A 55,291-nucleotide genomic window follows, 5' to 3' on the forward strand; every position below is an offset into this window, starting at 1 on the left:
CTTCAACTTTAGTGATTTTAATATTATTATCTTTAATTTTTAGTAACTTTAATATATCATTACACATAGGCGCAATATGTCTCCTTTATTTTTGGTTTAGTCACTTAAAATTATAGAGGCATTTGCGCTATTTTTGTACAAAAAAGCAGGATGACTTATGTCATCCCACCATAAAAAATGAAGAACCAATAAAATCCGAGATTTTTCGTAAATATAAACGAAATAATCTCGGATTTTGTTTTTTATGACAATGTGTCGCTATATTTATGCCTTAATATCGAATGTGATATTTTTCAAATCTTCTGTGTTGATGCTGACATTTTCACGATCAGATTGTAAGGCTTTATCAACTTCTAATGTATAACGGTTACCGTCTTTTGTATGAATGACAATCGTACCTGTTGGTAATTGATTGCCTTGATACAAGCCGTAAGAAACATTCGCAAATCGAACGATATGATCTAATTCTTTAAGTGTAATAGGCCCTTTATCTAAAGTAATTGTACGTTTTGGAGTAAAAATCTTATTATTTACTGTAAATTTGCCTTCTAATTCTAAGCGGATTTCATTTTCTTGTAATGTATGGTTTGAAAGAACCCAATTGTTATTAATGTTTGTTTTACCATTAATTGTATCTTTACTATATCTTTCAAATAACTGTTGAACTTGTGATTTTTGTGCAGCGTGTTCTGTTGCAGGCGTAGATGAGTTTTCAGCAGCAAAAGTCGTACTTGTATAACTTAGAACGCTCGCTGCGACAGCGCTTGAAAGAATAAGTTGCTTCAATTTCATAGATGTTTCCTCTTTTCATAGATAGATATATTCAAATTTTACCGGGCACCTTGCAAAAATACTATTAATTATTCGTTAAAAATCTCTTATTCCCTATTTAATAAACCTTAAAAGAAAATGTGACTTTTCTAAAAATCTATGAAAATTTACTTAAAATGTTGTTGTCAAGAGGAATCACTTCGTATATAATGAAAGCGGTTAAATGAATAGCGTGTTACTGTGAAAACAGGCATGAGCAAATTGACGGCCATAATGATATGGCTTTGTTTGCCCATGCCTTTTTGTTTGCCAATTTTTACATATAGGGGTGTTTTAAATGATATTCGAGCGTTTTTTTTGGTCAACTTCAACGTATTGGTAAAGCGTTGATGTTGCCTGTAGCGATTTTACCAGCTGCGGGGATTCTTCTTGCACTTGGGAATGCTATGCATAATGAACAGTTGGTCGCACTTGCACCATGGTTAAAGTATGATGTCTTTGTCATGATATCGTCAATCATGGAGTCAGCGGGGCAAGTCATTTTTGATAACTTACCACTGTTATTTGCGGTGGGGACTGCTTTAGGATTAGCTGGCGGTGACGGTGTAGCAGCGCTAGCGGCATTAGTCGGTTATCTCATTATGAATGCAACAATGGGAAAAGTGATGCATATTACGATCGATCAAATCTACTCATTTGCAGATGGTGCGTCGACTTTAAGCCAAGCGAATAAGTTACCACAACATGCACTGATTTTAGGGATTCCTACACTTCAAACGGGCGTTTTTGGTGGGATTATTATCGGGGCATTAGCAGCATGGTGTTATAACAAGTTTTATAATATTACCTTGCCTCAATTTTTAGGATTCTTTGCCGGCAAACGTTTTGTACCGATTGTGACATCTGTGGTAGCGATTATTACGGGTATACTGTTAAGCTTTATTTGGCCACCAATCCAAGAAGGTTTAAATGGTTTATCGAACTTCTTATTGAATAAAAACCTTGTATTAACGACATTTATTTTTGGAATTATTGAGCGTTCCTTAATTCCATTTGGTTTACATCATATTTTCTATGCACCATTCTGGTTTGAATTTGGTCATTATGTGAACCACGCAGGTGAAACAATTCGTGGGGACCAACGAATTTGGATGGAGCAATTGAAAGACGGTGTTGCATTTACAGCGGGTGCATTTACAACAGGGAAATATCCGTTCATGATGTTTGGTTTACCAGCGGCTGCCTATGCAATCTATCGTCAAGCCCGTCCAGAACGTAAAAAAATCGTTGCGGGTTTAATGTTATCAGCTGGTTTGACTGCTTTCTTAACAGGGATTACAGAACCACTTGAGTTTTCATTTTTATTCGTTGCACCTATTTTATACGTAGTGCATGTATTTTTAGCCGGTTCTTCATTCCTCATTATGCATTTATTAGATGTTAAAATCGGTATGACATTTTCGGGTGGTTTTATCGATTATGTTTTATACGGTTTACTGAATTGGGATCGAACACATGCCTTACGTGTGATTCCAGTGGGCATTGCTTATGCATTTATTTATTACTTTGTGTTCTCATTCCTTATTAAGCGAATGAATTTAAAAACACCAGGGCGCGAAGACAAAGTGGAAGAGCAAAGAAGTACAACGGTAGAGCGTTTACCTTTCGATGTGTTAGATGCAATGGGAGGTAAAGAAAATATTAAACATTTAGATGCATGTATTACGCGTTTACGTGTAGAAGTAAATGACAAAGCAAAAGTCGATGTCAACGCACTTAAAGGATTAGGTGCAGCAGGGGTGTTGGAAGTCGGCAATAACATGCAAGCGATCTTTGGACCAAAATCTGATCAAATTAAACATGATATGGCACTGATTATGAAAGGTGAAATTACAAGTCCGACTCAAACAACCGTGACAGATGATATCGATACGGATGTCGTTCAAATTGAAGGCACAAGAAATGTCTCAGTTGTTGCCCCTGGAGATGGTAAAATCGTCCCATTATCCGATGTACCGGACCAAGTATTTTCACAAAAATTAATGGGCGATGGTGTCGCATTGATTCCGCAGAATTCAGAAATTTGCGCGCCTTTCAATGGAACAGTGAAAACGATTTTTCCAACTCGACATGCGATTGGTTTACAGTCAACAGATGGTGTGGAACTGTTGATTCATATCGGTATCGACACTGTAAAATTAAATGGTGAAGGTTTTGAAGCATTAGTCCAAGTGGATGAAGAGGTTGTAGAAGGTCAGCCGCTTATGAAAGTCGACTTGTCGTATATTGAACAACATGCACCAAGCATTGTCACACCATTAATTGTAACGAACTTAGACGGTGGGACACTTGAATTTGAAGCGGATCAAGAAGTGAAAAAGGGACAAAAATTATTTACAGTTACGCATGACGATGTAGAATAATGACAAGTGGCTTCATTTGTGAGGCTATAAAATAACAGACACCAGACGAGGTTGGGCTATAGAATTTTTAATCGTCTTGCCTCGATGAACGCGCATGCTTAGGGGGTGAAGTCTCTACTAAATTTGGCTTAATTGTAACAGAAACTTGATGAAGCCAAATTGGATTACTGACTTTAGCGCTTCCCACAAGCGTCTTGTTCATTGTGGCAAGCATAGCATAATAATGACCTGCACTTTCAATGAATATCATTGAAACAATTGAAACAGTTGTAGAGAAGACGTCGTCTAATTAAAGAAGTAAGCACCTCAAAAATCGTTTAAATGATTTTTGAGGTGCTTTCTTTGGAATTTGAAGTCTAAATCTCGTTTCGTTTTTATCATTTAGGCTGTTTTTTATTGGGTGTGAGGTTGTGATGAAGGAGTTGTGACATATTTGTGATTAATTTCACAAAACTATTGTAAAAGACAAAATTTAGGATTATGATAAATTCGAATATAACGAAACGCGTTTCATTTTGAAAGGATGAAGGAAATGAATAAAGTCAGTATTGTTGGTGCAGGTGCAGTTGGGGCGACAACGGCCTATTTATTGTCTCATACAGAATGGATCGACGAAGTGGTTTTAGTCGACTTGGATAAAAATCGTGCTACGGGGCAAGCCCTCGATATGATGCATGGTGTTGGGGTGTCGACTTCAAGAAAAGTGACGGCAGGGGATTATGCAGATACAAAAGATTCAGACATTGTGGTTATTACGATTGGGGTACCAGAAAAAGTCGGTGAATCCAGACTTGTCCCCATGCAAAAGAACGCAGATATTTTGAAAGACATCGTACCGCAAATTGTGAACTATAGCCCTAAAACCAAAATTATAACTGTCAGCAATCCAGTCGATATATTAGCGTACATGACTTATCAAGTGGCGACTATTCCAGCTGCTAATGTGATAGGTTTAGGGACTTTATTAGATACTTCAAGATTAAAATATATTTTGAGTGACTACTTCAATATCAGTCCACAAAGTATTACAGTTTCTATTGTAGGGGAGCATGGGGATGCACAAGTCGTATTGTGGAGTCAAACACGCATTGGTGGCTTGTCCGTGCAAGATTTTGCTCAAACACAAGGTATGACCTTGCCACATGATTTTACCGAAGTCATTGAACAACGTGTTAAAGAGACGGCTTTTGATGTTTGGCAAATGAAAGGGCCAAATTGTTTTTGTGTTGCAGATGCGATTAAATGCCTAATTGATGCGTTATGTCATTCAGAACGACGTATTTTACCTGTATCTCACTTATATCAAACCAAAACAGGGAAAGAAGTTTATATCAGCCTACCCAGTATTGTCAGTCACCAAGGTGTAGAACAACGGTTACCGCAGTTGTTAAATGAAAAAGAGCATACCCAGTTATATGCTTCATGCGACGTAATGAGAAGCTACATTGATCAGTTAAAATGATCAGGTTTACGATACTAATAATAAGGAAGTTTTAAATATGAACAAAAAAGCTAATGCAACATTATCAGGGACTCGTGATATTAAAAATTTCATTAAATTTATTGTTGCAACGTTAATCGGGATTATAATTGTTTTAATTCCATTCTCATTTGCCAATGGTGTAGATACGATTTTGTTCCATTATATCAAGGCCTTTGTAGCCGCATTTCAATTTCCAATCACGTTACTCATCGCCCTTATCTTTTGCATCAGTACGTTAATGGCTGTCATTGATCAAATTTGGAAACCCGATTTTATTCGACAAAATCGCACATTAAAACCTTTGTTTTCAACAACACCTTTTTATACAGTCAACCGTATATTAGGAACATTGATTACACTCATGTGTTTATTCCATATTGGACCAGCATTCCTTATCTCTGAAGACACAGGGACAACGATGGTGAATTTAGCTGTTCAACTATCAGTAATTGTGCCCATTATGCTTCTATTTCAAACGTTTATTCTAGAATTTGGCGCTATGGAGTTTATTGGAGAGCTGATTGGTTTTCTTATCAAGCCTATTTTTAAAATCTCTGAAATCTGTGCAGTAAGTGCAATCAGTGCTTGGGTTGGACCGGGTAATGCGGCCATCTTAGCTTCGAAAGAGCTTTTTGAAAAAGGTTACTATACGGTTAAAGAAACAGCGATTTTAGGTAGCCAGTTTTCTACGTCGAGTATTGGTTGGGTTGTCCTCGTCTGCAGTGTGTTAGACGTCGTTGATTACTTTGGATATATCTTTCTTGGAATTACCATTATTGGAATGATTGTTGCATTCATATGTGTTCGTATTCCACCGATTTCACAGTATCCGGACACGTATGTAGACGGTACGGTTAAAACAGAAGAATCAACAGCGACACATCATCAAAAGTTTAAAACAGCCACTGAAATGGCTACAAAACGTGCCTCTGAAGTGACAGCGAGTAACTTTATCAATAAAAAAGACAATATGATGTTTTATGTTGTTTGGTTAATGCCGATTATCGTATGTTGGGGCACACTGGCATTAGCAATTTCGGTTTATACACCAGTCTTAGCATGGATTTCTTATCCGATTCAGTGGATTTTACAGGTTGCGGGTATTCCTGAAGCTGCAACAACAGCGAGTGCAATTATGTCAGGCTTTGCAGATAATTATTTGCCAGTTATTTTAGGTTCACATATTACAGAAACATCAAGTAAAGTTGTTATCGCAATGATGAGTATTTTACAATTAATCTTTTTATCTGAAATTGCGACGTTACTGACTTCAGCGAATGCGATCAAAAAGTTTTCACATATTGTTATTATTTTCTTGGAAAGAACGTTCATTGCACTGCCTTTTGTGATATTATTTGTTAAACTTTTATTTTAGTCATTGCGTGAAAAAAAGGAAGTGACTTAAGTTGGCAGATTATACTCCGATTAAAACGGTGGTCCAAGCATTCGAAATTTTAGATTTATTGTCAGATAAACAAAAGATGGGCATCAGTGAAATGGCAAGGGTGCTCAGCTTACCTAAAAGTACCATCTATAGAAACTTGCGAACGCTTTCCGATTTGGCCATTGTAGAACAAGATGCGAATGAAAATTACCATCTCGGTTACAAAATTTTAACTTATCAAAATCAAATTAAAAGTACAGATGCACTCGTGAATCAATTGAAGCCTTTTATGCAAAATTTAGTTCGAACAACTGGCGAATCTGTAAATCTTGGGATATTACTTGAGGATGAGGTACTAATTTTACACACCGAATATGGGGATCAATACACATTACAAACCCATCTATCACCGACAACGCCACTGCATTGTTCAGGGATTGGTAAATTGTTTTTGCATACATGGTCTGATGAAAAACTTAAAGCTTATTTTTCTAGGGCTGAACGACGAACGATTCATACGATAACAGAATTGGAATCATTTAAAGCTCATATGGCAGCACGTACAGATGTCCATTTAGCAGTAGATAATGAAGAATACGAATATGGTTTAATGTGTATCGCAACGCCAATTTTAGATGCACATCATCAAATCCGTGCAGCACTAAGTATCTCAGGTCCGGTCAGTCGTTTAGAACATAAAGGTTTATCCACGATTAAAACAGCACTATTAAATGAAGCTCAAGAAGCGATTGATTATCTTCAAAATATTGGTTATTGGAAGTAAAAGTTACCGATACAACCATTTGAAAAGTGTGACAAAAGTAACACACCCATCTAAGCAAGGGGGTAAGTTTTTTCTGCTTAGTATGGGTGTGCTTTTATTTTTTAATATTTTAGACGGTGCTATGTTTAATTTAATGAGTTAAGAGGTTCATTTAAGAATGTTGTGTCTTTTTCTGATAGTAATAAATCGGAATGCCTAACATTGTGACCCCGATACCTACGATTGCAAGAAGGGGCTGTGTAAATAGGGTATTAAGCAAGACAAAAGTACCTGCTAAAAGCGCAATCGCTGGTATAACGGGGTACAATGGCACTTTATACGGACGATGTAATTGAGGCTCTCGTTTTCTCAGAATAAATACTGCTAAGAAAGCCATACAATAAAATGTCCATATGACAAATATGAGCATATTTGTGATTGTGTCAAAAGCACCCAAGAGCATCATAATCGATGCAATGATGATTTGTATGATACCACCTAGCCATGGTGTGCGTGATGGTAATAAGTCTAAAAATAAACGCTTAAACGGAAGTTGATCGTGCTCTGCCATGGCATATGGAATACGCATCCCTGTCATCGTATAGCCATTCATCGTGCCATAGACAGAAATCAAAATACCGATTGTGACTAATTTTCCGCCACCTGCACCAAATAATATAGAAGACGCTTCGCTTGCGGCATTCAAATTGCCTTCAATTTGGTGAAGCGGGAGAGTCATTAAAAAAGTTGCGTTAATGAGTAAATAAACAATCATAACAAGACCGATACCGAGTGCAATGGCACCTGGTAAATCTTTTTTAGGGTTTTTCATTTCCCCGGCAATATTACCGACGTGGATCCAACCATCATAGGCAAACATGGTTGCAAGTAGGCCGGCACCAATCGCTTCAAACCAGTTAGAGTCTGTACCATTTACAACAGGAAAGAGTGAAAATGAGACATCACTACTATGAAAGAAACCAATGATGACAATAAGTGCAATTGGGATTAACTTGATGACGAGTGTGATAGATTGTAAAGTCCCGCCTGCCTTAGAGCCAAGAAAATTAATGAGTAGTATGGATACTGCACTGATGATAGCAATTGGTAATAACAATGATGTCGTTAAGTGCATTAAATTAATAATTTGAGTTGCAAATATAATCGCAAGTGCGGCGATATTCGCTGGAAAGTATATAAATGCTTGCGCCCATCCAGACAAAAATCCCCAAAAGTCTCCATATGTGTATTCAATATATTTCGTGAGGCCACCTGTCTCAGGAATTGCTGCTGCGAGTTCAGCGCCGGTCAAGCCTGCGCATATCGTCATAATACCGCCTAGCAACCATACAAACAGGGCCATACTTGTAGAGCCAGTGACTTCACTCACACTTGATACTTTGAAAAATACACCCGCGCCAATGACTGAGCCCATCACAAGTGAAAGAGATGCGAAAAAGCCGATGTTTTTCTTTAAAGCTGTATCTGTACTCATGCTGTTGCCTCCAATTCTCTTGTTAGGATGGACTAACCTACGACACCTTTACTTGTGTCAGCAGGTTTTAATAAGTCATCGATAATATGTGAAACGCGAGTGAGGTCAACGTTACCACCAGAGACTAAAGCAACAATGTTTTTACCTTTAATCCAACGTGGATCGATTTTACCACTTAATAAAGCGGCCGTTGGTAATGCACCTGCGCCTTCAGTAATGATTTTTGTTCGTTGCATTAAATGGCGCATTGCGTTTGCGATTTCATCTTCTGAAACTAACACAAACTCATCGACTAGTTTTTCAACCACAGCATAAGTTTTGTTACCAGGGATTGCAACTTCTGTCCCATCTGCAATCGTGTGTGCAGTGAATTGTGAAGTAATCTCTCCTGCTTTAATCGATTCCGCCATACCGTGTACATTTTCAGATTGTACACCAATGATATGAATGGACGGATTGAATGATTTTAAAGCAGTGGCGAGTCCAGAAATCAAACCACCGCCGCCAACAGGGACAATGACAGTATCGACGTCCCAAATTTGATCTAATATTTCTAGGCCAATTGTGCCTTGACCTGCCATGACTTCACAATCGTCATATGGATGCACAATTGTTTTACCTGTTTCTTGTGCCAACTGCTCCATATAAAGTCGTGAATCATTAAAAGTTTCGCCTTTGAGAATGACTTCAGCGCCGTAGCCTCGGGTGGCCTCTTGTTTTGAAATCGGTGCTTCTTCTGGCATCACAACAGTCGCTTCAATACCGAGGAGTTGCCCAGTGAGCGCAAGGCCTTGTGCGTGATTGCCGGCAGAAGCCGTAATAATACCTTTCGCTTTTTGTTCATCTGTTAAATGCAAGATTTTATTAAGGGCACCTCTAAATTTGAACGAGCCGGTGTATTGCATATTCTCAAGTTTTAAAAAAACGTTGCCACCTGTAATATTGTTACTTAGAAACATTGATTTGATGAGGGGTGTTTCACGAACGTAATCTTGGATTTTCATTTTTGCTTCTTTAACGTCTTGAATATTACAGTATTTCTCAGTTTGTATCATGACAGCATTTGTTGCCATAATCATCAACCTCTTTTCAAATTTATAATGGACGCGCTAGATGAGATCTTCTAATTTTTCATACGGCATATCATGTGATTCGGCCAAGCCTTGATTTGTAATGTGGCCTTGATAAATGTTGACGCCGGATGCTAAAACAGGATTTTCTTTAATTGCTTGTTCAATGCCTTTATTGCTAATTTCAGATAAGAAATCAATGTTACCAGCTGCTAACACCATTGTTGAGGTACGAGGGACAGCGCCAGGTTGGTTAGGTACAGCATAGTGAATGACACCATCTTCAACATATATTGGATCACCAATTGTTGTTGGACGAATGCCTTCCACGGTACCCCCTTGATCAATGGCAATATCAACAAGAACAGAGCCTTTTTTCATACGACGTACCATGTCTCTAGTGACAAGTTTAGGTGGTTTTGAGCCTGGGATTAAAATTGTTGAAATAAAGACATCAGCTGTTTGGATTTCACGAGCTAAGTTGGCTTCATTAGATTTCACGACAGTGACGTTATCGTTTTTGAAGTGTGATTCAAGCCAAGCGATACGTTCATCTTTTAATTCAATAATGACAACTTCAGCTTGTAGACCTAAAGCAATTGTCGCTGCATTTAATCCCGCAGAGCCTCCACCAAAGATAACGACTTTACCCGCAGGAATACCTGAAATGGCATCAATTCCAGAAATTAAAATACCTTCACCTTGGTGTTGTGCTTCTAAATAATAAGCCCCCATTAACATCGAACGACGACCTGCAATTGCGCTCATAGGTTCTAATAAAATGGCTTTTCCATCTTGTTCAATGGTTTCTCCACCAATCGCAGTAACACCTGCGTCTTGCATCATTTCAACTGTTTTTTTAGATGATGCAAGGTGTTGAAAACCCCAAATGACTTGTCCTTTTTTGAAATATTGGAATTCTTTTTCATGAGGCTCTTTAACTTTAATAATTAAATCAGCTTCCCAACATTTTTCATGTGAAGCAAGTATTGCACCTGCAGCTTCATAAGCTTCATTTGTAAAACCAGAACCTGCGCCTGCATCATACTCAACATAGACTTCATGTCCTTGTTCTTTAAGAATTTGAGCATTTTCAGGTGTACAGCCGACACGACCTTCGCCAGCTTTTAATTCTTTGACAATACCAATTTTCATGCAAACCACTCCTAGTGATGAAATTGAAACTGAATTTTGATTTAAATGATAAATAAATATCATGTTTATATTAAAAATTACGTTATAAAGTGTCTATAGCTATAGAACATGTGAATTAATTCACGTAAATAGTAATCGCAAAGTTGTGCAATGTCAATTAAAAATACAATAAATTTAAAATGAAAATATAATCAAAATCATCTGAATGTTCGAATATTTTATTGAAGCCTTGATAAGATTGCTTACAAAATGTTTCATAACAAAATATTTAAAAGAATAATATTGCTATATAACTGTATTTCTAAAAGATACTGCAAGATATTAAAAAAGTTTTGTGACTATTATATTTGTCATTTTGACAATGATAATGTATATTTAAAAGAGGAGCGAGGGACGATGAGAAATAGATTAAAAGAATTAAGAGCAAGAGATGGCTATAACCAAACACAATTAGCAAAACAGGCAGGTATCTCAAGACAAACCGTTTCTTTAATAGAGCGGAATGAATTTACACCCTCGATTTTGACAGCAGTTAAAATCTCCCGTGTATTTAAAGAACGTGTCGAAGATGTATTTATTATCGAGGAGGAAAAATGATGAAAGTGAAGCGATATATATTATTAATCCTTTTAGGAGCGGTTATAGGAGGGATAATGGGAATATCAAGTGACTGGATTGATTTTAAAAGATGGATGAATACCAATCAATTCGCAACGCCCTCATTTATCATGTGGATGACCCTCATTTTTTCAGCACTTATTTTGCTATTGACGCTTATTCTGGCCAAAGTACAACATGAAGCGATCCGCTATAAAAAACAATTTTCTAGTCATATGGGTGGGGAACAGACCGACCAGATAGAAAGAAAAGCAAATATTAAGTTTCTCACTGCATCAGTCATTGTGTATGGACAATATGTATTAAGTTTTATCAGTTTATTACTTTTAGTAATTGGAGGTGCTGATAGTGAGGGTTTACTTATAGGGATGATTCCCTTTTTGCTTGTATCAGTGCCAGCGGTGATGCTCGGGGTGTTTCAAAACCGTTTTGACGCTAGAATGCCGAAGTTAGGTGAAGCGAATTATGTTGAAAAAAGTATGCAGATAATGGATGAAGGTGAACGTCACATTACCATTGTATCGATGTTTAAAGTGTATCACTTTAATATTTCTTTACTATTCCTAGGCATATTAATTTTAGTGTGGATTTCAATTGTTGGAAATTATAATCAAGCACCGGGTATCATTGTTTTGATTATCCTTTTTGGATACAATGTATTTGGTTATTTATGGAAAGTGAGTCGCTTTTATCGTGAATAGGGGGAAGTGTGCCGGGGGACTGACCGGACACTGAAGTCACTCTAAAATAGCATAATAAATAGGGCTAGGACGCGTTGGCATCCTAGCCCTAAAAAATGCTTACTATATAAATGATTCAATAAAAGTTCAATTTATGATGCAATAGCTTAATGACTAGAAAGGATGACCTTTAATGTGCCTTCTTTGGCAGCATTGCTGAATACATCATAAGCTTTTAACATTTCATCAAGTTTGAAGCGATGTGTGATGAGCTTTTCAGGTTGGACTTTACCTGACTCTACAGTTTTTAATAATAAAGGTGTTGAATAGGCACTGACAAGACCTGTAGTAATAGAAATATTTTTGATCCACAGCTCTTCTAGGTGAAGGTCGACTTTTGTACCGTGTACACCAATGTTAGCGATGCGACCGCCTGGACTAATAATCTCTTGGCAAAGCTCAAAAGTGGCTGGAATACCTACTGCTTCCATTGCGACATCGACGCCACGGCCTTCAGTTACCGCTTTGATTTTTTCCATCACATTTTCTTTTGTGCTGTTGATTAATTGTGTTGCACCTAAATCTTTGGCAGCTTGCAGACGATTGTCATCTAAATCAATCATAATGATTTCTGCTGGAGAATAAAATTGCGCTGTAAGAACGGCTGATAAACCAATCGGACCTGCACCGACGATAGCAACCGTGTCACCTGGGTTGACATTAGCGCTTAAAGTGCCAATTTCAAAACTTGTTGGCAAAATGTCACTTAACATAACTAAAGCTTCCTCACTTACACCATCTGGTACACGATGTAAACTGTTATCAGCATGTGGAATACGAACATATTCCGCTTGTGTACCGTCAATCAAGTGGCCTAAAATCCAACCGCCATCTTCACAGTGTGCATAAAGTTGCTTTTTACAATAGTAACAAGAACCACATGCAGTCACAGCTGAAATAATAACTTTATCTCCTTTTTTAAATTGTGTCACAGAGGTACCTACTTCTTCCACAACACCGACACCTTCATGGCCTAAAATCCGACCATCAGTCACCGCTGGGACATCACCTTTTAAAATGTGTAAATCTGTTCCACAAATCGTTGTTTTTAAAATCTTAACAATAACATCCGTTGGCTTCTGCAGTGTTGGTTTTTCAACTTCAATCCATTCTTTTTGGCCGGGTCCACGATATACAAGGGCTTTCATTATGGAATCACCTCTTCATAGATTTGCCTTCATTCTGGCATATTTTCAGAAAATTTTCAACTTTTAATTGTATCAGCTTAAATATAATTTATTGTATATTTTAATAATAAAATTAATCAATCTCTATTAAATCAAATACCATTTATAGAGTGAACCTGCGCTACGATAAGGATGCTCGATTTCGATGATGATTTGTCAAATTGAAAACCAGATCAACCCAAATAAGATTAAAAATTTGTCTAATTTTTAAATTTTTTTCGGTGCACTAAATATTAGTGTAGAAAAGTAATACACAGAACACGGATGAGTGAAAAGAGAAGGAAGTTAACATTGAGAGGTAAGATGAAACGTCAGATAAAAACGGTCGTTCCAATGCGATATTCTAAATATAGTGTAGAGAAATAAGGTTGGACACAGTTAAAAATATTAGGAATGAGTGTAACAATCACAAAAAAGAGGGTGCAATGCGGATTGCTGACAAGTGATTTTTAAAAGATGTATTTGTGAAAAAATGAATTAAAAGTTTATTTAAAATAGTAAAAAAGTAAAATGAGTGAACAATACTTTTATTTAAGCTTAAAAATTTGTTTGCAATATAGTATAAAAACGCTTACAATTCTATCGATATAGTCATCTAGTCATTAGATGTCTATTTAAGGAGAAAGAGATATGAGGGGGATCCAAAAATGAATACCTTATTAATGATTGTGGCGTTAAGTGCTGTTATTGCGCCATTTATATGTTTGGTATTATTACGTATGTCTGCACTTGTGGGGATGACGATTAGTGCCATAGTTGTCACTGTATTAGGGTTCTTTGTATGGGGAATCGATGCAGGTGTCATTGGTGCTTCTCTATTACAAGGGACACATAAAACATTAACGATTATATTAATTTTATTCGGTGCATTAACTTTATTAAATACATTAAGAGAAACAAACGCTGTCGCACGTATTAATGCGAGTTTTCAAAGCATCTCAAGTGATATGCGTATTCAAGTGATTATCGTTGCCTTTTTATTTGGTTCACTCATTGAAGGGGCATCAGGATTTGGGACACCTGCAATGGTGACGGCGCCTTTAATGGTGGCTTTAGGCTTTAGACCTATTGTCAGTGTCACAACGGCATTGATTGCGGATAGTATTTCCGTTTCATTTGGTGCAGTAGGGACGCCAATATTAGTCGGTTTAAGTACACTTAAAAATGCGGTTGATACATTGTTTTCACAAACTGCGATTCACATTACACTGATCGATTTATTAAGTGGTGTCTTTATTCCATTGATGATTGTAGCGACAATGGTTATCTTTTTTGGTCAATCTCATAAGTTAAAGGCGATTTTAGAAATGGTACCTTGGACGTTAATTGTAGGGGTAGCTTACGCTGTTTCTGCATGGGGATATGCAACTTTAATCGGTCCAGAATTTGTATCGATTTTAGGTTCATTAACTGCTTTAGTTGTCGCAGTACTTATGACTAAAAAAGGTTGGTTCGTACCTAAAAATGAATGGAAAGACGCATTAGTGGAGGATCATATCGAAGCAGATTTATCTCAACCACATGAAATGAATTTGTTTTCAGCATGGTCACCGTACTTAATTGTGGTCGCTTTATTACTCTTAACACGTATTGTAGAACCCATTAAAGCTTTTACAACGAAGACGCTCGATTTATCATGGAACCATATTTTAGGTTACGATACAATCTCGTCTAGTTGGCAATTATTGTATTCACCAGGAACTATTTTATTTATAGCAGCAATCTTTGCGGTGATTATTCAACGTAAATCATTTAAAAACTTAGGGAAGGCGTGTAAAGATTCTGCCAAAACGATTCGCACAACAGGGATTACACTTGTCGCAACTTTGGCAATGGTCCATGTCTTTAGTAACTCAGGCTTAAATACGAAAGAATTGATTAGTATGCCGGAATACATAGCGAATGGTATGGCGCATACGTTTGGTGATATGTGGCTCTTTGTTGCTCCGTTTTTAGGCGCACTGGGATCATTCATCACAGGAAGTGCAACCGTTTCGACACTGACTTTTGCGCCAGTTCAAGCCAATATTGCGCATACGATTGGTGCAGATCTCTATACCGTTTTAGCCGCACAAGTCATTGGTGGTGCAGCAGGGAACATGATCTGTGTCCATAACGTTGTGGCGGTATGTGCGGTGGTCAATATGGCAGGTAAAGAAGGCGGCGTCATTCGTAAAACGTTAGGACCTGCACTCCTTTATTGTGCACTCGTTGGATTGAGTGCCTACATTTTCGTTACATTTTTCTTTTAACTCATGAGTGCAATAGATCGAAGGCACAGTGATTCCAATTGAGTCGTCTGTATAGACGTCATGAGGTAAAACATTAGAATAGTTGTCTTTAAGTGGCTGTGCAAACACTTGTTCAATTTGCACATTATCTAGGCGGGACAATGAAATCAAATCGATTTCTGTCCTGTCTTTTTTTATACCTTTATAAAAGGAAAAGTGCTTAATTGTAAACTAAAATATATAATAAGTTTACAATTAAAAGTGGAATGATTAAGATATGGTTTGTAAAGATTTTTTAAAGAGGTGAATGAATTTGAAACTTTTTGTGACTGGAACAGCCACAGATATTGGAAAAACATATGTGACAAAGCATTTATTTCATTTTTTACAGCGACAGGGGTGGCGTACGACAATCTTCAAGCCCTTTCAGACTGAGATGCTAGCTGATGGCACTTATCCCGACTTAGAAAGTTACAAAAGGGACTGTGGTTTGAGTTATGAAAGAACGTCACTTTATACATTTAAAGATCCGGTTTCTCCACATTTAGCTTTTAAGCGTGAGCCGCAACAGCATTTTGATCTTCAATCCGTTATTAATCGTATCCAAACGTTAGACGCACAGTTTGATATTGTCATTATTGAAGGCGCAGGTGGTATTGCTGTTCCGATATACGAAGGAGAAACTGAATTTTATATGACGACAGATTTGATTCGTGAAACAGCAGATTTAGTTCTGACGATTTTACCTGCGCAATTAGGTGCCATTAGTGATGCTGTCGTTCATCATCATTTTATCCAGTCGATGACCTTACCACCGACGTTATTTATGCTCAATCGCTATCAACATCGTCCATTAGAACAAGATAATTTAGAAACGATAGAAAAAATAACAGGTCAATCACTTGAAGTGTTCCCAGAAAATGGAACAGCATTAGACTTTTCAGAATCTTTCTTATCAAAAATTAAAGGAGCGGTTAATGATGAAACATAAGGCATTAGTTCAAAAAGATTTAGAGTATGTATGGCACCCTTTTACGCAGATGGGGGTGTATGCTGAAAAAGAACCCATTATTATCGAAAGCGGCAAGGGAAGTTATTTATATGATACAAAAGGACGTCGTTATTTAGATGGTTATGCTTCTCTATGGGTTAATGTACATGGCCATCAAAATCAGCAGTTAAATCGCGCAATTCAAAAGCAGTTAAAGTCCATTGCGCACTCAACCCTTTTAGGTTCATCCAATATTCCTTCCATCAAGCTTGCGGAAAAGTTAGTCCAAATCACACCTGAACGGTTGAAAAAAGTGTTCTATTCAGATACAGGGAGTGCAGCTGTTGAAATCGCTATTAAAATTGCATATCAATATTGGAAAAATAAAGACCCTGAAAAGTATGCGAAGAAAAATAAATTTCTGACCTTACATCAAGCTTATCATGGCGATACGATTGGATCGGTGAGTGTTGGTGGAATTGATACATTTCATCGCATTTTTAATGACTTAATCTTTGAAAATATCCAAGTACCATGTCCCTCTTTTTATCATAGTGATGCTGAATCAGAAGCGGCGATGACAGCGCGCATACTCGACCAAATCGAAAAGCTATTACAAACGCGCGGTGATGAAATTGTGGGGTTTGTTATTGAGCCATTAATTCAAGGTGCAACAGGCTTATTTGTGCATCCTAAAGGCTTTTTGAAAGCTGTGGAACAATTATGTAGAAAGTATGATGTGTTACTAATTGTTGACGAAGTGGCAGTTGGTTTTGGTCGTACTGGCAAGATGTTTGCATGTGAGCATGAAGATGTGCAACCTGATTTGATGTGCTTAGGCAAAGCCATCACAGGAGGCTATGTTCCGCTTGCTGCAACGTTAACGTCACAAGAAATATATGATGCCTTTTTAAGTCATACGCATGCTGAAAAGACATTTTTTCACGGTCATACGTATACAGGAAACCAAGTCGTATGTGCCGTAGCATTAGAAAATATTAAATTATTTAAAAAGCGTCATCTCATATCGCAAATTCAAAAAACGTCACAAACGCTTGCACAACAGTTACATACGTTATCGACGCATCCTTATGTAGGAGATATTCGAGGCAGAGGTTTGATGTATGGTGTAGAACTCGTCGCAAATAAAGAACAAAAGACGCCGTTAGCAATAGAAAGTGTAGAAGCCATCATTGATCAGTGTAAACAAGAAGGGCTGATGATTCGAAATTTAGAAAATGTCATTACATTTGTGCCCGTTTTAAGTATGTCGAACAAAGAGATTAAAAAAATGGTGCGCATTTTCAAAAAAGTGCTTTTAAATCAGTATCGTGTTGAATCGGAGGGAGGCGCCTCTCGATGAACTTAGAACAAAAGCTAGCCAAAATTAAGGCACAAGGTCATTTTAGAGCACTCAAACCCGTTGAACGGTTAGAAGGAAAATGGCTGACAATGAACGGACAAAAGTTACTCAATTTTACTTCCAATGATTATTTAGGCTTAGGTCAAGCGCCCTTCTCTCTCAATGTTACAGATGAAAAACATTTAGCTGCCATTGAAAATTTGGCGAGTTCAAGATGGGTCAGTGGCAACGCTGAAATATATGAAGTAATCGAAACGACAATGAGCCAATATTTTGGTTTTGAAGCAGCGCTTATAACGAATAGTGGTTATGATGCCAATTTAGCTGTATTTCAAGCTTTTCAAGATGAATCTGTTGTTGTGTTTTCTGATGCAGAGAACCATGCGAGTTTGATTGATGGTATTCGCTTAAGTCGTATGGATAAAGAAATCTATCGACATCGAGATGTGCAACATTTGGAAAATTTGTTGGCACAATATCCAAAATCAAAGACCAAAATCATTGTGACAGACAGTGTGTTTTCAACGAACGGTGGACTTGCGGATTTACAACAGCTTGTTCAACTAAAAAAGCACTATCCGAATACATGGCTTTTTGTAGATGACGCCCATGCATTTGGATTAAGGTTGCATTCATATTATGAAGATATTGATATTTTAACGACCAGTTTATCGAAAGCAGTAGGTGCACATGGAGGCGCGATATTATGTTCCGCATTGTTTAAAACAGTATTGATTAACACTGCACGGGCACTCATTTATTCAAGTGCACTGCCACTCTTTAATTTATATCGCATTCAAAACAATCTTAGCTTGATGTTGAAAGATACAGAGCGAAGTCAAAAGATACAACAGTTAAGTCAAAGTTTTAATGAATTACATGCTGAATATACGCAAAAACGCTATCCAGAGATGGCTTTGTCTCCAATTAAACAAATCCCATTTACTGATAATACAAAGGCTGCAAAGGCACAAGAACAATTGAACGCACAGGGCATATTATTAAGCCTCTTTCGATATCCAACAGTCCAACAGCCCATTTTACGCATTTCACTTTCTTGGTTACATGATAAACATGACATTGAGCGACTTTTTGAAGTCATGGAACAAATTCAGTGAAGGAGGCCGAACATGTACAGTGTAAAAATGAGAGCCAATCAAAATGAGCAACATACAAGCGGTGCAGAAACGATTTGTGAAAAAGAGCAGATTGTTGATGTGATTCAAACATTTTTTGAAAAGGGATTTCATCATGAAAATGGAGAAGCGGATTTTTTAAATTTAAAAATTGAAAAAGTGACTCAACCATTAATGCGTCTACCGGCATTATCAATCATCGATCGTCCAAATGATAAGATTGCGCAATTATGCAATGAAAATGGTATTACACAAGAGGCGTTAAATAAAGGGATGGCATACATTTTTAATTCGATTCAATATTCGGGGGCGTTGATTTTAAGTGCACAAACGGGAGAACGACTAGATCGAAGTGGTGACAGAGGTATACGTGTCACACAATTTTGCTTTGATGACCAAGGACCTCAAACCTACACGGCTCGAGTCAAAGATGCACTGGCTATTGCAAGTTGTACGACTGCTTCGCCCTATGTCAAAGGGGAACTCTGCGTATCCGATGATTTGAACTATACAACGGGATATTTTGCGACACGTCGAACAGGCTATCATCGGATTCATCAAATCAAGGCAGTAGGGACGCGTCAAGGTGGACGTATTATTTTTGTTGATGACCGTATTCATCTTGAACACTATGTCACTTTTTTAGAACAGCAGCCGAAACAAATTACGACATTGGATGGCTCAAAGGAAAAATAGGAAACGCAATAGATAGCCGCTGTTCTTGATTTTTTAAAGGTACTTTTCTGACTCAAAGTGACGCATACCATCTATAACACTATTGATACTGATACACCATATTATTCTAAAAATCGACGTCTTATCCTAATACCTAAAAAGAGGCCTAAAAAAAGAGTAATACTGTGGCAACTTGTATTTGCCAATGAGCAGTAATATGGAGTGCTGGCAAAAGAACAAAGAGCACGATATAAACAAAAATCATATAAGAAATAAAAAATAGGAAAGTGAGTATTCTTTTTTTCATTTTAATCTCTTTCATTAGATAATGATGTCCCATGATACTTGAATGATTTGAATCATACCATAAGGCAAAAATAAAAATACTTTAAGTATATTTTAAACAATTGAGAACGAAAATAAAAGATGCGCTTAAGTAGTAAGATTCATACTTATCGCGCATCTTTTTAGCGTATTTTATTATGCTTGACTTTTATTTAGTTGTACGACGTTTAAGAAGAAGTAAACCGCTACCTAAAGCGAATAAAACGCCACCAATGATTGCAGGTGTAGCAGAAGCCGTTTCACCTGTTGCTGGTAATACTTTTTGACCTTGAGATTTGTTCATGCCCATAGCCATGTCTGCTTTAGTTGGTTGAACGAAACCACGATCGTTTGCTGGAGAATAGTCTTGCTTCATTTCGTCTTTAGTTGGTTGGACAAAACCACGATCATTTTCAGCTAAATAACCTTTTTTCAACTCGTCATTTGTTGGTTGAACGAAACCATGATCATTTTCAGGTGTGTAGTCCTTGTTAGTGCTATAATTCGTCGGTTGAACAAAACCGTGATCATTTTCAGCTAAATAGCCCTTTTTCAACTCATCGTTTGTCGGTTGAACGAAACCATAATCGTTTTCAGGTGTATAGGCTTGATAGATTTCATCGTTTGTTGGTTGAACAAAGCCGTGATCATTTTCAGCTAAATAACCTTTTTTCAACTCGTCATTCGTCGGTTGAACGAAACCATGATCATTTTCAGGTGTGTAGGCTTGATAGATTTCATCGTTTGTTGGTTGAACAAAGCCATGATCATTTTCAGCTAAGTAACCTTCTTTCAATTCATCATTCGTCGGTTGAACAAAACCAGGGTCGATCACATGTGCTGCTTGATTGTTTTGTGATGAAGCCTCTGTAGTTGATGCCTCTGCTGAACCAGGTTGTCCCGCGAGGACTAACGTCGATAATAAAGCTGTTGAACCGAGTAAATATTTCATTTTCATTTTTCATAACTCCTTTATATTAACTTACAATGATATGGGAATAGTGATGCTATTAAATATTGAAGTGGTATAGGTTTAAGTATAAAAAGAATGGAATAACTATGGGAGTTTTTAAAATAACTAAATTAATAACATTCTATCCTCTTGTTTGCAATATAACACAAGTGTATATAAAAATTCATTTATTTGAGTTGTGTTTAATGAAAAGTTAAGAAATATGTTACTTTCAAAAAGGGATTCTGAATCAATTATTAAAAATTTTATGTTTTAAATCATAAAAAAATCCCTTTTAGCCGAAAGATTTCGAGCTAAAAGGGTGAGGTGAATCAGGTCGTTTCATATTAATTAGAATGTTTTAGCAACTTCTTGTGCTTTTTGGATTGCAGCGTTTTTGATTTCTTCGCTACGTTCTGGTTCAGCGTTGTGACCTTCGATGATTACTGTTTCATAAGAAGGCACGCCATAGAAGCCCATCATTGTTCTTACATATCGGTCACCAAGTTCTAATTCTGCACCAGGACCTTCAGAATAGTAGCCGCCACGTGCTTGAATGTGCAACGCTTTTTTGTCAGTTAATAAGCCTACTGGACCTTCTGAAGTGTATTTAAATGTTTTACCAGCAACAGAAACGGCATCTAAATATGCTTTAAGTACAGGAGGAATAGATAAATTCCACATTGGAGAAACAAAAACATATTTATCTGCGTTGATAAATGTTTCTACAATTTCATTTAAGCGATTTACTTTACGACTTTCGTCTTCAGTTAATTGTTCGCCATTTTGTAATTTACCCCAACCAGAGAAAACATCTGCATCAATTTGAGGAATATCTTCTTTAAACAAGTCGATGTGTACTACTTCATCTTCAGGGTGTGCTTGTTCGTAAGCTTCTTTGAATGCTTTCCCTGCTGCCATAGATGATGATACAAGTTCATTTAATGGATGTGCTGTAATGTAAAGTAATTGAGTCATATTTAATACTTCCCTTTCTTTATCGAATTCATAATCTCATTATAACAAGTATAAAAAATATATCAACAATAAAATCTCGAATTCGTAATATTTTTTGCCTATCCATCAAAAAAAGTGTCTTATCATAACTGATATGACGGTATTTTTCCTTAAATGTAAAGTTTTTGTTAAGGGTGAAAATTGAATAAATTACTTTGGATGTGGAATGGATATTGAATATTCCAAAGAGAGTTTCCTTTAGCTGAGAGCCAACAATGTTTGCATTTTTTTATAATCTGTACCTATAATGGACACGATTCAAAGTGTAATAAGAAATAAGGAGGTCTTCAAAATGAAGGTCGGAATTATCGGTGCAACAGGCAAGTCAGGTCGTTTGATTACAGATGAAGCGCTAAAAAGAGGATTAGATGTCACGGCAATCGTTAGAGATGCATCTAAATTAGAGCAATCTGAAGTAAAAGTATTGGAGAAAGATATTTTTGATTTGACGACTAAGGATTTATCCGTGTTTGATGTTGTGGTCAATGCGTTTGGCACGCCGATTGGACAAACACAGCCGCATATTGATGCAGGATGTGTACTCATTGAAGCTTTGAGTGGAACAGAAACACGTTTAGTCGTATTAGGGGGTGCAGGCAGTTTATATGTGGATACCTCACGTAAGCAAAATGGCTTTTCAGCAGGCACTGTTCCAGATTTTGCATATGAAATCGCGATAGGACAAGCTAAAAATTTAGAGGATTTACAAGCAACTTCGAATTTAAATTGGACATTTGTGAGCCCATCAGCATTTTATGATCCAGAAGGGCCACGTACAGGTCGATATCGTATCGGTGGAGATGTCATGTTATATAATTCAGATGGCGAAAGTTATTTAAGCTATCCTGATATGGCACTTGCAATTGTCGATGAAGTTGAAAGTGGCGATCACAATCGACAACAAATGACTGTCGTTAGCGAAAAGCATATTTAGCATAAATATGGAGACGAAAATGAATCCCAAAATAAATAGCGCTAAGATGATTGTGAATAGAAAATCGTCTTAGCGCTTCTTTTTTTATGATTGAGATGGTGTGTATTTTCTTTCCACAATAAAAAACTGATAAAGCTGAAAGATGACGATTAAGCTCATTGTAATTGTGATAACAATGATATAAGGGATAAAGCTATGTTCGCCTTGTAAGCCAACAAGCGGTGTGGCAATCGCGCCGATAAAATATTGCATGAGTCCAACCAAACTTGATGCACTCCCAATGCCTTTTTGTTGACCTTCCATCGCAATTGCAAAGCCTAAAGTTCCAATACCTGCCACAGGGGCAACTATAAGTAAGAATGCTGGCAACAAAATCCATAGGCTAAGATGATTAAGAAGTGCAACAATTGCAATACCAGTTCCAATTAATTGAATCATTGAATAAATGCGAAACAGTGTGTGCTGATTGATATGCTCGACTAATCGGCCTGTTAATTGTGCTGTCCCAATTAACCCAATACCTGTCAAAGCAAAAATATAGCTATATTGTTGGGCAGTGAGATGATAAATATTTTGCATAATAAATGGAGAAGCAGCTAAATAACCGAAAAACATGGCAAAAGTAAACCCTTGAATTAACATCGGAACAACAAATGAACGGCGCGTTAACAGCAATTTAAAGTCAGCTATGACACTTTTGAAGTTACCTTGACGACGTAGCTCGGGCGGTAGCGTTTCATCAATTTTGAAGTGGGCACCTAGCAGCATCAGTAATGCCAAAATAGCAAGTATCCAAAAAAGTATTCTAAAATCACCAAAGCTCAAGATTGCGCCACCAAACATAGGCGCTAAAACAGGTGCAGCACCATTGACAAGCATGAGCATAGCTAAAAATTGTGTGAGTGCTTTTCCTTTATATAAATCTGTCGCAATTGCCCTTGCTAAAACGATACCCGCACCTCCAGAGACACCTTGAATAAATCGGAAAATGATAAGCAGTGTAATGTTAGGTGTAAGTGCGATTGCTACTGAAGATAAAATATAAACGATTAAGCTAGTTGTTAAAGGTTTTTTACGTCCTGTATTATCCGAAAGTGTCCCCAGTACAACATTTCCTACTGCAAGGCCTACCATAAAAAATGTGAGTGTGAGTTGTACATGGGCCGTAGTGGTATTCAACATCGATTTGACTTCAGGTAATGCAGGTAAATACATATCAATTGAAAGCGGACCAAATGCAGATAGTCCGGCCATAATTAAGATGAATATACGTGATATACGTTTTTCTTTCATCATTGTTTCTCCTTTTTCTATTTAAGATTTGACGCCCTATACCATAAAAAGAACACGGAAATCAAAGGGGAGACTTCCGTGCTGAATGCTGTTTCATGTTGTTGTTTTGAATCCCTAAATTGAACTTATGGCGCATTACACCATTGCACCTCTATGATATTGATGATCCTTCAAAATGTTGCATAAATTAAGACTGAACACCACGAACAAAAATTTTCAAGACGCGGTCAACAAATTGTTCTGAAGGAATCTTTTTAACATAATGCTGATATTCAAAGACATCTGCAGAAAATGAATTCAATAATAAATCGGCATGAAAATCAGGATCCGATACAATGTTTAATTGTGTGATACAGGCCACTGCTTCATCTTTCAGCTTTAAATAAAAAGGTGTTTGCATCATGACACGATTTTGCTTATCTTTGCGTTCTATTTCTTTGAGTAAGTCGACGTGATCTTCCATCAGTTGAATTAACGTTAAAAAAATAAAACGAAGTACTTCTTGTTGGTCTGAAACACGTTGCTTTTGTTGCTCAATTTTTTCGAACATCGCTTCAATGTGATGTTCAAGTAAGGCATGACAAATCTCGGATTTATCGGAAAAATGACGATAAAGTGTGCCGGTACCAATTTGAGCTGTTTCTGCTATTTTTTTCATGCTGACCTTTTCGACTTCATTATTGTTAAAGAGTGTTTGTGCGGTTTTCATAATCAGTTGTTCATTTTTAATCGCGTCACTACGTTTGGCCATGCTCTCCCTCCGTACGTATCATTGTTTGTCTTAGACGAGATTAATTATAAATGAGATGGGTGTCCGCTTACGAATTTTCTGCTCCAACAAAGATTGTAGCCATTCTTTTTGATGTGAGGTATTTGAATCGTAAAGGCTTAAATCTTTTTTACTAAGTAGTCAAAGAAGGTTAGAATGCGTTTATTTTTAACTGAGAAAAGTGTATTTAATGCTTACAAAAGTCTGCAAATAAAGAAAAAGCTAAAAACGTGATAGACACGCTTCTAGCTTTTTCTTTCATCTAATATTTTTTTTGCTTATGATTGCGCAATATTGACTAAAATTTTAGCTTGAGATTTATCGCTGACTAATTGTTTAAATCCTCTTTCAACGATATCTTCAAGTTGGATATGGTCAGTGACCACACCTTTTACATTTAAGTTGCCTTCAGCCATTAAATCAATAGTTTGTTGGAAAGTCGTTGGTGTATATGCAATTGTTGATGTTAGTTTCACACCAGTATTTGTTAATTGCATTGGATGCCATTCAATCGGTCTACCAAAAATAGAAACGATAACGACAGTACCACGTGGTTTTGTAATATTGATTGAATCTTTCAATGTTTGTGCCACACCTGCAACTTCAAATGTAACATCTACACCATTTTCAGTATGTTCAGCAATGTAATCTTCTACATTTTCTTTACCGGAATTAACGGCATGCGTTGCGCCAACTTCTCTCGCTTTAGCTAAACGTTCTTCAGATAAATCGAAGACAAAGATTTGGCTTGCCCCAGCTGCTTTAGCCGCAATAACGTTTAGTAATCCGATAGGGCCCGCACCAATAATGGCAACCGTATCTCCGAAGAGAAGGCCACTTTCTTTAACGGCTTGTACTGCGACAGCTGTTGGTTCTACAAGAGCACCTTCTTCATCTGAGACATTGTCAGGCAAGCGGTAAATGTTTTCTGCAGGAACATTGGTATATCTTGCAAAACCACCGTCAGAACCTAAGCCAACAAAACTGTATCCATCATACAAATCAACGTTTTCTTCTTTTTCGTGTTTTGAAACGGTAGGGTTAACGACAACACGTTCGCCAACTTCAAAATCTTTCACGTCTGAACCCAATTCGTAAATAACGCCAGCAAATTCATGTCCCAATGTTACAGGGGCAGTTTGTCCTAGGAATGGATCGGGTTGATCAGTCGAAATAAAGATAGGCCCCTCTAAGTATTCGTGTAAATCTGTACCACAAATACCTGCCCAATTGACTTGAACTCGGACTTCGTTAGCACCTAATGGTCGAAGTTCGCGTTCCTCAACACGTACATCTTTTTGTCCGTACCAAACTGCTGCTTTCATCTTAAGCACCTTCTTCTATAATATTTACACCTTTATTATATTCCTATTTTTTGCGGAAAACAATGGTTGTAAATAATAAATTCAAAATTATATAAAAAATAATGAATTGTCGGAAATAAAAAATGAGATTTATTTAAGTTGCGCTTCAATAAAGGGGAGAAATGCTTATTTTCGATAATTATTAAAAATGGATAGTAGCATTGCGGGGCTAGATTAAGCATAATTTTTAAACAGCAAAAAAGGGGCAGGACGACGTATTTAAATGTACGACAATCCTGTCCCCTAAAGCGTTAGGTTATATATTATTATTTAAGTAAGTGATCGTATTTAGATGTGTCTAATCCTTGAGATTTTGCTTTTAGGATGATTTCTTGAACGCTGTGTAAACCTTGTTTGTCAAAGTAATCTTTTACACGTTGTTTTGTTTGAGGATTTGCGTTTTCATCTACTAAGACATCGATATATGTGAGTTCATGTTCTAATAATCTTGAATCGTCATGTAAAATAATACCGTTTTGAGCGATGACACTTGCGTGTGCATTTTGGCTTAAAGCAACTGCTCCTGTAGATAAAATACCAACTGCTAAAGTTGAAACTAATAATTTCTTCATATTATGCAACTCCTTTAAATTTATATACACAATATAACACAGTTATATGGTAAATATTACATTACTGAGTATATTTAATAATCGTTAATAATTATTTAATAATTGAGCAAAATACTTGCATTGTTTTATCTAAATAAGTTATGGAGTTGTTTTAATAAAAGTTTTTAAAATAAAAATATGTCACATAAACATGAATGATTCAAGGTTTACGGGGATATTTCAAGCGTTTTTGATAGAAAAGATCTGATAAAAAACTGATAATGTATGATCTTATTATTATTAGGTCAAAACAATATTAAAACCGAATTCTTAAATGTATTTTCGGTGGAAAAATAAAAATAGGCGGCTGGTCCTCTTCTACGATTATCTTTAGAGTAGAAAAAGTCAGTCGCCTATTTGGGATGGGAAGACAAAAAATTGATGGTCTAGCCCAACCCGAAGAACACTTTATTTAAAATAGCTTTAGTCTATAGGAATATTTTTATCAGTTTGATCATTACGCATATCTTTAGGAAGTCTTACATTAAGCATGCCATTTTGATAAGCTGCTTTAATTTGAGTAGCATCCACATGATCAAAACTAAATTGACGTTGAACATTGCGATAGCTTCGTTCTTTATGGATGATGCGTCCTTCCTCATCTTCGTTGTTATTTTCAACTGTATTTTGTGCAGCAATTGTTAAAATATTGTTTTCAAATTGCACGCGAATATTTTCTTTGTCCATACCAGGAAGTTCAGCTTCAACGATGTAGGCATCATCTAATTCTTTAATGTCAGTCGTAATGGCAGCTTGTGCAAAATTGTCGTCGAAAAAATGACGGCCAAAGTCTTTAAAAAAGTCACTTGGTTCCATATTGAAAAAAGAATTATTGAAAGGTTTCATTTCAAATGCCATAGTCCATCTCTCCTTGTATTGTTCATAATGATTTGAGAAAGGCACTTCATGAAGCTTTATCAAGCAAGCGCCTTTAACTTTATGGTTACAGTATACACCTAAAGTCAAAGATAGTCAAGGTCAAAGTTTGATTAAAAGTATTCCGTATATTTCTCAGTTTCAAAATTAAAACTACGCGTGATACTGAGTGTTTTGGGTTGAGCTGGTATTTAAATGATAAGTTCAAGATGAAATGATATGATGAAAGTAACTACAAATGGATGGAGGGGTCGTTTTGAACGTAAGATATCCAATTGGTCAGTTAAATCTACCTACATCAATCACATTGAAGGCGATTCATCAATGGTTAGATGAGATTGAAGGTTATGTACAAAATTTAAAGGAAGTTGTTGGGAACCTTAGCGAAAAAGAATATCACCAAACATATCGTGAGGGTAGCTATACAGTGAGACAACTTGTCCATCATATCGCAGATTCACAAATCAATATGTATTATCGTTTAAAAATGGCATTAACAGATAATCAGCTGAAAATTGCAGAGTTCCAGCAAGATGTGTGGGTCCAGTTACCAGATTATCAACTTCCTGTAGACATCTCTATACAACTTTTAGAAATGATTAACAAACGTATTATAGCGATTGGCCGACAGTTATCAGAAAGTGATTTAACACGTACTTTCTTATTAGAAGGTACAGGTGAAATTTCAGTAGGGGAAACAATCGCAAAGTTATCTTGGCACGAGCGCCATCACTTGGCTCATATTCAAATAGCCCTCGGCAAAAGTGAGGTATCTTTATAACATTGAAGTCACTTTTAATAAGGTTAAAGCCATTTTATGATGTAATTTTCTATAAAGATTAAGAGGGATAATTGAAAATATTTAGCCTATTTTATTAATTAGCATAGACTGAAAATTCATGTTTGAATCAATGCATTGTCACAAATAGTTTTTAATTTGGGGTATAATTACTTTGTAATTAATTTAAAGTAATGCTATACTAGATTAAAATAATTCTAAACTAGAGGTGTGAATAACATGAGCAATAACAACGAATCGAAATTGACGGGCTTATTCGGTCATCCTGTGGGTGATCGTGAGAATTCTATGACTGCTGGACCAAGAGGACCTTTATTGATGCAAGACTGGTACTTTTTAGAACAAATGGCACACTTTGACCGCGAAGTCATTCCAGAACGACGTATGCATGCGAAGGGTTCTGGTGCGTTTGGTACATTTACAGTTACGAACGACATCACACAATATACACGTGCCAAAATTTTCTCAGAAGTGGGGAAACAGACAGAAATGTTTGCACGTTTTTCAACAGTCGCCGGGGAACGTGGCGCAGCTGATGCTGAACGTGATATTCGCGGTTTTGCTTTAAAATTCTACACTGAGGAAGGAAACTGGGATTTAGTGGGGAATAATACACCTGTTTTCTTCTTCCGTGACCCTAAATTATTCGCAAGTTTAAACCATGCTGTTAAACGTGATCCTCGTACAAACATGAGAAGTGCTCAAAATAACTGGGATTTCTGGACATCATTACCTGAAGCATTACACCAAGTAACAATTTTAATGACTGACCGTGGTATTCCTAAAGGATTCAGACATATGCACGGGTTCGGTTCACATACTTATGCCATGATCAATGCGCAAAATGAACGTGTTTGGGTGAAATTCCACTTTAGAACACAACAAGGTATTGAAAACTTATTAGATGAAGAAGCGGCACAAATTATCGCTAAAGACCGTGAATCTTCACAACGTGATTTGTTCAATGCGATTGAAGAAGGCAACTTCCCGAAATGGAAAATGTATATCCAAGTGATGACTGAAGAACAAGCAAGAAATCATAAAGATAATCCATTTGACCTTACAAAAGTGTGGTACAAAGGCGAATATCCATTAATTGAGGTCGGTGAATTCGAATTAAACCGCAACCCTGAAAACTATTTCATGGATGTCGAACAAGCTGCTTTTGCACCAACAAACATTGTACCGGGTATTGATTTTTCACCTGACAAAATGTTACAAGGTCGTTTATTCTCATACGGCGATGCACAACGCTATCGTTTAGGTGTGAACCACTGGCAAATTCCAGTGAACCAACCTAAAGGTGTAGGTGTAGAAAACATCTGTCCATTCAGCCGTGATGGTGCAATGCGTTTCTTAGATGGTAACCAAGGTGGTCAAACACATTACTATCCAAACAGCTACGGTGCGCATGAAAGCCAACCTGAATACAAACGTGCACCTTTAGAATTGAATGGTACGGCTTATGAGCACGACTTTAGAGAAGATGATGACAATTACTTCGAACAACCAGGTAAATTGTTCCGTCTCCAATCACCAGAGCAACAAGAGCGTATGTTTAAAACAACAGCAAGTGAAATGGAAGGCACAACAGACGAAGTGAAACGTCGTCACATTAAACATTGCTATCAAGCAGACGTCAACTATGGTACAGGTGTAGCGAAAGCACTTGGCATGGAAGATCAATTAGCGAGTATCATTGCTGAAATAGAAGCTTAAGTTTGTCCAGTTAAGGACGGTGGGGCTAGACTTTAGCAAGAGTAGAACGGTTTGCGAAGGTCTTTGTATATAGGTTTTTGCAAGCCGAGTCTCTTTGACGATTATGCAAATTTTTGAATGATTTTAAGATGAGACAGCGGGCACTTCATTTCAAGGTGATGGCACGTTGGTAGATTTAGAGGTTTAAGTGATGGGCTTCTTAATGTCACTTCACTTTTGTAAGCTATTTTTTAATGAGAGGTTATGACATGATATTAGATAAGATTAATCCTGATGATTTGTTTCCTACCGAGCGTGTTGAAACTTCTGTATTAGGTAAAATGCCATACACTGTTAAAGATATGACAAAAATTTATGACGCAGCTTATGTGGCAACAAATGAAAGACTAATATTGAACGTGGACATGGATGGTCAATTTTATTACCGTAATATTCAGTTTAATGAAATTAAAGAGATTAAATCGGACGAACATGAATTAAAAATTACATTTGATTACGGTGTCTTTACTTTAAAAGAATGTAACGCCGATGAAGTCAAAGCAATGTCAGATTATTTACACGCGAAAATGTAACAGAATGACGAATGACAAAGTCATGAACTTTGTACGAAAGATGTTTAAACCTTATAACAAAGGTTATTTGAATAAGTAAGAGATTTTATAAAAAACTAAACTAAAACAAGAAAGGTGCTGTTTTTCAATGGCTCAAGACAAAAAACAAGTAGTTGAAGACTTAAACTTACAATTATCAAACTTCACTGTATTATGGACTAAAATTCACAACTATCACTGGTATGTTAAAGGACATAACTTCTTCGCATTACACGAAAAATTTGAAGAACTTTACAATAAAGTTGCAGTTTATGTCGATGAAATTGCAGAACGTGCATTAGCATTAGAAGGTAACCCAGTGGGTAAAATGAGCGAAGTTTTAGAAGTATCTAGTATTGAAGAAGCTGAGTACGGAATTAGCGCAGAAAAAATGGTAGCGCAATTAGCAACAGACTTCGAAACAGTTGTAAAAGAATTGAAAGTCGCACAAGGTAATGCAGAAGAAGCTGGCGACGATCGTTCAGCTGATATGTTTATTGAAATTGCGACTGAATTAGAACACAATATTTGGATGTTAAAAGCATATATCGGTTAATATCAGTTTGAATTGCACGAACGAGAAGTGCAGTAAAAGAGAGAGCCAAACTTTCCTGACAATAGGAGGTTTGGCTCTTATTGTATTTACGATGTATTTGAGAACATCTAAAAATTAGAATGAGTAATGAAAGGTACGGTATGAAATAAGTAGCATCATATAAATAAGCAATCAACACAGTTCAAAAAGCTTAATATGATTCCAATAAGGGAAAGGATAGATAACAGGGCAAAGACAGGAATTAAATGATGGGGTATCATTTAAGACTGATTGCCGTGTTTAAGGTAGCGCTAAATAAAAACGTTAATGACATTTAGGTAGTGTTTTAAAAGTGAAATTGAACCTATAAATATTCAGAATTTTCAAATTGGCATAATACTTTCACTTAGAAAAGCGGACAATTTTAGAGATTTATATATTCATTTTCAAAAGTTTTCTGCTATTTTGCTCGTTTAGGCTGCCGTACGTTGTCATTAAAAACAAAGAGAGTTGAAAAAGATGGGGACAATTGATTTTGTAGTGTTTATTGTATATTTTGCTGTATTAATTACGATTGGTGTTTTAGGGGTATTAAAAGCGAAATCCTCTGAAAAGTATATGGTCGCTGACCGTAACTTAGGATTGTTTATGTTATTTGGTTGTTTAACCGCAGTGTTTTTAGGAGGTTCATCGACGATTGGATCGTCACAACTCGGTTATGAAATTGGTTTCTCTGGATTTTGGTTTGTTTTTGCCTTAGGTGTAGGGATTACCATTTTTGGTCTGTTTTTATTGGATCGTATTATGGATTTGCGCGTGATTACCATCAGTGAACTGTTGTACAAGTTGTTTGGACATCGTGTACGAATTATTGGTGCGGTTGTTACAGCGATGTATACTTTAATGATTTGTGTGACACAAGTGATTGCGATGGGCTCTGTCGTTTCTCAAATTTTCCATTGGCCGATGCTGACGTCTATCCTTGTGGGTGGTGGCGTAGTGTTTATTTATACGATACTTGGAGGCATGTGGACGCTCTCCATCACAGATGTAATACAATTTTTGGTCATGACCATCGGGATGTTTTTAATTATGTTGCCGATTAGTTTATATAGTGTCGGAGGCTTGCCATCTTTACTACATCAAATGCCAGCTTCACATTTAAGCTTTTTTAATATCGGCTTTGGAGAGATTGTAAATTATTTTATAACGTATACGCTCGGTGTCATGGTGGGACAAGATATTTGGCAACGCTTTTTTACTGGGAAGACGAAACGTATCTCTAAAACATCAGGCATCCTTGTAGGTATCTATAGTGCGTTATACTCTATTGTCATGGTCATTATCGGAATGTGTGCCTATGTTTTATTTCCGCATATTCAAAATACGCAAAATGTTTTTGCGCATATGGCTTTTGAAACGTTACCATCGGGGTTACTAGGTATCGTTTTTGCGGCACTAATCGCAGCAATTATGTCAACGGCATCAGGAACTTTATTAGCATCAGCAACGATTATTTCTAATGACTTACTCAAGCCTTATTTGTTTAAAAACATGGAAGATCAACAATTTTTAGGTGTGACACGATTGACGACATTTTGTTTAGCTGTCGTGGCTATTATCATATCGATATGGGTCAAAGAAGTTCTCGTGGCGATTGATATCGCATACGCCATTTTAACGGGAGGCATGTTTATGCCGGTCGTATTAGGCTTGTTTATGAAGTGGTTAACACCAAAAGCTGCTATCTCTGCCATTATTGCGAGTGTAGTATTCATTTTACTTTCAATTTTCATTGTGGGTCCACAATCCAAATCGACGATATTTTATGCCATCATTATCAATGCTATAATATTGATAGTTGTATCATATTTTGATTCGAAAAAAGGTCAATATTATAGAGGAAAAAACGGACGTCAAGCAACATGATAGATTGATAACGTAAGGGGCGTGTGGCAATGCATTTATTAAATGATCATATTCAAGATATTGAAGTACCGGGAACGAGACAATTTGCGAATAGAGTAGATCAGTATCCAAATTGTTTAGATTTAACACTTGGACAATCTGATTTTCCTGTTGCTTCCTATGTGCAAGAAGCAATGGTGGAAGCGATACAGGCGGGTCAACTTAAATATACACATAACAAAGGATTAATCGAGCTGAGAAAGGCGATTTCTGAGTACAACGCGTCACGATTTGGTGTTAAATATGATCCTGAGACAGAAATCGTCGTTACAAACGGTGCATCAGAAGGGATTGACGATGTACTGAGAACAATATTGAATCCTGGAGATGAAGTGATTTTACCTGGACCGACCTATTTAGGGTACGAACCAATTGTTAAATTGCAAGGGGCAGAAGTCAAATGGATCGACACTTCTCACACAGGATTTGTACCGACGGCAGAGGCGATCAAAGCAGCTATTACACCGAAAACAAAGGCGGTTATGTTTAACTATCCGACAAATCCGACAGGGATGACGCTTTCACATGAAACGATTCGCGACATTGTAGCTGTATTAAAGGATACGTCTGTGTTTGTAATTACAGATGAAATCTATAGTGAGAATGTATTTGAAGGTCGACATCATTCATTTATGGAGTTTCCTGAGATTAGAGGGCAGCTTTTTGTTGTGAATGGTTTGTCTAAATCACATGCGATGACAGGTGCACGTGTCGGTTATGTGTTATCGACACCTGAGTTGATTGAAGAAGTAACTACAGTACATTTGTATAATTCTATTTGTGTCGCAACGCCGAGTCAATACGGTGCAATACGTGCTTTAAAAGAAGGGGACCAAGATATACAGAAAATGAACGCAGCTTACCGTGAGCGACGTGATTATATTTATGCGCGCTTAGTTGATATGGGATTGCCTGTGACGCTTCCACAAGGAACATTTTATATTTTCCCTGATGTTTCTGCTTATGATTCAGATTCCTTCCGTTTTTGCAATCAATTGTTAGAAACGGAACAACTGGCCATTGTGCCCGGGAAATCATTTTCGGATTATGCGGAAGGCTACGTCAGACTTTCTTTTGCGTGTGATATGGAGACCATTAAAGAAGCGTGTGATCGACTCGAACATTTTTTAAAACATTATGATGAATAACGAACTTAAACTAGGTTTTGTATACTTTTAGTGCGGAGATGTGAACGGCGCTCAAATGTATTTCAACACCTAGTTTTTTGTTGTACTTATTTTGATTTAGGTATTGTCGTAAAGGATGCTAAATGAACTTGAAAATGTGTGGTTTTAAGGAGGTTCAGTATGTCATAGGATGGACAAGTTTTTCGCATTGCAATCTCCTAGAAGAAAGGCTATAATATTAAATCGTAATTATTTCGATTTGGAAAGAGGGATTGTAATGCGCAAACAACATCGTCGCGTGATGATTATTGGTGCAGGTGCAGCAGGGATTGGGATGGCAATAACAATGAAAACATTTCAAATGGAAGATGTCTGTGTAATAGATAGTGGTTCGATTGGTCATTCCTTTAAAAATTGGCCGAAATCTACACGCACGATTACACCTTCGTTTACTTCAAATGGTTTTGGGATGCCTGATATGAATGCCGTTGCAAAAGATACGTCACCGGCTTTTACGTTTAATGAAGAACATTTATCAGGTGAAACGTATGCATCCTATTTAGAATTAATCGCCAAACATTATGAACTTGATATTCAAACAGAGACACATGTGCATGCAGTGAATCTGGTCGATGGTGTCTATGAACTCGAAACCTCTCAAGGTACGTTTACTGCAGATTATTTATTTATCGCAACGGGAGATTACGCATTTCCAAACCAACCATTTGAACATGGCATTCACTATAGTGAAGTTTCTGATTTTACTACATTGCCTGGTAAAGCTTTTACCATTATTGGTGGGAATGAAAGTGCATTTGATGCAGCGATTCATTTAGCTGAAAAAGGTGCAGAAGTTTCCATATATACAGATAGTACAGGATTTGATGCTGAGGAAGCGGATCCAAGCATTCGTTTATCTCCTTATACACAACAACGTCTTAGAAAAGTTGTGCAACAAGGTGGCTCGATTACGATGAACGTCCACTATCGTGTCGAAGCAATCCACTTTAAAGACGGTCAATATGTGATTCAATTTGCTAATGGTAAAACGGTCAATAGTACGACTGAACCCATTGTCGCAACAGGTTTTGATGTGACGCGTAATCCATTAGTTCAACAACTTTTCACTGTAAAAAATGGAGAGGTAAGTTTAACAAATTTAGATGAATCCACGCGTTATCCTAATGTCTTTTTAGTAGGTGCGACAGTCAGACATGCAGATGCGATTTTATGCTATATTTATAAATTTAGATCACGTTTTGCAGTATTAACACATACTGTGATGCAACGAGAAGGTTTACATGTGAACCCGGATGTAGTTGATGACTATAAAGCAAACCAAATGTATCTCGATGATTATAGTTGTTGTGGTGTGAATTGTTCATGTTAACCGTTGTTTATGATTTTAAGAAAAATCAAATGCCAGACATTCCTGAGGCGACACATGCGTTTGTCGTTAAAGGTTTTAATCATCTTGGTCGATTAGATCAACAACAATTGAGACAGTATATTGTAAAGCATAAATTAAATCTTTCTTTGAACGAAAGCGTCACGCATACGTCTGATGAGACGAGGCATGTGGTCACACATTTGCAAGAATTTATGCAAGCCCGTGAAAATCGACGTCCACAATGGTATCAAAGTCTGATAGGCTGGCTCGCTATCTTTTTCATGTTTGCATTTCCAGTTTATATCGCCTATCATTTTTCAGATTGGCTTCAAAATCAGTATATTGCGCCATGGATTGAGCGCATCTCTCAATATGACTTATTTCAACAAAGCGTTGTGCAAGCGTTGATGTTTGGGGACTATGGTGTTTTATCTTTAGGGACATATTCGCTCGTATGGTCATTGCCTGTCGTGATTTTGTTGAGTTTTTCTACAGCACTTATTGAACAGAGTCATGTTAAACAGTATATGATTTGGTCGATTTCACCAACGATGGAAAAAATGGGTTTAGATGGTACAGATATTATTCCTGTATTAGAAGGCTTCGGTTGTAATGCAGCAGCGATTGTTCAAGCCGGTCATCAATGTCGTGCATGTACGCGATCAAAATGTATGAGTCTGATTAGTTTCGGTTCTTCATGTAGTTATCAAATTGGTGCAACATTATCGATATTCAATGTTTCACACCACTCGTGGTTGTTTGCGCCGTACTTAATGCTCGTATTTATCGGCGGTGTCATCCACAACAAAATTTGGTATCGAGATGAAACACCGTTTATTCCTTATAGTGTAGCAGTAGGTCAAAAAATACAATGGCCAGATTTAAAAAATGTGGGATCACAAATGTGGGAAACGGTAAAAATGTTTATTTTCCAAGCGATGCCGATATTTATTGGGATTTGTTTAATCGCTAGTACATTAGCACTCACACCTATTTTGACAATGATCTCAAAAATATTTGTACCGATCTTAATGTTATTACATATTCCGCATGACTTATCAGTGGGTATATTATTCTCCATGATTCGTAAAGATGGCATGCTCCTCTTTAACATGGGTGGCGGTAGTGTGATACAAAGCCTTTCCGCATGGCAAGTGCTATTACTTGTCTTTTTCAGTTCAACATTTACGGCTTGTTCTGTAACAATGACTATGGTCATGCGCCAACTTGGTCTTCGAGAAGGCGGCAAGATGATTTTGAGACAAATGGCAACGTCGGTATGTTGTATTGCTTTATTAGGGGTTATCACTTTTGTAGTTTTACAATGGACATCTATTTTATAAGATAAGTATAGAGAACAAAAGTCGGCATCTGAAGTTTCACGGATGTCGCTTTTGTTCTTTTTTATTGCGGAGTCACTTTTGACTTGTAGTCAGTGAAGATTGACGGTGTGAGCGGCTGCATCATAAAATGAAAGCGTAATGCAAAGAACAAATGAGGTGATTTGATGGCGGGTACAGACATTCGTGAAGCGATAGAGAAAGGCGACATCACAGTAGGAATCGAACTCGGTTCAACACGTATCAAAGCAGTAGCGATTGATGCTTCGACACGTCCAATCGCAAAGGGAAGTTATGAATGGACGCAACAGTTGAAGGCGGGCTATTGGTCTTTATCGCTCGATGAAGTATGGCGTGGCTTGCAAGAAAGTTATCAACGTATGTCCCAGGAAATATATGATCGGTATCACATCCGTTTGAAAAAACTTGCGGCTCTTGGCATTAGTGGGATGATGCACGGTTACTTAGCTTTTGATCAAGAGGGGAAATTATTAGTTCCTTTTCGTACGTGGCAAAATAATTATGCACGTGAAGCGGGTGCAAAGTTAACACATCAATTTCAGTTCAATGTTCCAGAACGTTGGAGTATTGCGCAATACTATCAGTGTGTCTGCAATAGAGAAGCGCATGTGAAAGATGTGGCCTATCTGACAACGTTATCCGGTTATGTCCATTGGCAATTAACAGACGAAAAAGTATTAGGGATAGGCGATGCCTCTGGAATGTTTCCGATAGATGCGCAACAAAATACATATCGAAAAGATTTAATGGCACAATTTGATGCATTGATGAAGGAACAAGGTTTTTCTCAGTCTATTGAATCGATTTTGCCGAAAGTCTATCAAGCGGGTGAACGTGCGGGTCTATTAACCGCTACAGGTGCCAAACGATTGGATCCTGATGGTTTTTTAGAAGCGGGATGTGTGATGTGTCCGCCTGAAGGTGATGCAGGAACAGGAATGATTGCGACTAATAGCATCGCACCAAAGACTGGAAATGTATCGGCAGGAACGAGTATATTTTCGATGATTGTCCTCGAACAACCATTAAAACAAGTAGATCCAGATGTGGATATTGTAATGACGCCAGCTGGAGACGAGGTCGCGATGATTCATGCGAATAATTGTACGTCAGATATCAATCAATGGATGCATCTCTTTGAAGAAGTTTTCCAAGTAATGGGTGTCTCGTATGACAAAGAAACCCTATGGACGCGACTGTTTGAACAGGCGACACAAGGGGATGACGATTTAGGCCAGTTGTTATCGTACGGGTATGTTTCAGGTGAATTTATTACTGATATCAAACAAGGCTTTCCACTGTTTATGCGTTTAGAAGAACGTGAATTGACGCTTGCTAATTTTATGAAAACACATATTTACAGCGCGCTCAGTACGTTGAAAATCGGGGTGGATCGATTAAAAAAACATGAAAATATTGCGCTTGATCGTATGACCGGTCATGGGGGTATTTTTAAAACTAAAAATGTTGTTCAGCGTTATTTAGCTGCCGCTTTAGAAACACCAATCACTGTTATGGAGACAGCCAATGAGGGTGGTGCGTGGGGAATCGCAGTTTTAGCACGTTACATAATAGAAAATCACACGACCTTAGATGGTTATTTAAACACGATTTTTAAGGATAACTTGCATACGTCTACGTGGTCACCGCAACCTCAAGATATTGAAAGTTTTAAAGCGTATATTCAGCGCTTTGAAAAATATTTAACACTTGAACGAGAGCTCAACAAAAAGCATTCTAATAGAGAACGTCGCGATGAGTAGAAAATTCGAAACAATTTTAGCTCATATTTGAAGATGATTTCTTATTTGAATTAAAATTTCTATCAATATCATTATGGCTCACGAATTGTTTTTAAGAAGCATGAATCTTGATTATGAAATCAAACATAAAAAAGGATAACACAGTACGCACCATTCCTTGTATGACATGGATAAAAATGGTGCGTTTTCGTGTTATCCTTTAAAATTGCTTATTCTTGACGGTTGATTTCGAAAAATTCGATTGCGTTGCCACGAAGAATACCGTCAATTTTATCTGTATCGATATCACTATTTTTAATATAGTCTACCGCACGTGTATATTTTTCATCTTGGAAATAAGGGAAGTCGCTTCCCATCATCAAGTGTTCAGCACCAAATGTCTCAATCGTATTAACTAATGATGGACCATGGAAGTTGGCTGTATCAAAGTAAAATTGACGATTTAAGATTTCCCAAGGGCTTGTTTTAAAAGCATTCCAGTCTTCGTAGTTATCTTCAATACGTTGCATAAAGAAAGGTAATGCTCCACCTAAATGTGAGATGTGAAACTTAATGTTTGGATATTTTTGCGGTATATTGTTTTTCATTAAATGAAGTGCGACAAATGTGGATTCCAATGGTGCACCAATGACCCAGTGTAATTGATAGTCATTGACCATTGGAGATTGTGCACCACAACCGGTAGGATGCACGTATAGTGTCGCATGTAGTTCATTCATTGCTGCGAAAAAAGGTTCGAATTGCAAATCGGCAACAGACACTTTGTCTTTTACTAATGTTGGAATTGCAATACCGATAAATGCATCTTTCGCTAATAACGTTTTTGCTTCTTCAATGGCTTGGTTAATATAAGGAAGTGACACAGCACCATAAGCTAAAAAGCGATCAGGATATTTTTGTACGAGCGATTCGTACAATCCGTTAATCATTTCTGCTGAAGCTTTTGCTTCTTCTTGATTTCCCCATTGTGGCGATTGTGGAGTCGCTGAAATAATTTGTTTTTCAACGCCCGCATCGTCCATCATTTTAAAACGTTTTTTCAAATCTTCCTCTGAATCTGATTGGTTAATCCCTTTGGCCACTTCAGTACCTTGGCTACCAAGACGACCTAAACGTTCTAAATATTCTTCACTCCATAAGTGTGCATGCGTATCAATTGCTTTTATATTTGTCATGCTCACAATCATCTCCATTTCAAATTTGCAATGCATCGTTGAGCCTTATCTCATACACAACGATTGTCGAAGTGTTATAGGCTCATTTTGCTTTTCAAAGATGCAAACTAAGGTGAAACATATTGTAAATATACCCACATAACATACATTTACCCAATAAAGTAGAATAACAATCGCATATTTTATTTTTTGAAAGTATCGAGTAGCGTTAAGGTATTTAATAAGAAGTATTTACCCGCAGATTGTGTTGCTTTATAACCGTGACCGGCTTTAATGTGTTGGTACATTGCAACACCCATAATAAGATTAATCATTACAGCACCAAGACGTACAAATTTCACACCTGCTTTGCCAAAAGTAGAAGTTAACAATAAGATAGAACCTACAATTTCAAATACACCAGCTATTTGCATCAAGTTTTTGTTAATATTAAATGCTTCTTTAAATTGTGTTGCCATTGCTTCATCATTTCTCACTTTTGGCAAACCACTTTTAATAATATCTTTTGCAACGTAAGCGTTAATCGCATGATTTAATAACATCATACAACCTCCTAAATTTTTAATTTGATGATTCTTTTTTAGATACACGAAGGGCAATGAATGCCCCAATTAAGCTTAGAACTGCAACTACTTTATACGTCCATTGCAAGCCAAAGATATGACTGGCAACAGTGCTGCCGCCATGTCCCATAGCGAGTTGCGATAATAACGTAACCAGTAATCCTGTTCCAATCGCAGCAGAAATTTGACGTAACGTGTTATTCATTGCAGTCCCATGCGGGATGAGCTCTCTTGGTAGTGCATTAAGTGCTTCGGTTGTCATTGGCACCATAATGCCAGAGTTACCTAACATCATCACTAAAAATGACAAGATGATATAAGTGATAGATGATTCTGCATTTAAAAATGAGAGCAGTAATGTACCGATAAAAATAAGCGTCATCCCACTCACTGCGAGAATGCGTCCGCCAATGATGTCATACAATTTACCTGTCACAGGTGAAAGGAGCCCCATCACCAGACCACCCGGGAGTAAAATGAGACCGGATTGAAGCGGCGTTAAACCACGCATCGTCTGCATATAGATTGGAAGTATTGTCAATGTCCCGATAAATATCAAAAACATCAGAATGACTAAACTAATTGGTATCGTAAATGCCCGATATTGAAACACACGTATTTCAAGCATAGGTGTCTCTAATTTAAGCTGTCTCATAACAAAAGTGACCAGTGCCACGACAGCTACGAGAAGTGTTAAATAAATGATAGGGTTGCCCCATCCAAATTGACTGGCTGAACTAAAGCCGAATAATAAACCGCCAAAACCAATCGTTGATAATATCACAGATAAAATATCGAGTTTCGGTTTGGATAATTCAGTCAGATCCATCATTTTAAAATAACCGAATAATAAATCAATCACTGAAATGATGAGTATGATTAAAAATAAATAGCGCCAATCAAATGCAGTAACAAACCAACCTGCAGCAGTAGGCCCGATTGCTGGCGCAAAACCAATGACTAATCCGAAAAGTCCCATGGCCATACCACGTTTTTCTAATGGAAAGACAAGGAATAAAAACATTTGCGTCAGTGGCATCAAAATTCCTGCACCCATTGCTTGAATCGCCCGACCTACTAAAAGTAATGTAAAGTTAGGCGCAAGCATACATAATAAGGAACCCACGACGAATAACAGCATAGCTGTAAAGAATAACCGTCTTAATGAAAACCGCTGTGTAAGATAAGCGGTTATCGGAATCATGATGCCATTTACAAGCATGAAGATGGTCGTTAACCATTGTGCAGTGCCACTCGTAAGATGAAATTCCTCCATTATTTTAGGAATCACAGTCGTCATTAAAGTTTGATTGAGTACTGCGATAAAAGCCCCAATCATCATCATTACGATTGCAGGAATATGATGTTGCATCGAATTGTTCGAAGTTGCCTCATCCGACATATACGTCACCTCTTTCTAAACGGAATTGACTATCACTTATTTTAAGCGGAATGCATTCCATTTGTCAAACTTGCAAATTCCATTTAATATTAGAGGCATAAAAACGTAAGGAGGCCATTATGGATATACAAAATATAGAGAAGAAATTAGAAATCAATGAACAAAAACAGTTCAAAAATCGTGTTGAAGCGCTCAATTACTATACACGACAATTTATGTATCATGTCCCATTTGAAAATTTGGATGTCCAAAATGGTGTTCGTATTTCAACAGAATTGGACGATTTGTACGACAAGCTCATCAAGCGGAATCGCGGGGGCTATTGTTATGAAAACAATACCTTCTTTGGTGCTTATCTCGAAGAAAAAGGCTTTGATACGCATTTTGTAGGTGCAACAATTCATACACCGAATGGCGGTCGGAGTCGTTTTGGGACACATATGTCATTAATTGTAGAGATAGAAGGTGAAAGTTACGTCGCTGATGTAGGCTTTGGAGATTTACCTGCAGATGCCCTTCATGTCACACATGACGGTTCAGATATTGTGGAAGATGTTGGAGGTACTTATCGTGCGGTATATATTGATGACACCATTCATGTTCAAAAATGGGTTGATGATGAATGGCAAACGAAATATGAAGCAGAGCCACAAGCTCGTGACTTAGACCATTTTTCTGACAACATTGAATACAATCAAACCAATCCTAATTCTGTCTTCGTCAAACGACTTATTGTCACAATGCCTAAGCCATACGGTAGAGCGACAATGTCTCATGAAAATTTAACGATTTCAAAAGAAGGTAACAAAGAGAAACAGCCCGTCACTTCTGAAAACTATAAAGCCTTTTTGAAAAAGTACTTTGGATTAGACGTTACTGTATCACGTTTAGAAAAAGATACAGAAGAATAAGATAAAAGGTGTGTTTTGCATGACAAGCAAAGAGACGACAAAACGCTTAGACGCACGCAGAAATGAGAAGTTAATATTAGAAACGGCTTCAAAAATGATGAGTGGGAATACTGAAATCAGATCGATTAGTATGGCAGCAATTGCCGACGAAGCCAATGTAGGTGTCGGAACACTCTATCGTCATTTTGAAAGTAAATCGATGTTATGTCGCGCGGTTATTGATGACCAAATTGATGATATGTTCGCTGATATTGAGGCATTTTTAACTCAAAATGAAAAGGCTTCATTGCATGACAGATTATTCGGTGTACTGAATATCTTTTTGAATTTAAAAGAGCGTAATCTCAAGCTACTTAATTTTATAGAAAAAAGTGGCATTAAAGCCAACGCGACAAACACCGCACCGTTTTATGAGGATTTATATCAAATTATTCAACGTGAAATGGAAAAATCAGGCAATATCGATAACATGGAATTGAAAATTGATATGTTGTTAAATGCTTTTTCTTCAGACATTTACATGTATGAACGCTTTACAAGAGGTTATACGATAGATTCGTATCTTCAAAATTTACTTGAAATATATTTGAAATAAGATGGAGGTCTTCAAATGATAGATTTTAACAAAACAGCGCTAATTTTAGTTGATTTACAAAAAGGAATTGTCGCATTAGACGGTGCACCGCATTCAACTGAATCAGTAGTGAACCATGCAAATCAAGTGATTGAACAATTCCGTGCGCATAATGGCTTTATCGCATTTGTTCATGTGGCTTTTTACGATGGTAAAGACAAACTTCAACCGAATGCGATGGTACAACTTCCTGATGAATCAGACCCTAATTTTTCTGATTTTCCAGAGCGATTGGATTATCGTGAAGGGGATTACGTTGTAACGAAAAGACATTTCAGCGGCTTTTTCGGTACGGATTTAGACTTACAATTACGACGTCGTGGCATTGATACGGTAGTCATTGGGGGCATTTCTACGCATATGGGTGTTGATACAACAGCACGAGATGCTTACCAGTACGGTTATAATCAATACTTTTTAACAGATATGATGACGGCACCAGCTGAACATCTGCATGACTTTTCTGTTAACTATACTTTCCCAGTGATGGGTCAAACGATGACAACCCAAGCATTTTTGGATCAGTTATCTTAAACAAACATGCGGTTGTGTTTCAAATATTAGAGGACTGTAGATAGGTGAATACGTGTTGTTTCGTACCCTAATCCATGAGAGATAAAGAGAGGTTTTATCAATGAATTTTGAAGCATTGGAATCACACATTGGTTTAACACCTTCAGAAACGACAGGCAAAACTTTAACGGATTTAACGACGTATATTCGAAAATTTTTACAAACGATCCCTTTTGAAGCGATTGATATATTTAATGGAAGAACTATTTCAACGGATGTCCAAACGAATATCGATAAATTTACGCAATATCATCGTGGCGGTTTATGCTATGAAAATAATGTCGTCACAAATGCTTATTTAACCGCACGTGGCTATGAAACAATGATGGTTGCTGGTTACGTTAAACCGCCGAAAAGAGAGTGGAAAAAGCGTGCCACACATTTAACCAATCTTGTAACGATTGATAATCAGCACTATTTGGCGGATACCGGATTTGGTCATTTTCCGAGTCAACCTATTCCATTGACTGGTGAAGTGGTCGAAGATGAAGACGACTTTTATCGAATTATTTACGACGATGACGCACAAAGTTATTTCGTTCAGACAACAAAACAAGCTAAAGAAAATTGGAGCGACTTATTGAATTTTAAACGAGAGCCACGAAGTTTAATTGATTTTATGAAAGATTTTGACTACACAGTGTTTAATACAGAGTATAATTTTAAGCATCATTTACTCATTAATAAAAAAACAGATAACGGTCATATGACAATGACAGAAAATCATGTCAATATCATCAAAAATGGACAAAAACAACAAATTGATGTCACACCTATCAACTATCAAGCGTTATTAAAACAATACTTTAATATTGAGGCTACCATTCCAGCCTTAGAACAATAAATGATGTCGTCACTTCTATCTTAGATGAGAGGTGACGGCTTTTTTTAATGCGTGTAACTGGATGGGGGAGGCATTGCGCTTCATTGTACAAATGTACAGTACAATCTACGGGTGAATTTGAGTATACAATTCATCTCATTGTAAGTGCAATGGATTGTACTTCAAAAAACAAGCGCTAAATTCGTTATTACTTCCAGCTTTTACAGCTAGCTATGGATATTTCAAGAAGCGGTTTATTTAAGGTTGATACATATCATCTTATGCTTTTGAAGTATATGTTGTACTTATAAAGCATTAGGCAAATGCATATTTAAAGAGAAGTTTTCTCAGTTAAAAAGAGGAACAGAGAACCTTGAACGTTCAAGGATTTTCATATAAAATCACAATTTTTAATCATATAACAAATTGAAATACACTTTTAAACTGAAATATAAAAGATTGAAAAAGTTTTAGGACCATAATAAAATAATCCGCATACTCAAAGTGTTTAGTTTTTTAATTTGAAAATAATTATATTCTAAATGAGTAAAAAATAATTTTGTCGAAGTTTGCTCATCGTTGTCATGGCAGTATTGATAAGAGGTGAATCGATATAAAAAGATTGAAATGCTTTTCGATTTAAAGTTGTTTTCTGTATGACAATATGACGTTTGAAGTGACACTTTATTATTATACGAATGCAAATATAAAAATAATGAGAAATTGGGAGGTGTTTATTTTGGTGAATGAGAAATTTTTTGACAGGCCAAATAAACGCAATCAAAATCATATCGGTAGAAAAACTTTCGCAATAACAACATTATGCATGGGTTCAATACTATGTTTAGGGATGCATACACATGATGCTGAAGCTGCAGAAATGCCCAACGCGCCAGTTGAGTATGAAACACAAATAGAGTCTACTGGCGACCAAACGAAAGAAAATAGGGATTCAATACCTGAAAATCAGAGGCAAAAATTGCCAAATACGCAGACACGCGCACCTGAAGCAACGTCACTAAAACAAGGTGATGTGTCGAGTGAACAAGTAAGTAATCATCAAATGGCACAAACCTCACAGCCTCAAACTCAAGCGAGCCAAGCACCTATCCCAGCGCCAAAAATGCTCAGCGAGACGAACAATAGGCCAACAGAAACGCCCCAAGCTGATTCGACAGTGACACAAGTTCAGCCTCAAGGTGTTGAACTGAAACATACGAATCAAATCCCTTCAGGGCGCACTGCACCACAAAAGTCTAAAAACGATGTTAATGAGATTGGACAGGGGGCAAAAAGTGCTGTAAATAAAAGTGGAAGTCGAGATGACGCTGTACAAGGTCAACCGTACCGAATTGGTAATCAAGTATGGGAAGACCTCAATCGTAATGGCAAACAAGATGCCGATGAACCTGGCGTTAGAAATGTAAATGTGCGTTTAACAGACAATCGATATAAGCTGTTAAAAGAAACGCAAACTGATGCGAATGGCCGTTATCTGTTTACCGACTTAATTAACGGACGCTACTACATCTTCTTTGAAACACCTACAGGTTATACACCAACAAGAGCTTTTGCGAACGGGACCACCACGGATAACGACTCGAATACGCGCATCGATCTTGTTGATATTAACAATAAAGATGACTTAAGTGTTGATTTTGGTATCTATAAAGATTCGACTTTATCTGAATCCAATACCGATACCGAAACTGAAACACCAAATCAGCAAGTTCCACCAGTGCTAAACCCACAAATACCGGAGAGCCCGACACCACAGTCAGAGAATCCAACAACACAAGAGCCAGAAGCACCAAAACAACCGGAGAGCCCGTCACCGGAAGAACCAGAAGTGCCAAAACAATCAGAGAATCCGACATCTCAAGAACCAGAAGTATCACAACAATCAGAGGATTCAACACAGCAACAACCAGAAATGCCACAACAATCAGAAAGCTCAAAAACTAAAAATCCGGAATCTCACAAAGGTGTGACACCTGAAGAAATAGATACAGCACGAGTTTCATCTAGACTTATGAATATGTCTGCACAAGAACCATCATCAGAAAATTCGTACGTAATCCCTTCAGAAAAAGATGCACGTACATTCGTAAAAGAGTTAGAGTCTACATCAGAGAAACCTAAGAATAAACCTCAAAAGGATAGTCATCAAACAAAGGGTAGTCATCAGCATAAGGACAATCATAAGCACCCACACAAACGTGCTCTACCTGAAACCGGTATGAAACGGACACCGAAATCGTTTTGGGGATTACTATTATTAGCAATTGGTATTCTTTTTACAATTGGACAACGTGCTGGAAGAAAATAAATATAGAGGAGCCTGGGACATAAATATCAAAATAAATAGCTCGAAGATGATTTTGATAAAAATTGTCTTCGAGCTTCCTTTTATTATCATGCTTCGTATTATATAGGCTCGCTTTCCGAGGGGACAGCCTCAGCCTGTAGTCTTCGGCTCGTCCTGTTCCCTCAGGAGTCTCGCTATAAATACTTCGCTTATATATGTAATCATTCACCATTATACTTAAAAAATTAAGGCACTTTCGTATAATTTAATTCATCACAACAAAAACTAAATTAACGAGGTGCCTAAGGAAATTAGTCGCATCTAGTGCGGCTAAACTGATGATAAAAGGAAAAAATCCGAGATTTTTCGTTTTTTACGAAAACCTCGGATTTCATCGATTATTGAGACAATTTTATCTCAGGCTCTTTTGATGAAGAAATAATAGTAGTTTAGATTAATGTGAGTTTTTAAAGTGGATGTTTGACAGTAGATGACTGAATTGAGGGGAAACACTTACTTGTCCTCAATTCGAGTCATCCATGCCAAGCGAATGTATTGATTACATCCTTGTGTAAGTATAGGTATAGGGTATTAATAATGACCTTTTAATTGATAATAAATTAATGTGACTTTCTTTGGCGGCTAACCAAATAACCTCCAAGAGCAATGCTTAATCCTCCAAGTAAAGTTGTACCGAAAAGTGATTCATTTTCACCTGTTTGAGGTAAAGCTTTGATTGTTGAAGTTTCACTTGAGTGCTTTTCAGCAGGTAGGGCGATACGTTCACCTGGCAAAATCAAGTTAGGATTTGGCATGTGATTCTCTTGTTTTATTTTTTCTACAGTCGTACCTGCTTTTTTAGCAATTTCTTGAACCGTATCTCCCGGTTTCACAATATGTGTTGCGGGCTTTTTCGGTGTAGCATGACTTTCTTTCTCTTTTTGAGTCATTTGAGGTTTGTTTTTAGTATCTTGATGCTGAGGTTTTCCTGGTTTCTGTTCAGGTTGCTTAACCTCAGGGCTCTCTTTCATCTGAGGCTTTTCTTGAGGCGTAGGTTGTTCATCCTGCTTTGGTTTTTCTGGTTGCGGTGCATTCGGCTTTTCCTCTTTTTGAGGTGCGTCCTGTTTTGGTTTTTCTTGTTCTTGGGCATTCTTTTGGTTGAGAGCTTGTGCCTCAGATAAAATAGCCTCAGCTTGATCTGGATTTTCTTCTAATCGTGATAGAAACATATCACGTTGTGGTTTACTTAAATGAAGCAAGTTGCGAATTTGATCACCGAAGTGTATTTTCTTTAAAGATAAATTCACGCCTTGAGCTTGTGCGATAATTTGATCGATTTGTTCAGGGAATTGATTAATAACCGTAATGTACTGTTCGCGATCTTCATCATCTAAATACTTCAACTGATTAATTTGATTAATCGCGTTTTGTATTTTTGCTTGATTTGTATCATTTTGTGGCTGTGCATCTGCTTTCGGTTTTGCGTCACGTGCCGCATTAGCGAATTGGCTATTACGTTGCTGTGCTTCAGCAAGGATTTTCTCCTTATTACCCGGGTAAGCGATTAATAACTGCGTAAAATATTGACGATCTTCTGGTGTTAAATGAGACAATTGATTGATTTGATCAATAGCCTGTTGGATACTTGCTTCACTCACATCATTTGATTGTGGGGATGAAGGTGATGTTTCATCGGCTAAGGCATGTCCTGAAGTCAATAACGTGCTTGCTAAAATGAGAGAACCTACCCCAATGCTGAACTTTCGAATACTAAATGATTGAATCTTTTCCATATCTATTAAACTCCTTTCAATGATGGCGTTTACCTATTTCAAAATACAATATAGGTATTAAATATATGTATTTTATATGTAATATCATTTTAAAACAAAATGTTACTACTCTAATAAAATAAATCTATATTATAAAAATGTCCATTGTAATTTCACTCTTTTGTCACCTTATTCTACTTTCTAATTATTAACTTTAAGTTAATAATTTCGTTGATATGACAATAAAAACGAGCAAAAAAAAGCCTCTTCAATGGTGCTAAATTATAAGAATCTTAACTTTTTATTATTCTAATGAAATATCAAAAATAGAATGTATAATTAAATTATCGTAAATAAAATTATTCTTAAATTGACCAATCATATTTATTTAAATGAAATGAATTTCACCATTAATTATTAGGAGGCAGTGATACCAGTGGAAAACAAAATGCGTATCAAAAGTAAACATCTAGAAAGTAAACATAACCGTTATGGTATTCGCAAAAGTACAGTAGGCACAGCGTCACTCATTGTAGGTGCAATCTTAGTTTTTGGTGTACAAAATGATGCACAAGCAGCTGAAAGCGAAACGAAAGAAGCGGTACAGCATGTCGCTGTAGAAAATACGGATACATCAAAAGTAGAAGAAGCGCCTCAAGTAGTAGAGGCATCTCAACAATTAGAAAAGGTTACACCTTCACAAATCGTTTCAGAAATAAAGCCACAAGCACAGCAAGTTGATCAAAAACAAGCTGACGCGACTTCAAATGAAGTTCAACCACAAAATCAAGCTGAAAATCGTGGAATCGAGTCAACAAAAGAACATGCAGTTGTAGATAACAATGTAGTTTCTCAACCTAATAACAGCCAAGCTGTTGCACATCAACCATCTACAAATACACATGAAAAAGAAGCACATTCTTCAAAATCTGAAGTAGAAAAAGCTGAGAACTTCCGTATTGGTAATCGCGTTTGGGAAGACGTCAATAAAAACGGCAAGCAGGACGCAGGTGAGCCGGGTGTCGCAAATGTGAAAGTAGAGTTGAGAGACAAGAATCATCAATTATTACAAACTGTTCACACAAATGGCAACGGCGAATATATTTTTACTGGTGTCAAAAAAGGTGCGTATTTTATACAATTTCACACACCTGAAGGCTACAAACCTACAGTAACGCATGCTACTTCTTCGACTATGGAAAACGACTCTAATGGAAGACGAGCATTCGTGGAAAACGTCGATAAAGATGATTTGACTATTGATTTTGGGTTAATCAAAAATACGAACGAGGCTGAAAAAATATATAAAATAGGTGATTTTGTATGGGAAGATGTCAATAAAAATGGTAAACAAGATGTAGGCGAACCAGGTATTGCTGGTGTAACTGTTATCATTTTAAATGACAAAGAGGAAGAAGTCGGACGTACAGTTACTGATGCACAAGGCCACTACGTTTTTGATCATATTAAGAATGGAAGATATTCAGTTCTTTTTGAAACACCAAAAGAATATGAACCAACGATTGACCGTGCACCGAATGTTACACAAGATTTAGATTCTAATTACATAAGCTCAGTTGTTGATATTAAAGATGGTGACAATTTAACAATTGATAGTGGTTTCTTTAGAACGCATCCAGCACCACCTGCGCCAGAGGAACCTAAAAAACCGGAAGAACCTAAAGCACCTGAACAACCAAAACAACCAGAACAGCCAGAAAAACCAGCACCAAAAGTACCAGAAAAGCCAATAGAACCTAAAAAACCTATGCCTGAACAACCAGAAATGCCAAAACAACCAGAGAAACCAGAACAACCGGCACCGAAAGCACCAGAAAAGCCAATAGATCCAAAAGAGCAGGCACCAGAGCAACCAAAAATGCCAAAAGAATTAGTGCCATCTTTACCAAAAGCACCGGAAGACTCAGCAAAACCTAAAGAACTTGTCCCTGCGTTACCAGAAGTGCCAGGACATGAAAAACAACAACCAAGAACACCAGTAAATAAAGAAATCGTTATTCCTTCACAACCGCTTGTGCCGAGTGAACCAGCGGATAAAAAAGGTAATCCGCAACCAACATTACCAAATACAGGTAAGGAAGAAAGCGATACAACATTGTGGGGGTCACTTTTAATCAGTTTAGGCGCACTGTTTGCTGTTGTGAGACGCCCAAAAAGAGCGAATAAAGAATAATTAAACTAGCACAAAAAGTCACAAATGGGTTGAGACATTTAAACATCTCAACCCATTCATTTTTGTATATAATATCGTAATCTCAATCGTCCTTGCTCGGGCGAGACGATGAAATCTAATCACTCACGTGTGATTCATCGTTTACAAATTTTTTAAGTACTTTATTTAATGATGCCTCTGCTTCTTGATCAAAGACGTAATGACCATCCTCAACATAAGAAATATGCTGATCAAGAATAAAACGACCTTTATGAATTGTATCCGCACCTAACTCTTTAATAACAGGATCCAAACTATACTGCATCGCAAGTGTGTGTGCAAATGAGCCACCAACGGCTAGAGGTAAAACTGTTTTACCTGTAAAAGCACCACGTGGTAATAAATCTAAATACGTTTTCAAAATCCCTGAATAAGCTGCTTTAAATACTGGCGAGACGATGACGATACCGTCTGAGTTTTCGATTGATTGATGTGTTGCAGTAACCGATTCACTTGTAAAATCAGCTGTGATTAATGCTTTAGCATCTAATTGATGCACTTGAATGACCTCTGTCTCTATTCCTCTTTGATTAAGAAACTGCTCTGTATAGTCAATGACACCTGTCAATCGAGATGCCACCTTATGACCGCCTGCAATAATCGTTACTTTTGACATTTAAAATCCCCCTTTATTTAATTTCACAAAGACTTACTCGCGAAAATTTTGCATCAAATATGATTCATACCATAAGTATAACATCTTCAAAGTATGGCCTTAAGTCATACTCATTTGAAATATAAACTGTAGAATCTTTTGAAGCATACATGAAATTTGAAAGATTAAAATTAAGAGAAAATAGAAAATGAATACATAATTAGTAGAATAAAAATGTATCTGTTCTAAAGGAATGAAATAATACATTTTTATAAGAGGTTAAAATCTTAATTAAGAAAAAACTGAAAACAAAAATAAAATGAATTTTATAAACAGCTATTATAACATTAATATATTTGCCGTCTCAAACATTAATTTAAAATTTAATAAGTATTACAATATTAATGACATAATATGTCTACCTTGTTTATTACAATGTAGTTATGTCATGAGGAGGAGCGTATGAATCAACCTTATCGATTATTATCCATTTATACTGACTTGATATTAGGGAGAGAAGTTAACAAAGTCTATGTTGCCAACGAGTGGGGGGTGAGTTGTAGAACAATTCAAAGGGATATTGCACATATTCGGAATTATATGCATGAAAGTGAAGAGTGGCACATTCTTGATAACCCAGTAATATATGACCATGAAACAGATAGCTACTATTTAAATAATGATATAACAGAAAATAGAAATTACTATTTTGATCATGCTATAAAAATGATTATGAAAAACAAAAACGATTAACTGATTAAATATAATTATTAGAATTCAATATTTATATGATTATTATAAACAAAGTAGAATCTCAGCTACTATCAACTAAAAACTTTTAACTAATACTGTATATCTCTTATTAAATTCCGAAAAAAAGTAATATCCTAATAATCTGATTTTGTTTTGCATTGTCTTAAAAAATTAATTTCGATTGTTTATAGCCTTGTATAAAAGCGTATACACTATACTTGATGAATTAAAAAATCAAAATTAATAATGCTTAATTTTTTTTGCAGTTTTAACTATTTACATTAAATATTATAGCTTATATTTTACATTTTATTTTTGGAGGAAAGTTTATTTATGAAAAATAATCAATTAGGTGGAATATCGCCTAACAAACAAAATAAGTATTCAATTAGAAAATATACAGTGGGAACAGCATCTTTATTGATTGGATCAACGTTAATCTTCGGTGTTCATGCTAAAGATGCAAATGCAGCAGAAGAAGTTGCCAAACAAACATTATCTGCTGAAGAAAATAAAGAAGAATCGGTAAATCAATCAAAAGAATTAAACGATGAAGAAATTCCTCAAGTCAATGAGCAAAAGGGCGATGTAACTGAAGAGGAAAATGTTGTAGAAGATTTACCAGAGGAAGAGAACGTGACAGAAGAAGCTGATCAACCGAAGCAAGAAGAGAAGACTGTCGAAAAACAACAAAGTGAAGATAAAACCGCATCAGAAAAGCCAGATACTCCTACACAAAAATCCACAGAAAAAGCACCATCGGTTGACGAAAATAAAGAAACACAAGCAACAACATCTGAGCGTAAAGCTACAGAATCAGCAAGTGATGTAGCTCCTAAAGATGTAAATAACAGTACGGAAACTCAAGTCCCTGTAAATAACGAAAAAGCAGCTTCAGCACCTCAAGCAAATGGTTTAGCTGATACTGTAAAACAAGTAGCTTTATTAACAAGCAATCAAGAAAAAGAAGCAGAATTAGTAGATTACTACTCTAAAAATGCAGGCGTGAGTTCAGAAACTGCGAAACAAGTTGTACAAGGGATGAACCTTGATTATCAAAATCTTGATTCTGATCAACTCACAGCAGAAATGTTAATTGCACTTGCAAACAAACAAGAGAAAAATACACCAAAAGCAACACCTGTTTCATTAAGACCAAGAAGTGCAATGATGAGAAGTACTTCAATTTCGGGCGTTAATGAAGCTAGGTTAACTGGTAATGATGTGAACAACTTAATTAATTCGAAAACAACTCTAACTGTTAACGATTCTGATAATAGTAATACAATCGAGCCTGGAAAAGATTCTATATCATGGAAGTCAAATGTTTTAGTAGATGATAAAGTAAAATCTGGAGATTATTTTACAATTAAATATTCTGATACTATTCAAGCATATGGTTTAAACCCAGTAGATATTAAAAATATTGGTAATATATATGACCCAAATAATGGCGAAGTTATTGCATTAGCTGAACATGATACTGCTAATCATCAAATTAAGTATACATTCACAGATTATGTTAATAGATTTAACAACGTGAAAATGAATATGAATTATACATTATATATAGATCCGAAGACAATACCACAAAGTACAAAAGGTGTAGAATTTAGTGTGACTATTGGAGAACAAACTACTTCTATAGAGTCGGATATTATGTATAAAGGATATTCTGTTAAAGGTGATAACTCTATTGGATCTGCATTTTCAGACACAATATCTAATAAAGGAAATAAAGAGAATCCGGGAAGCTATAAACAAACAGTATATGTCAATCCATTAGATAAAAACTTAAAAAATGCTAATTCGACTGTAAGAGCTTATGCGCCTAATGAACCAACAAATATCGGTCAAATTAATAAAGAAGTTACAAATATTAAAATCTATCAAGCCCCTAAAGGTTACAAATTAAATGAAGGATACTATGTGAATACATCTGACCTTAAAGACGTAACTGAACAGTACAAGACAAAAACGATATTTAGTCCTAATGAGACGGTTGATATAGCATTAGGTAATATTAATTCTCCATATGTAGTAGTGATAGATACTAAATTTAAATATACAGAATCTGAGACACCAAAGCTAATTCAATTTGCAAAGTTGTCCTCTGATGGCAATATCTTTGTATCAACAGGTAATGGTCTTGGTTTCACAGGAAGTAGTAGTGGAGGTACAGGTGAACCCGTATATCGCGTAGGCAACTATGTATGGGAAGATAATAACCATAATGGAATACAAGAGTTAGGTGAGACCGGTGTAGGAAAAGTAAAAGTTGAAGTTTATAATACTGTCGATAATAAATTAGTTGGAGAAGCGATAACAAAAGAAGATGGATCGTATTTAATTCCAAACCTACCGAACGGTAAATATAGAGTAGAATTTTCAAATCTACCTAATGGATACTTAGTTTCACCAACATATGAAGGCGATAATGACAAACTAGATTCAAATGGGTTAGTGTCAGAAATTACTATAAACGGTGAGGATAATTTATCAGCGGATTTAGGGATTTACAAGCCAACATATAGTCTTGGAGATAAAGTATGGGAAGATACAAATAAAAACGGGATCCAAGATGATGGTGAAAAAGGCATCGGAGATGTCAAAGTAACATTGACAGATAAAGATGGAAAAGTAGTTGAGACAAAAACAGATGAATCTGGTAA

At 36.7% G+C, this 55,291-nt stretch carries 44 protein-coding genes and 3 pseudogenes; 30 read left to right on the top strand and 17 right to left on the bottom strand.

The genetic code is table 11. From position 1 onward, the window contains the following. Positions 1-264: 264 nt before the first annotated feature. Entirely contained in the window at positions 265-792 is a 528-nt protein-coding gene (locus tag HMPREF1208_RS08315; RefSeq protein ID WP_016425918.1) for an exotoxin beta-grasp domain-containing protein, read from the bottom strand. Positions 793-1,127: 335 nt separating this feature from the next. Here HMPREF1208_RS08315 and ptsG point away from each other — a divergent pair. The 4 genes and pseudogenes from ptsG to HMPREF1208_RS08335 all read left to right on the top strand — a co-directional run. Continuing rightward, positions 1,128-3,194, top strand: a pseudogene (ptsG, locus tag HMPREF1208_RS08320) (glucose-specific PTS transporter subunit IIBC); the annotation flags it as partial. A 532-nt stretch (positions 3,195-3,726) separates the two neighbouring features. Beyond that, the gene (locus HMPREF1208_RS08325) at positions 3,727-4,656 is read left to right on the top strand and encodes a lactate/malate family dehydrogenase (protein WP_016425920.1); all 930 of its coding nucleotides are present in this window, start codon (positions 3,727-3,729) and stop codon (positions 4,654-4,656) included. Positions 4,657-4,693: 37 nt separating this feature from the next. After that, positions 4,694-6,052 (top strand): YjiH family protein, encoded by a 1,359-nt coding sequence (locus tag HMPREF1208_RS08330; RefSeq protein ID WP_016425921.1) that lies wholly within the window; start codon positions 4,694-4,696, stop codon positions 6,050-6,052. A gap of 31 nt (positions 6,053-6,083) precedes the next feature. After that, positions 6,084-6,845: an IclR family transcriptional regulator gene (locus HMPREF1208_RS08335; protein WP_016425922.1), complete on the top strand. Its 762-nt coding sequence runs from the start codon at positions 6,084-6,086 to the stop codon at positions 6,843-6,845. A gap of 151 nt (positions 6,846-6,996) precedes the next feature. Here the strand turns inward: HMPREF1208_RS08335 and HMPREF1208_RS08340 are convergent, their stop codons facing one another. From HMPREF1208_RS08340 to HMPREF1208_RS08350, 3 genes are read right to left on the bottom strand one after another with little or no spacing between them, the layout of a single operon-like run. Beyond that, positions 6,997-8,319 carry an APC family permease gene (locus HMPREF1208_RS08340; RefSeq protein WP_016425923.1) on the bottom strand — a complete coding sequence of 441 codons (1,323 nt, stop codon included), beginning with the start codon at positions 8,317-8,319 and terminating at the stop codon, positions 6,997-6,999. Positions 8,320-8,351: 32 nt separating this feature from the next. Next, positions 8,352-9,392, bottom strand: a complete 1,041-nt coding sequence (tdcB, locus tag HMPREF1208_RS08345) for a bifunctional threonine ammonia-lyase/L-serine ammonia-lyase TdcB (RefSeq protein ID WP_016425924.1) — start codon at positions 9,390-9,392, stop codon at positions 8,352-8,354. A gap of 36 nt (positions 9,393-9,428) precedes the next feature. Then, positions 9,429-10,544 (bottom strand): alanine dehydrogenase, encoded by a 1,116-nt coding sequence (locus tag HMPREF1208_RS08350; RefSeq protein WP_016425925.1) that lies wholly within the window; start codon positions 10,542-10,544, stop codon positions 9,429-9,431. A 396-nt stretch (positions 10,545-10,940) separates the two neighbouring features. On the opposite strand from HMPREF1208_RS08350, the gene HMPREF1208_RS08355 reads away from it, so the two are divergent. Continuing rightward, positions 10,941-11,141 carry a helix-turn-helix transcriptional regulator gene (locus tag HMPREF1208_RS08355; protein ID WP_016425926.1) on the top strand — a complete coding sequence of 67 codons (201 nt, stop codon included), beginning with the start codon at positions 10,941-10,943 and terminating at the stop codon, positions 11,139-11,141. Beyond that, positions 11,141-11,863, top strand: coding sequence for a DUF3169 family protein (locus tag HMPREF1208_RS08360; protein ID WP_016425927.1), 723 nt, complete (start codon positions 11,141-11,143; stop codon positions 11,861-11,863). Before HMPREF1208_RS08355 ends, HMPREF1208_RS08360 begins: the two co-directional genes overlap by 1 nt. A 146-nt stretch (positions 11,864-12,009) precedes the next feature. On the opposite strand, the gene HMPREF1208_RS08365 is transcribed toward HMPREF1208_RS08360, so the two are convergent. After that, a complete protein-coding gene (locus HMPREF1208_RS08365; RefSeq protein WP_016425928.1) occupies positions 12,010-13,050 on the bottom strand; it encodes a zinc-dependent alcohol dehydrogenase family protein in 1,041 nt (346 codons plus the stop codon). A 686-nt stretch (positions 13,051-13,736) separates the two neighbouring features. Between HMPREF1208_RS08365 and HMPREF1208_RS08370 the strand changes: the two genes are divergently transcribed. From HMPREF1208_RS08370 to HMPREF1208_RS08390, 5 genes are all read left to right on the top strand, one after another. Beyond that, positions 13,737-15,341: an L-lactate permease gene (locus tag HMPREF1208_RS08370; protein WP_016425929.1), complete on the top strand. Its 1,605-nt coding sequence runs from the start codon at positions 13,737-13,739 to the stop codon at positions 15,339-15,341. A gap of 292 nt (positions 15,342-15,633) precedes the next feature. Further along, positions 15,634-16,311: a dethiobiotin synthase gene (gene bioD / locus HMPREF1208_RS08375; protein ID WP_016425930.1), complete on the top strand. Its 678-nt coding sequence runs from the start codon at positions 15,634-15,636 to the stop codon at positions 16,309-16,311. Then, on the top strand, positions 16,301-17,674 hold the full coding sequence (gene bioA / locus HMPREF1208_RS08380) for an adenosylmethionine--8-amino-7-oxononanoate transaminase (protein WP_126496483.1): 1,374 nt from the start codon (positions 16,301-16,303) through the stop codon (positions 17,672-17,674). The genes bioD and bioA overlap by 11 nt, the downstream gene beginning before the upstream one ends. Further along, on the top strand, positions 17,671-18,792 hold the full coding sequence (locus HMPREF1208_RS08385) for an aminotransferase class I/II-fold pyridoxal phosphate-dependent enzyme (RefSeq protein ID WP_016425932.1): 1,122 nt from the start codon (positions 17,671-17,673) through the stop codon (positions 18,790-18,792). The genes bioA and HMPREF1208_RS08385 overlap by 4 nt, the downstream gene beginning before the upstream one ends. A gap of 12 nt (positions 18,793-18,804) precedes the next feature. Beyond that, the gene (locus HMPREF1208_RS08390) at positions 18,805-19,506 is read left to right on the top strand and encodes a 6-carboxyhexanoate--CoA ligase (protein WP_016425933.1); all 702 of its coding nucleotides are present in this window, start codon (positions 18,805-18,807) and stop codon (positions 19,504-19,506) included. Between the two features lie 472 nt (positions 19,507-19,978). Here HMPREF1208_RS08390 and HMPREF1208_RS08395 read toward each other — a convergent pair whose 3' ends face one another. Together HMPREF1208_RS08395 and HMPREF1208_RS08400 are read right to left on the bottom strand one after the other, a co-directional pair. Further along, on the bottom strand, positions 19,979-20,767 hold the full coding sequence (locus HMPREF1208_RS08395; RefSeq protein WP_016425935.1) for an LPXTG cell wall anchor domain-containing protein: 789 nt from the start codon (positions 20,765-20,767) through the stop codon (positions 19,979-19,981). Between the two features lie 345 nt (positions 20,768-21,112). After that, on the bottom strand, positions 21,113-21,739 hold the full coding sequence (locus tag HMPREF1208_RS08400; RefSeq protein ID WP_016425936.1) for an FMN-dependent NADH-azoreductase: 627 nt from the start codon (positions 21,737-21,739) through the stop codon (positions 21,113-21,115). A gap of 331 nt (positions 21,740-22,070) precedes the next feature. Between HMPREF1208_RS08400 and HMPREF1208_RS08405 the strand changes: the two genes are divergently transcribed. Next, positions 22,071-22,712: an NAD(P)-dependent oxidoreductase gene (locus HMPREF1208_RS08405; protein ID WP_016425937.1), complete on the top strand. Its 642-nt coding sequence runs from the start codon at positions 22,071-22,073 to the stop codon at positions 22,710-22,712. Between the two features lie 84 nt (positions 22,713-22,796). On the opposite strand, the gene HMPREF1208_RS08410 is transcribed toward HMPREF1208_RS08405, so the two are convergent. From HMPREF1208_RS08410 to HMPREF1208_RS08430, 5 genes are all read right to left on the bottom strand, one after another. Continuing rightward, complete coding sequence (locus HMPREF1208_RS08410) at positions 22,797-24,005, bottom strand: multidrug effflux MFS transporter (RefSeq protein WP_051116772.1); 1,209 nt, start codon at positions 24,003-24,005, stop codon at positions 22,797-22,799. Between the two features lie 187 nt (positions 24,006-24,192). After that, positions 24,193-24,756 (bottom strand): TetR/AcrR family transcriptional regulator, encoded by a 564-nt coding sequence (locus HMPREF1208_RS08415; RefSeq protein ID WP_016425939.1) that lies wholly within the window; start codon positions 24,754-24,756, stop codon positions 24,193-24,195. Positions 24,757-25,052: 296 nt separating this feature from the next. After that, positions 25,053-26,099 carry a 2,3-butanediol dehydrogenase gene (locus HMPREF1208_RS08420; protein ID WP_016425940.1) on the bottom strand — a complete coding sequence of 349 codons (1,047 nt, stop codon included), beginning with the start codon at positions 26,097-26,099 and terminating at the stop codon, positions 25,053-25,055. A gap of 305 nt (positions 26,100-26,404) precedes the next feature. Next, positions 26,405-26,710, bottom strand: coding sequence for an SPIN family peroxidase inhibitor (gene spn, locus HMPREF1208_RS08425; protein ID WP_016425941.1), 306 nt, complete (start codon positions 26,708-26,710; stop codon positions 26,405-26,407). Between the two features lie 462 nt (positions 26,711-27,172). Continuing rightward, complete coding sequence (locus tag HMPREF1208_RS08430) at positions 27,173-27,607, bottom strand: Hsp20/alpha crystallin family protein (RefSeq protein WP_016425942.1); 435 nt, start codon at positions 27,605-27,607, stop codon at positions 27,173-27,175. Positions 27,608-27,881: 274 nt separating this feature from the next. Between HMPREF1208_RS08430 and HMPREF1208_RS08435 the strand changes: the two genes are divergently transcribed. From HMPREF1208_RS08435 to HMPREF1208_RS08475, 9 genes are all read left to right on the top strand, one after another. Then, positions 27,882-28,406, top strand: a complete 525-nt coding sequence (locus HMPREF1208_RS08435; RefSeq protein WP_016425943.1) for a YfiT family bacillithiol transferase — start codon at positions 27,882-27,884, stop codon at positions 28,404-28,406. A 237-nt stretch (positions 28,407-28,643) separates the two neighbouring features. Continuing rightward, positions 28,644-30,143 (top strand): catalase, encoded by a 1,500-nt coding sequence (locus HMPREF1208_RS08440; RefSeq protein WP_016425944.1) that lies wholly within the window; start codon positions 28,644-28,646, stop codon positions 30,141-30,143. Positions 30,144-30,391: 248 nt separating this feature from the next. After that, positions 30,392-30,715, top strand: coding sequence for a hypothetical protein (locus HMPREF1208_RS08445; protein WP_016425945.1), 324 nt, complete (start codon positions 30,392-30,394; stop codon positions 30,713-30,715). A gap of 127 nt (positions 30,716-30,842) precedes the next feature. Continuing rightward, positions 30,843-31,289 (top strand): Dps family protein, encoded by a 447-nt coding sequence (locus tag HMPREF1208_RS08450; RefSeq protein ID WP_016425946.1) that lies wholly within the window; start codon positions 30,843-30,845, stop codon positions 31,287-31,289. A gap of 498 nt (positions 31,290-31,787) precedes the next feature. Then, on the top strand, positions 31,788-33,197 hold the full coding sequence (locus tag HMPREF1208_RS08455) for a sodium:solute symporter (protein WP_016425947.1): 1,410 nt from the start codon (positions 31,788-31,790) through the stop codon (positions 33,195-33,197). A 29-nt stretch (positions 33,198-33,226) separates the two neighbouring features. After that, positions 33,227-34,384 carry an aminotransferase class I/II-fold pyridoxal phosphate-dependent enzyme gene (locus HMPREF1208_RS08460; RefSeq protein ID WP_016425948.1) on the top strand — a complete coding sequence of 386 codons (1,158 nt, stop codon included), beginning with the start codon at positions 33,227-33,229 and terminating at the stop codon, positions 34,382-34,384. Between the two features lie 256 nt (positions 34,385-34,640). Then, positions 34,641-35,753 (top strand): NAD(P)/FAD-dependent oxidoreductase, encoded by a 1,113-nt coding sequence (locus HMPREF1208_RS08465; protein WP_016425949.1) that lies wholly within the window; start codon positions 34,641-34,643, stop codon positions 35,751-35,753. Further along, positions 35,747-37,096: a nucleoside recognition domain-containing protein gene (locus HMPREF1208_RS08470; protein WP_016425950.1), complete on the top strand. Its 1,350-nt coding sequence runs from the start codon at positions 35,747-35,749 to the stop codon at positions 37,094-37,096. Before HMPREF1208_RS08465 ends, HMPREF1208_RS08470 begins: the two co-directional genes overlap by 7 nt. A 164-nt stretch (positions 37,097-37,260) precedes the next feature. Beyond that, positions 37,261-38,877: a xylulokinase gene (locus tag HMPREF1208_RS08475; RefSeq protein WP_016425951.1), complete on the top strand. Its 1,617-nt coding sequence runs from the start codon at positions 37,261-37,263 to the stop codon at positions 38,875-38,877. A 209-nt stretch (positions 38,878-39,086) separates the two neighbouring features. Here HMPREF1208_RS08475 and HMPREF1208_RS08480 read toward each other — a convergent pair whose 3' ends face one another. The 3 genes from HMPREF1208_RS08480 to HMPREF1208_RS08490 all read right to left on the bottom strand — a co-directional run bounded on the left by HMPREF1208_RS08480 (position 39,087) and on the right by HMPREF1208_RS08490 (position 42,017). Then, the gene (locus HMPREF1208_RS08480) at positions 39,087-40,052 is read right to left on the bottom strand and encodes an amidohydrolase family protein (protein WP_016425952.1); all 966 of its coding nucleotides are present in this window, start codon (positions 40,050-40,052) and stop codon (positions 39,087-39,089) included. Between the two features lie 182 nt (positions 40,053-40,234). After that, entirely contained in the window at positions 40,235-40,594 is a 360-nt protein-coding gene (locus HMPREF1208_RS08485) for a DoxX family protein (protein WP_037559422.1), read from the bottom strand. Positions 40,595-40,613: 19 nt separating this feature from the next. Next, a complete protein-coding gene (locus tag HMPREF1208_RS08490) occupies positions 40,614-42,017 on the bottom strand; it encodes a DHA2 family efflux MFS transporter permease subunit (RefSeq protein WP_016425954.1) in 1,404 nt (467 codons plus the stop codon). 119 nt (positions 42,018-42,136) lie between these two features. On the opposite strand from HMPREF1208_RS08490, the gene HMPREF1208_RS08495 reads away from it, so the two are divergent. The 5 genes from HMPREF1208_RS08495 (at position 42,137) to HMPREF1208_RS08515 (ending at position 47,287) form a co-directional block, all read left to right on the top strand. Next, complete coding sequence (locus HMPREF1208_RS08495) at positions 42,137-42,928, top strand: arylamine N-acetyltransferase family protein (protein ID WP_016425955.1); 792 nt, start codon at positions 42,137-42,139, stop codon at positions 42,926-42,928. A 19-nt stretch (positions 42,929-42,947) separates the two neighbouring features. Next, positions 42,948-43,523 (top strand): TetR/AcrR family transcriptional regulator, encoded by a 576-nt coding sequence (locus tag HMPREF1208_RS08500; RefSeq protein ID WP_016425956.1) that lies wholly within the window; start codon positions 42,948-42,950, stop codon positions 43,521-43,523. 15 nt (positions 43,524-43,538) lie between these two features. After that, a complete protein-coding gene (locus HMPREF1208_RS08505; protein WP_016425957.1) occupies positions 43,539-44,096 on the top strand; it encodes an isochorismatase family protein in 558 nt (185 codons plus the stop codon). Positions 44,097-44,196: 100 nt separating this feature from the next. Further along, on the top strand, positions 44,197-44,979 hold the full coding sequence (locus tag HMPREF1208_RS08510) for an arylamine N-acetyltransferase family protein (RefSeq protein WP_016425958.1): 783 nt from the start codon (positions 44,197-44,199) through the stop codon (positions 44,977-44,979). 721 nt (positions 44,980-45,700) lie between these two features. Continuing rightward, positions 45,701-47,287 carry an SdrD B-like domain-containing protein gene (locus HMPREF1208_RS08515; RefSeq protein WP_016425959.1) on the top strand — a complete coding sequence of 529 codons (1,587 nt, stop codon included), beginning with the start codon at positions 45,701-45,703 and terminating at the stop codon, positions 47,285-47,287. Positions 47,288-47,886: 599 nt separating this feature from the next. On the opposite strand, the gene HMPREF1208_RS08520 is transcribed toward HMPREF1208_RS08515, so the two are convergent. Beyond that, positions 47,887-49,059, bottom strand: a complete 1,173-nt coding sequence (locus HMPREF1208_RS08520; RefSeq protein ID WP_016425960.1) for a YSIRK signal domain/LPXTG anchor domain surface protein — start codon at positions 49,057-49,059, stop codon at positions 47,887-47,889. Positions 49,060-49,474: 415 nt separating this feature from the next. Between HMPREF1208_RS08520 and HMPREF1208_RS08525 the strand changes: the two genes are divergently transcribed. Then, on the top strand, positions 49,475-51,232 hold the full coding sequence (locus HMPREF1208_RS08525) for an SdrD B-like domain-containing protein (protein WP_016425961.1): 1,758 nt from the start codon (positions 49,475-49,477) through the stop codon (positions 51,230-51,232). A gap of 115 nt (positions 51,233-51,347) precedes the next feature. Here HMPREF1208_RS08525 and ssuE read toward each other — a convergent pair whose 3' ends face one another. Continuing rightward, positions 51,348-51,887 carry an NADPH-dependent FMN reductase gene (gene ssuE / locus HMPREF1208_RS08530; protein WP_016425962.1) on the bottom strand — a complete coding sequence of 180 codons (540 nt, stop codon included), beginning with the start codon at positions 51,885-51,887 and terminating at the stop codon, positions 51,348-51,350. A 441-nt stretch (positions 51,888-52,328) separates the two neighbouring features. Here ssuE and HMPREF1208_RS08535 point away from each other — a divergent pair, with 441 nt between their 5' ends. The 3 genes and pseudogenes from HMPREF1208_RS08535 to HMPREF1208_RS12675 all read left to right on the top strand — a co-directional run. After that, complete coding sequence (locus HMPREF1208_RS08535) at positions 52,329-52,619, top strand: hypothetical protein (protein WP_016425963.1); 291 nt, start codon at positions 52,329-52,331, stop codon at positions 52,617-52,619. Positions 52,620-52,952: 333 nt separating this feature from the next. Next, positions 52,953-53,048 (top strand): annotated as a pseudogene (locus HMPREF1208_RS12670) (YSIRK-type signal peptide-containing protein); the annotation flags it as partial. Positions 53,049-53,873: 825 nt separating this feature from the next. Then, positions 53,874-55,291 (top strand): annotated as a pseudogene (locus HMPREF1208_RS12675) (SdrD B-like domain-containing protein); the annotation flags it as partial.

The organism is Staphylococcus sp. HGB0015, from assembly GCF_000411275.1.
Taxonomy (GTDB): domain Bacteria; phylum Bacillota; class Bacilli; order Staphylococcales; family Staphylococcaceae; genus Staphylococcus; species Staphylococcus schleiferi.

What these genes read in the sequence shown, in the direction of transcription:
- HMPREF1208_RS08490 (WP_016425954.1), bottom strand. Translation starts at nt 42,017, where the DNA reads ATGTCGGATGAGGCAACTTCGAACAATTCGATGCAACATCATATTCCT.
- tdcB (WP_016425924.1), bottom strand. Translation starts at nt 9,392, where the DNA reads ATGGCAACAAATGCTGTCATGATACAAACTGAGAAATACTGTAATATT.
- HMPREF1208_RS08400 (WP_016425936.1), bottom strand. Translation starts at nt 21,739, where the DNA reads ATGACTCAATTACTTTACATTACAGCACATCCATTAAATGAACTTGTA.
- HMPREF1208_RS08440 (WP_016425944.1), top strand. Translation starts at nt 28,644, where the DNA reads ATGAGCAATAACAACGAATCGAAATTGACGGGCTTATTCGGTCATCCT.
- ssuE (WP_016425962.1), bottom strand. Translation starts at nt 51,887, where the DNA reads ATGTCAAAAGTAACGATTATTGCAGGCGGTCATAAGGTGGCATCTCGA.
- HMPREF1208_RS08520 (WP_016425960.1), bottom strand. Translation starts at nt 49,059, where the DNA reads ATGGAAAAGATTCAATCATTTAGTATTCGAAAGTTCAGCATTGGGGTA.
- HMPREF1208_RS08455 (WP_016425947.1), top strand. Translation starts at nt 31,788, where the DNA reads ATGGGGACAATTGATTTTGTAGTGTTTATTGTATATTTTGCTGTATTA.
- HMPREF1208_RS08325 (WP_016425920.1), top strand. Translation starts at nt 3,727, where the DNA reads ATGAATAAAGTCAGTATTGTTGGTGCAGGTGCAGTTGGGGCGACAACG.
- HMPREF1208_RS08395 (WP_016425935.1), bottom strand. Translation starts at nt 20,767, where the DNA reads ATGAAAATGAAATATTTACTCGGTTCAACAGCTTTATTATCGACGTTA.
- HMPREF1208_RS08445 (WP_016425945.1), top strand. Translation starts at nt 30,392, where the DNA reads ATGATATTAGATAAGATTAATCCTGATGATTTGTTTCCTACCGAGCGT.
- HMPREF1208_RS08385 (WP_016425932.1), top strand. Translation starts at nt 17,671, where the DNA reads ATGAACTTAGAACAAAAGCTAGCCAAAATTAAGGCACAAGGTCATTTT.
- HMPREF1208_RS08315 (WP_016425918.1), bottom strand. Translation starts at nt 792, where the DNA reads ATGAAATTGAAGCAACTTATTCTTTCAAGCGCTGTCGCAGCGAGCGTT.
- HMPREF1208_RS08535 (WP_016425963.1), top strand. Translation starts at nt 52,329, where the DNA reads ATGAATCAACCTTATCGATTATTATCCATTTATACTGACTTGATATTA.
- HMPREF1208_RS08370 (WP_016425929.1), top strand. Translation starts at nt 13,737, where the DNA reads ATGAATACCTTATTAATGATTGTGGCGTTAAGTGCTGTTATTGCGCCA.
- HMPREF1208_RS08365 (WP_016425928.1), bottom strand. Translation starts at nt 13,050, where the DNA reads ATGAAAGCCCTTGTATATCGTGGACCCGGCCAAAAAGAATGGATTGAA.
- HMPREF1208_RS08480 (WP_016425952.1), bottom strand. Translation starts at nt 40,052, where the DNA reads ATGACAAATATAAAAGCAATTGATACGCATGCACACTTATGGAGTGAA.
- HMPREF1208_RS08410 (WP_051116772.1), bottom strand. Translation starts at nt 24,005, where the DNA reads ATGAAAGAAAAACGTATATCACGTATATTCATCTTAATTATGGCCGGA.
- HMPREF1208_RS08475 (WP_016425951.1), top strand. Translation starts at nt 37,261, where the DNA reads ATGGCGGGTACAGACATTCGTGAAGCGATAGAGAAAGGCGACATCACA.
- HMPREF1208_RS08500 (WP_016425956.1), top strand. Translation starts at nt 42,948, where the DNA reads ATGACAAGCAAAGAGACGACAAAACGCTTAGACGCACGCAGAAATGAG.
- spn (WP_016425941.1), bottom strand. Translation starts at nt 26,710, where the DNA reads ATGAAGAAATTATTAGTTTCAACTTTAGCAGTTGGTATTTTATCTACA.
- HMPREF1208_RS08330 (WP_016425921.1), top strand. Translation starts at nt 4,694, where the DNA reads ATGAACAAAAAAGCTAATGCAACATTATCAGGGACTCGTGATATTAAA.
- HMPREF1208_RS08355 (WP_016425926.1), top strand. Translation starts at nt 10,941, where the DNA reads ATGAGAAATAGATTAAAAGAATTAAGAGCAAGAGATGGCTATAACCAA.
- HMPREF1208_RS08505 (WP_016425957.1), top strand. Translation starts at nt 43,539, where the DNA reads ATGATAGATTTTAACAAAACAGCGCTAATTTTAGTTGATTTACAAAAA.
- bioA (WP_126496483.1), top strand. Translation starts at nt 16,301, where the DNA reads ATGAAACATAAGGCATTAGTTCAAAAAGATTTAGAGTATGTATGGCAC.
- HMPREF1208_RS08485 (WP_037559422.1), bottom strand. Translation starts at nt 40,594, where the DNA reads ATGTTATTAAATCATGCGATTAACGCTTACGTTGCAAAAGATATTATT.
- HMPREF1208_RS08360 (WP_016425927.1), top strand. Translation starts at nt 11,141, where the DNA reads ATGAAAGTGAAGCGATATATATTATTAATCCTTTTAGGAGCGGTTATA.
- HMPREF1208_RS08350 (WP_016425925.1), bottom strand. Translation starts at nt 10,544, where the DNA reads ATGAAAATTGGTATTGTCAAAGAATTAAAAGCTGGCGAAGGTCGTGTC.
- HMPREF1208_RS08415 (WP_016425939.1), bottom strand. Translation starts at nt 24,756, where the DNA reads ATGGCCAAACGTAGTGACGCGATTAAAAATGAACAACTGATTATGAAA.
- HMPREF1208_RS08450 (WP_016425946.1), top strand. Translation starts at nt 30,843, where the DNA reads ATGGCTCAAGACAAAAAACAAGTAGTTGAAGACTTAAACTTACAATTA.
- HMPREF1208_RS08495 (WP_016425955.1), top strand. Translation starts at nt 42,137, where the DNA reads ATGGATATACAAAATATAGAGAAGAAATTAGAAATCAATGAACAAAAA.
- HMPREF1208_RS08420 (WP_016425940.1), bottom strand. Translation starts at nt 26,099, where the DNA reads ATGAAAGCAGCAGTTTGGTACGGACAAAAAGATGTACGTGTTGAGGAA.
- HMPREF1208_RS08405 (WP_016425937.1), top strand. Translation starts at nt 22,071, where the DNA reads ATGAAGGTCGGAATTATCGGTGCAACAGGCAAGTCAGGTCGTTTGATT.
- HMPREF1208_RS08340 (WP_016425923.1), bottom strand. Translation starts at nt 8,319, where the DNA reads ATGAGTACAGATACAGCTTTAAAGAAAAACATCGGCTTTTTCGCATCT.
- HMPREF1208_RS08390 (WP_016425933.1), top strand. Translation starts at nt 18,805, where the DNA reads ATGTACAGTGTAAAAATGAGAGCCAATCAAAATGAGCAACATACAAGC.
- HMPREF1208_RS08460 (WP_016425948.1), top strand. Translation starts at nt 33,227, where the DNA reads ATGCATTTATTAAATGATCATATTCAAGATATTGAAGTACCGGGAACG.
- HMPREF1208_RS08470 (WP_016425950.1), top strand. Translation starts at nt 35,747, where the DNA reads ATGTTAACCGTTGTTTATGATTTTAAGAAAAATCAAATGCCAGACATT.
- HMPREF1208_RS08510 (WP_016425958.1), top strand. Translation starts at nt 44,197, where the DNA reads ATGAATTTTGAAGCATTGGAATCACACATTGGTTTAACACCTTCAGAA.
- HMPREF1208_RS08430 (WP_016425942.1), bottom strand. Translation starts at nt 27,607, where the DNA reads ATGGCATTTGAAATGAAACCTTTCAATAATTCTTTTTTCAATATGGAA.
- HMPREF1208_RS08465 (WP_016425949.1), top strand. Translation starts at nt 34,641, where the DNA reads ATGCGCAAACAACATCGTCGCGTGATGATTATTGGTGCAGGTGCAGCA.